Annotated in this window: 48 protein-coding genes and 1 tRNA gene (2 of these 49 cut by a window edge); 19 read left to right on the top strand and 30 right to left on the bottom strand. The window is 63.5% G+C overall.

Translation table 11 applies throughout. From position 1 onward, the window contains the following. On the top strand, positions 1-505 hold the end of the coding sequence (locus ACIQWO_RS18860; RefSeq protein ID WP_402827380.1) for an MFS transporter. 905 nt of this gene lie to the left of the window's left edge; only the last 505 of its 1,410 coding nucleotides appear in the window; the start codon falls outside the window, past its left edge; it ends in the stop codon at positions 503-505. Positions 506-667: 162 nt separating this feature from the next. On the opposite strand, the gene ACIQWO_RS18865 is transcribed toward ACIQWO_RS18860, so the two are convergent. The 6 genes from ACIQWO_RS18865 to ACIQWO_RS18890 form a co-directional block, all read right to left on the bottom strand. After that, positions 668-1,738, bottom strand: coding sequence for a porin (locus ACIQWO_RS18865; protein ID WP_402827383.1), 1,071 nt, complete (start codon positions 1,736-1,738; stop codon positions 668-670). 457 nt (positions 1,739-2,195) lie between these two features. Beyond that, a complete protein-coding gene (locus ACIQWO_RS18870) occupies positions 2,196-2,690 on the bottom strand; it encodes a RidA family protein (protein ID WP_402827386.1) in 495 nt (164 codons plus the stop codon). A 149-nt stretch (positions 2,691-2,839) separates the two neighbouring features. Then, entirely contained in the window at positions 2,840-3,226 is a 387-nt protein-coding gene (locus ACIQWO_RS18875; protein ID WP_402827389.1) for a c-type cytochrome, read from the bottom strand. Positions 3,227-3,287: 61 nt separating this feature from the next. Next, complete coding sequence (locus ACIQWO_RS18880; RefSeq protein WP_402827392.1) at positions 3,288-4,913, bottom strand: flavin monoamine oxidase family protein; 1,626 nt, start codon at positions 4,911-4,913, stop codon at positions 3,288-3,290. 593 nt (positions 4,914-5,506) lie between these two features. After that, positions 5,507-6,340, bottom strand: coding sequence for an SDR family NAD(P)-dependent oxidoreductase (locus ACIQWO_RS18885; protein ID WP_402827395.1), 834 nt, complete (start codon positions 6,338-6,340; stop codon positions 5,507-5,509). An 81-nt stretch (positions 6,341-6,421) separates the two neighbouring features. Continuing rightward, positions 6,422-7,120 carry a TetR/AcrR family transcriptional regulator gene (locus ACIQWO_RS18890; RefSeq protein WP_402827398.1) on the bottom strand — a complete coding sequence of 233 codons (699 nt, stop codon included), beginning with the start codon at positions 7,118-7,120 and terminating at the stop codon, positions 6,422-6,424. A gap of 112 nt (positions 7,121-7,232) precedes the next feature. Between ACIQWO_RS18890 and ACIQWO_RS18895 the strand changes: the two genes are divergently transcribed. The 3 genes from ACIQWO_RS18895 to ACIQWO_RS18905 all read left to right on the top strand — a co-directional run bounded on the left by ACIQWO_RS18895 (position 7,233) and on the right by ACIQWO_RS18905 (position 11,048). After that, complete coding sequence (locus tag ACIQWO_RS18895) at positions 7,233-8,030, top strand: class II aldolase/adducin family protein (protein WP_402827401.1); 798 nt, start codon at positions 7,233-7,235, stop codon at positions 8,028-8,030. A gap of 115 nt (positions 8,031-8,145) precedes the next feature. Continuing rightward, positions 8,146-9,534 carry an MFS transporter gene (locus ACIQWO_RS18900; protein WP_402827404.1) on the top strand — a complete coding sequence of 463 codons (1,389 nt, stop codon included), beginning with the start codon at positions 8,146-8,148 and terminating at the stop codon, positions 9,532-9,534. Next, complete coding sequence (locus tag ACIQWO_RS18905) at positions 9,531-11,048, top strand: class I adenylate-forming enzyme family protein (protein ID WP_402827407.1); 1,518 nt, start codon at positions 9,531-9,533, stop codon at positions 11,046-11,048. Before ACIQWO_RS18900 ends, ACIQWO_RS18905 begins: the two co-directional genes overlap by 4 nt. A gap of 73 nt (positions 11,049-11,121) precedes the next feature. On the opposite strand, the gene ACIQWO_RS18910 is transcribed toward ACIQWO_RS18905, so the two are convergent. The 5 genes from ACIQWO_RS18910 to ACIQWO_RS18930 all read right to left on the bottom strand — a co-directional run bounded on the left by ACIQWO_RS18910 (position 11,122) and on the right by ACIQWO_RS18930 (position 17,371). Then, a tRNA-Ser gene (locus ACIQWO_RS18910) sits at positions 11,122-11,212 on the bottom strand. Positions 11,213-11,314: 102 nt separating this feature from the next. Then, on the bottom strand, positions 11,315-12,619 hold the full coding sequence (serS, locus tag ACIQWO_RS18915) for a serine--tRNA ligase (protein ID WP_039399924.1): 1,305 nt from the start codon (positions 12,617-12,619) through the stop codon (positions 11,315-11,317). Between the two features lie 202 nt (positions 12,620-12,821). Beyond that, positions 12,822-14,252: a replication-associated recombination protein A gene (locus tag ACIQWO_RS18920; RefSeq protein ID WP_402827412.1), complete on the bottom strand. Its 1,431-nt coding sequence runs from the start codon at positions 14,250-14,252 to the stop codon at positions 12,822-12,824. Positions 14,253-14,393: 141 nt separating this feature from the next. Then, positions 14,394-15,044, bottom strand: coding sequence for an outer membrane lipoprotein chaperone LolA (gene lolA, locus ACIQWO_RS18925; RefSeq protein WP_402827415.1), 651 nt, complete (start codon positions 15,042-15,044; stop codon positions 14,394-14,396). A gap of 5 nt (positions 15,045-15,049) precedes the next feature. Further along, entirely contained in the window at positions 15,050-17,371 is a 2,322-nt protein-coding gene (locus tag ACIQWO_RS18930) for a DNA translocase FtsK (RefSeq protein WP_402827418.1), read from the bottom strand. 461 nt (positions 17,372-17,832) lie between these two features. On the opposite strand from ACIQWO_RS18930, the gene trxB reads away from it, so the two are divergent. From trxB to ACIQWO_RS18945, 3 genes are all read left to right on the top strand, one after another. Next, on the top strand, positions 17,833-18,789 hold the full coding sequence (trxB, locus tag ACIQWO_RS18935; protein WP_069342590.1) for a thioredoxin-disulfide reductase: 957 nt from the start codon (positions 17,833-17,835) through the stop codon (positions 18,787-18,789). A gap of 203 nt (positions 18,790-18,992) precedes the next feature. Then, positions 18,993-19,676, top strand: coding sequence for a Smr/MutS family protein (locus tag ACIQWO_RS18940; RefSeq protein ID WP_402827422.1), 684 nt, complete (start codon positions 18,993-18,995; stop codon positions 19,674-19,676). A 136-nt stretch (positions 19,677-19,812) separates the two neighbouring features. Continuing rightward, a complete protein-coding gene (locus ACIQWO_RS18945; protein ID WP_039403915.1) occupies positions 19,813-20,433 on the top strand; it encodes a trimeric intracellular cation channel family protein in 621 nt (206 codons plus the stop codon). A 115-nt stretch (positions 20,434-20,548) separates the two neighbouring features. Here ACIQWO_RS18945 and ACIQWO_RS18950 read toward each other — a convergent pair whose 3' ends face one another. The 3 genes from ACIQWO_RS18950 to ACIQWO_RS18960 all read right to left on the bottom strand — a co-directional run bounded on the left by ACIQWO_RS18950 (position 20,549) and on the right by ACIQWO_RS18960 (position 24,445). Beyond that, positions 20,549-20,887, bottom strand: coding sequence for a P-II family nitrogen regulator (locus ACIQWO_RS18950; RefSeq protein ID WP_010805431.1), 339 nt, complete (start codon positions 20,885-20,887; stop codon positions 20,549-20,551). Positions 20,888-20,996: 109 nt separating this feature from the next. After that, positions 20,997-23,129 (bottom strand): NAD(+) synthase, encoded by a 2,133-nt coding sequence (locus ACIQWO_RS18955; protein WP_402827433.1) that lies wholly within the window; start codon positions 23,127-23,129, stop codon positions 20,997-20,999. A 179-nt stretch (positions 23,130-23,308) separates the two neighbouring features. Continuing rightward, positions 23,309-24,445: a GNAT family N-acetyltransferase gene (locus ACIQWO_RS18960; RefSeq protein ID WP_402827436.1), complete on the bottom strand. Its 1,137-nt coding sequence runs from the start codon at positions 24,443-24,445 to the stop codon at positions 23,309-23,311. Positions 24,446-24,620: 175 nt separating this feature from the next. Here ACIQWO_RS18960 and ACIQWO_RS18965 point away from each other — a divergent pair, with 175 nt between their 5' ends. Further along, positions 24,621-25,229 carry an NAD(P)H-dependent oxidoreductase gene (locus ACIQWO_RS18965; RefSeq protein ID WP_402827439.1) on the top strand — a complete coding sequence of 203 codons (609 nt, stop codon included), beginning with the start codon at positions 24,621-24,623 and terminating at the stop codon, positions 25,227-25,229. Between the two features lie 65 nt (positions 25,230-25,294). Continuing rightward, the gene (locus ACIQWO_RS18970) at positions 25,295-25,897 is read left to right on the top strand and encodes a TetR/AcrR family transcriptional regulator (RefSeq protein ID WP_402827442.1); all 603 of its coding nucleotides are present in this window, start codon (positions 25,295-25,297) and stop codon (positions 25,895-25,897) included. 94 nt (positions 25,898-25,991) lie between these two features. Here the strand turns inward: ACIQWO_RS18970 and ppa are convergent, their stop codons facing one another. Beyond that, positions 25,992-26,519 carry an inorganic diphosphatase gene (ppa, locus tag ACIQWO_RS18975; RefSeq protein ID WP_039399943.1) on the bottom strand — a complete coding sequence of 176 codons (528 nt, stop codon included), beginning with the start codon at positions 26,517-26,519 and terminating at the stop codon, positions 25,992-25,994. A 103-nt stretch (positions 26,520-26,622) separates the two neighbouring features. Then, positions 26,623-27,843 carry an alpha-hydroxy acid oxidase gene (locus ACIQWO_RS18980; RefSeq protein WP_402827447.1) on the bottom strand — a complete coding sequence of 407 codons (1,221 nt, stop codon included), beginning with the start codon at positions 27,841-27,843 and terminating at the stop codon, positions 26,623-26,625. Positions 27,844-27,982: 139 nt separating this feature from the next. On the opposite strand from ACIQWO_RS18980, the gene ACIQWO_RS18985 reads away from it, so the two are divergent. Next, positions 27,983-28,843, top strand: coding sequence for an IclR family transcriptional regulator (locus ACIQWO_RS18985; protein ID WP_257959595.1), 861 nt, complete (start codon positions 27,983-27,985; stop codon positions 28,841-28,843). Positions 28,844-28,902: 59 nt separating this feature from the next. Here the strand turns inward: ACIQWO_RS18985 and ACIQWO_RS18990 are convergent, their stop codons facing one another. The 5 genes from ACIQWO_RS18990 to ACIQWO_RS19010 form a co-directional block, all read right to left on the bottom strand. Beyond that, a complete protein-coding gene (locus ACIQWO_RS18990; RefSeq protein WP_402827452.1) occupies positions 28,903-29,814 on the bottom strand; it encodes a dihydrodipicolinate synthase family protein in 912 nt (303 codons plus the stop codon). A 54-nt stretch (positions 29,815-29,868) separates the two neighbouring features. Beyond that, the gene (locus ACIQWO_RS18995) at positions 29,869-31,584 is read right to left on the bottom strand and encodes an ABC transporter permease subunit (protein ID WP_402828224.1); all 1,716 of its coding nucleotides are present in this window, start codon (positions 31,582-31,584) and stop codon (positions 29,869-29,871) included. A 99-nt stretch (positions 31,585-31,683) separates the two neighbouring features. Further along, positions 31,684-32,796, bottom strand: coding sequence for an ABC transporter ATP-binding protein (locus ACIQWO_RS19000; RefSeq protein ID WP_402827455.1), 1,113 nt, complete (start codon positions 32,794-32,796; stop codon positions 31,684-31,686). A gap of 45 nt (positions 32,797-32,841) precedes the next feature. Continuing rightward, positions 32,842-33,885 (bottom strand): ABC transporter substrate-binding protein, encoded by a 1,044-nt coding sequence (locus tag ACIQWO_RS19005; protein ID WP_402828227.1) that lies wholly within the window; start codon positions 33,883-33,885, stop codon positions 32,842-32,844. A 228-nt stretch (positions 33,886-34,113) separates the two neighbouring features. Next, complete coding sequence (locus ACIQWO_RS19010; protein WP_402827458.1) at positions 34,114-35,550, bottom strand: FAD-binding oxidoreductase; 1,437 nt, start codon at positions 35,548-35,550, stop codon at positions 34,114-34,116. A gap of 271 nt (positions 35,551-35,821) precedes the next feature. On the opposite strand from ACIQWO_RS19010, the gene ACIQWO_RS19015 reads away from it, so the two are divergent. The 4 genes from ACIQWO_RS19015 (at position 35,822) to ACIQWO_RS19030 (ending at position 41,227) form a co-directional block, all read left to right on the top strand. Then, entirely contained in the window at positions 35,822-37,306 is a 1,485-nt protein-coding gene (locus ACIQWO_RS19015; protein WP_402827461.1) for an aldehyde dehydrogenase family protein, read from the top strand. A 41-nt stretch (positions 37,307-37,347) separates the two neighbouring features. After that, complete coding sequence (locus ACIQWO_RS19020) at positions 37,348-38,106, top strand: SDR family oxidoreductase (RefSeq protein ID WP_402827464.1); 759 nt, start codon at positions 37,348-37,350, stop codon at positions 38,104-38,106. Between the two features lie 111 nt (positions 38,107-38,217). Next, on the top strand, positions 38,218-39,534 hold the full coding sequence (locus ACIQWO_RS19025; RefSeq protein WP_402827467.1) for an MFS transporter: 1,317 nt from the start codon (positions 38,218-38,220) through the stop codon (positions 39,532-39,534). A gap of 181 nt (positions 39,535-39,715) precedes the next feature. Beyond that, the gene (locus tag ACIQWO_RS19030) at positions 39,716-41,227 is read left to right on the top strand and encodes an MDR family MFS transporter (protein ID WP_402827470.1); all 1,512 of its coding nucleotides are present in this window, start codon (positions 39,716-39,718) and stop codon (positions 41,225-41,227) included. A 160-nt stretch (positions 41,228-41,387) separates the two neighbouring features. Here ACIQWO_RS19030 and ACIQWO_RS19035 read toward each other — a convergent pair whose 3' ends face one another. Further along, positions 41,388-41,618, bottom strand: a complete 231-nt coding sequence (locus tag ACIQWO_RS19035) for a hypothetical protein (protein ID WP_402827473.1) — start codon at positions 41,616-41,618, stop codon at positions 41,388-41,390. Between the two features lie 205 nt (positions 41,619-41,823). Between ACIQWO_RS19035 and ACIQWO_RS19040 the strand changes: the two genes are divergently transcribed. Together ACIQWO_RS19040 and ACIQWO_RS19045 are read left to right on the top strand one after the other, a co-directional pair. Continuing rightward, the gene (locus tag ACIQWO_RS19040; RefSeq protein WP_402827476.1) at positions 41,824-42,792 is read left to right on the top strand and encodes a hypothetical protein; all 969 of its coding nucleotides are present in this window, start codon (positions 41,824-41,826) and stop codon (positions 42,790-42,792) included. Then, positions 42,789-44,090, top strand: coding sequence for a hypothetical protein (locus ACIQWO_RS19045; RefSeq protein ID WP_402827479.1), 1,302 nt, complete (start codon positions 42,789-42,791; stop codon positions 44,088-44,090). Before ACIQWO_RS19040 ends, ACIQWO_RS19045 begins: the two co-directional genes overlap by 4 nt. An 84-nt stretch (positions 44,091-44,174) precedes the next feature. Here the strand turns inward: ACIQWO_RS19045 and ACIQWO_RS19050 are convergent, their stop codons facing one another. From ACIQWO_RS19050 to hemC, 4 genes are read right to left on the bottom strand one after another with little or no spacing between them, the layout of a single operon-like run. Beyond that, entirely contained in the window at positions 44,175-45,347 is a 1,173-nt protein-coding gene (locus tag ACIQWO_RS19050) for a heme biosynthesis HemY N-terminal domain-containing protein (protein ID WP_402827482.1), read from the bottom strand. A 10-nt stretch (positions 45,348-45,357) separates the two neighbouring features. Beyond that, the gene (locus tag ACIQWO_RS19055) at positions 45,358-46,509 is read right to left on the bottom strand and encodes a uroporphyrinogen-III C-methyltransferase (RefSeq protein WP_402827485.1); all 1,152 of its coding nucleotides are present in this window, start codon (positions 46,507-46,509) and stop codon (positions 45,358-45,360) included. Beyond that, entirely contained in the window at positions 46,496-47,482 is a 987-nt protein-coding gene (locus ACIQWO_RS19060) for a uroporphyrinogen-III synthase (RefSeq protein ID WP_402827488.1), read from the bottom strand. Before ACIQWO_RS19060 ends, ACIQWO_RS19055 begins: the two co-directional genes overlap by 14 nt. Beyond that, entirely contained in the window at positions 47,479-48,447 is a 969-nt protein-coding gene (hemC, locus tag ACIQWO_RS19065; RefSeq protein ID WP_402827491.1) for a hydroxymethylbilane synthase, read from the bottom strand. The genes ACIQWO_RS19060 and hemC overlap by 4 nt, the downstream gene beginning before the upstream one ends. Before the next feature lie 79 nt (positions 48,448-48,526). Between hemC and ppc the strand changes: the two genes are divergently transcribed. The 3 genes from ppc to argH all read left to right on the top strand — a co-directional run bounded on the left by ppc (position 48,527) and on the right by argH (position 54,049). Beyond that, entirely contained in the window at positions 48,527-51,532 is a 3,006-nt protein-coding gene (gene ppc / locus ACIQWO_RS19070; RefSeq protein WP_402827494.1) for a phosphoenolpyruvate carboxylase, read from the top strand. A 228-nt stretch (positions 51,533-51,760) separates the two neighbouring features. Next, a complete protein-coding gene (aroQ, locus tag ACIQWO_RS19075; RefSeq protein WP_402827497.1) occupies positions 51,761-52,531 on the top strand; it encodes a gamma subclass chorismate mutase AroQ in 771 nt (256 codons plus the stop codon). Positions 52,532-52,651: 120 nt separating this feature from the next. Further along, positions 52,652-54,049, top strand: a complete 1,398-nt coding sequence (gene argH, locus ACIQWO_RS19080; protein ID WP_039399986.1) for an argininosuccinate lyase — start codon at positions 52,652-52,654, stop codon at positions 54,047-54,049. 92 nt (positions 54,050-54,141) lie between these two features. On the opposite strand, the gene ACIQWO_RS19085 is transcribed toward argH, so the two are convergent. From ACIQWO_RS19085 to gltS, 4 genes are all read right to left on the bottom strand, one after another. Further along, positions 54,142-55,158, bottom strand: a complete 1,017-nt coding sequence (locus tag ACIQWO_RS19085) for a zinc-dependent alcohol dehydrogenase family protein (RefSeq protein WP_402827500.1) — start codon at positions 55,156-55,158, stop codon at positions 54,142-54,144. Positions 55,159-55,228: 70 nt separating this feature from the next. Beyond that, the gene (locus ACIQWO_RS19090; protein WP_402827503.1) at positions 55,229-55,528 is read right to left on the bottom strand and encodes a hypothetical protein; all 300 of its coding nucleotides are present in this window, start codon (positions 55,526-55,528) and stop codon (positions 55,229-55,231) included. A gap of 18 nt (positions 55,529-55,546) precedes the next feature. Then, a complete protein-coding gene (locus ACIQWO_RS19095) occupies positions 55,547-56,356 on the bottom strand; it encodes a zinc-binding dehydrogenase (protein WP_402827506.1) in 810 nt (269 codons plus the stop codon). A 304-nt stretch (positions 56,357-56,660) separates the two neighbouring features. Continuing rightward, positions 56,661-57,671: the 3' portion of a sodium/glutamate symporter gene (gene gltS, locus ACIQWO_RS19100; protein WP_402827509.1), read on the bottom strand. It continues 210 nt past the right edge of the window; the window shows 1,011 of its 1,221 coding nt (coding positions 211-1,221); the start codon falls outside the window, past its right edge — the gene reads right to left on this strand; the stop codon is at positions 56,661-56,663.

Below are 57,671 nucleotides of genomic sequence, written 5' to 3' on the forward strand. Positions count from 1 at the left end.
GCCGCTGCCGAGCATCGGCCGCATGCTCGGGCCCTTGATGATGGCGTCGGTGCCCGCCGGTCTCGTGATTCTCGGTGCGGTCATGGACCGGCTCTCGCGTCGCGGACGCCGTGCGGCCCCACTGGAAGTTGCGATGGTGTCGACCTTCGTGTCGTGTCTGGCGACGTTTCTGCTGGCGTTCACGGACAATCACGCGCTGGCCGTCGTGCTGTATGTCTGCCACACGTTCTTCGCGAGTCCGATTCCGTCGTCCGCCGGTGCAACGATGGCGCAGATCACGCCGGGGCGCATGATGGGCAAGCTCTCGTCGCTGTTCTTCCTCGTGCAAAACCTGCTCGGTCTGGCGCTTGGCCCGACGGTGGCAGCCACCATCGCCCATGTGTTCTATAACGGCCCGATGGCGATGGGATACGCCATCGTCACGACGTTCTGTGTCTGCACCGCCATCGCCGCCGTCATGTACGGGTTGGTCGCCGCACAGGTGCGACGCCGCAACTTCGAGTAAGCGCCCCACCCAGTTCGATCTCCCCGCTTCATCACGCGCCGCCAGCCTTCGGGCTCGCGGCGCGTTTGCTTTTGCGCGGGCGTCAATAGAGCGCCCATAAAAAAACCACCGCAACGTTCGCGGTGGTCAAAGTACGACGCATGAAGCCTTCAGGGGATACTGTCAGAACCTGTGACGCAGGCCGATACCGACACCGGTCTGGTCGCGGTTGTTCGGAAACTCGGCACGTTGCGCGCCGTGACCGACGCTGTAGTCGACCGTGCCGTACAGCGTGGTGCGGCGCGAGAAGCCGTACTCGGCGAGCAACACGTAAGTCTCGCGCGACCCATCGCCAGCATCGCCCGACACGCCGTTCACATTGCTCGCGCGGTCGTAGTACACGGCGGCGGTAATCGTCAGCGGTTTCGACACTTGATACGCCACACCGCCATAGAACGCATTGTCCTTACGCGGATTCGCGCCGCCCGTCACACCGCGCCCCGAAAGGAAGCCGTCGACGAAACCGGTCTTGTCGTTGCTGTTGTAGTAGCCGAGCGTTGCCGTCACCGGCCCCCACTCGTACTTGACGCCCAGGTTGTAGATCATCTGGGTATTGGCGTTGATGTCGCGGTTCTGGAGCACGTTGGCCATCACACCGAACGGCTTGCCGACGTAGGCCACCGACAGCACATACCCCGAGTTGCGCGCCGTGCTGCCTGCCACGCCGCCCACGATGTACTCGAGGCCGACCTGTACGTCCTGATACCGCTTCGTGTACTTCACGGCGTTGTTGCCACCGTTCGGGCCGTTGGTACCGAACACGACCGGCATCCACTCGTTCTGATCGTAGTTACCCACGGTGAGCGGATCCCAGCCCTCGATCAGCAGCTCCCAAGCGGGGTTATCCTGCGTGCCGAGGGTGAGCTTGCCGTAATCGCCGTCGAGACCGACGTAGGCCTTGCGGTTGAAGATCTTGCCGCTACGCTGTGACGTGCCGTTGTTCAGGTGATAACCACCTTCGAGCATGAAGATGGCCTTCATACCCTGCCCCAGATCTTCCTTGCCGTACATGCCCCAACGGCTCTGCGAAATGGCGCCGTCGGTGAGCGCGAAGGAACTCTTGTTGTCACTGGTGGCGCCGGACAGATAGCGAAGGCTCGCATCCGCCACGCCAAACATCGTCACGCTCGATTGCGCGAACGCCGGCGAGGCGATCAGCGCCCCGGCGGCCAGAGGAAATGCCCAAGTCTTCATTTAATGCCTTCCCCAATGCGCCAACCGCCCTGCAGCGGCCGGCCATGATAGCACCGCCGCGACGCACGTCACCGCCGTTCATTCCGCGAATTCTGATCGTATATTTAGGATGACTAATAACTTGATATGAATTTGCGGACACACCTCTTCCTCGCCCTGCCTCCAAGCGTTGGCGAAGTCACTGACGGACGATGACGCTCTCCAAACCACGCGGCGCTACAACACGCCGACGGCCTCCCGTGTCGCGACTAGAAATTTGTATACCTAACTATTTTGATGTATTATTTTCGTCGCAGTCCCCTCCCGAATGGCAAAGCGTCTTGCACGCCGTTGAAGTTGTCCGGAGGCGCGGCGCTCCCTGGACGGAGCGCCGCATTTTCCAGAACTCTCGCGAAGTGAGAGGTGCAGTACGCACCTCCTCTCACCTTTCTTGCCTACCAGACTCGGCGCGTAACGTTTACTTCGCGCCCGCCGGTTTGACGGCAATCACTTCGATTTCCACCATCCAGCCCGGGTCGACCAGACGTGCCGCCTGCAGCACCGAGCGTGCGGGAAGGTTCGGACCGTTCTTGTCGAAGAACTGGTAGTAGCCGTTCATGAAGCCGCCGAAGTCCATCACGTTGTTCTTCGCCGGATCGCCGACGAGAAACACCTGCATCTTCACCACATCCTTCATGGTGAGATTCATCGTGGCGAGCAGCGCCTGGATACGCTTGAGTACGCTCACCGTCTGCTGCTCGGTATTGCCATAGCCACCGCCCTCCAGTTTCTCCGGCACCTGCCCGCTCAGATAGACGGTCGTGGCGCTGGCCGGTACTTCGACGGCAAGGGCCAGCGGACCCGGCTGCTTCGGCAGATGGCGCACCACTTCCTGCGCCCCGGCGGCATGCGCGAAGCACATGGCCGCCCCGAGGGCCGCGAATTTCCACCATCCTTTCGTTGACTTCGTCATCTCGTTTTCCTGAAGGTTGTTGAAATCGAGGCGCGCGCGTGCCCACGCGCGCCGGTCTTACCGACGCGTGACTGTCGTTCCTGCCAGGTGCGGCTACCCCGACCGGACGCGCCGCGCGGCATCTATCCGCAACGACGCGCCCGTCGCGGTCAGTTGCCCTTGGTGCCGCCCTCGTTTTCCTTCGCGGCGATCGTCTTGCGAATCGACGCGACCTGCTCGGTCGTCACCGGCGCGGCGTTGTTACCCCATTCACCACGAATGAAGGTCACGACATCCGCGATCTGCTTGTCGTTGAGCGACGAATTGAACGTCGGCATGCCGCCGCGTCCGCCGATCACCGTTTCAACGACCTTGGCGGCGTCCCCCAGCACGAACTTGTCGCCCTTGAGCGCAGGAAACGCGCCGGGAATGCCCTGCCCGCCTGCCTGGTGGCACGCTGCGCAGTTATTGCCAAAGATGGTTTTGCCCGAAGGCGTCTGCGCGTGCGAAACACCGGCCGCGAGACCGAGCAACGCGATCGACCACAACTTTTTCATTGCTTTACTCCTCTACCGTTCTACTGACTGCGACTGACGATGATGCTGAATTTCGTGGGGCTCACGCGCTCAGGCGCGCATGAAGCTGCTCGATCTGGTGCCAGGCCGATTCAATGGCTCCGGCCTGCCAGCCGTTGAGGTGGCTCATGTGTTCACCGGCGAGCAACGTGCGGCCTTCGCCCTTGAGCAGACGCGGGTATGCCGTGCGGCGACCTGCCTCGCTCCAGTCGGCCCAACCGCCGAGGTTGTACTTCACGCGGTGCCACGCCACCGAGAACGACGACTCGGCCGAGTCGCGATACTGCCCCGGGAACACCTTCTCGCCAGCGGCAAGGCCGAAGTCGGCGCGCTCCTTGAGCGACATCGCGCTAACCTGTGCGGCCATCGCGCCGAAGTTGTAATAGGACAGCAGCGTGCCCTTCTGCCCTTGCCAGTTGGTCGACGGCAGCGAGATCAGCGTGGCGCCCTTGATGTCGGTCTGGATGTGACCGCCGTAGATGAAGTGGTCCTCTTCCCAGAAGCGGCGCTTCATCTGCACACCGAGCTTGCCGACCGGCTCGTAGGCGACTTGCATCGCATCCTTGAAATCGTCGGAGAAGTCGGTGTCGATTTGCTTCAGTACCGACAGCGGGATCGTGCACAGGCAGAAGTCGCCCTTGACCGTGCGACCGGCGCCGGTGCGCGTGTCCTTGCATTGCAGCACTACACCGCTGTCGGTGTTGCGCAGGCTCACGACTTCGGTGTTGTAGCGGATCATCTTCTTGGTGCGACGCTCGAAGGCCTTCGCCACATGATCCATGCCGCCCACGGCTTGCAACATCGTCTTCTGCTGTTCGATGTCGTTCGTCGAGCGATAGATGTTGCCGAGCTTGGACTTGAGCAGATCGCCGAATTGCAGCGGATCGGTCTGCACACCCGACTGCACGCCGGGATAGGTTTTGTAGCCGCGCGCTGTAGTGCCCTTGTAGTCGAGGTCCTTTTTGTTCAGGTAACCCTCATGCACGAGGTAGTCGAGCAACAGTGCCCTGTCGCCTTCGCTCAGTTGGTCGTTGAGCTTGCCTGCACGCAGCGTCTTGGCGAACAGTTCGTCGGTGTAGCCGCGCATATCGGCCTTGATCTCGAACTGGCGCAGGCGCTTGCCCGCGAGCGGACCGTCGATGTTTTCCTTGTAGACGTAGGCCGCGTCGTTATCGTTGTTGAAGAGTTCGAGCGGCACGCCGAATTCGCGCGTGTAATGCAGCGTGGACTGCTGGCAGAACGGAATGCGCCACGGACCGTGGTTGATGTACTGGCCTTCGTCGAAGTTGCAGACCTGACGCTCGCCGCCCAGCTCGGTCAGCTCGAAGCCGCGACGTGCGGTCTGGCAACGGCCGCCCGCGAAACCGCGAGCCTCGATGATTTCGCACGCGTAGCCGAGTTTCGACAGCTCGTAGGCGGCCGTCATACCGGCCAGCCCCGCGCCAAGAATGACCACGCGCTTGCCGCGACCGCTACCTGAGAGGCGCGGCGGCGAGGTGCGCACCGAGGCGAGATCCACGCCCCAGGCCTTCATCGTCGCCAGCATGAGACCGCTACCGCCGATCGCGAGTGTACGCATCAGGAAATCGCGGCGGCGCAGCCCGCTCCCGACGCCCACAGAATCCAAAGAACCCAATGACTTGCCCGTGGTGTGTTGCACGTCTGACATGACTCTCCTCACTCTTGAATGATGAAACGTGTCGCGAATGCCAACGCCGTGCGCGCAATGTGCAAGGGTGTGACGCGACCTTGCGGACGAGCGCAACCCTTGAGCGCATGTAGCGCTTCAGCGAACGAATACGGGGGATGTGAGAAGGCTCAGGGCGAGTGGCCAGAGGACCGCATGATGTCTCCTTAAGCGCGAATTCCGGGGCAGTGCGACAGTCTTGCGCCGTCGTGATGCCGGGTTCTTGTCTTCTCGTGAAACGTCACCCTCTGGCCGGACCGACAACGTGCTCCGGGGGGATGTGCGTCCGGTCGTATGTATCGCGCGCCGGTACTGCACTGCGGAGCCAAATCCAGCTCAGGGGAATCGGGTATGCTTGCTCGCCTGTACTGATAGGTTTGCCCGCCACCATAACGACCATACTATATGCGTGTTATGGCTTCGAATATTAGCGTTACTACTTAGCGTGCGTATGCGACGGGGTTTGGGAGAGGCGTGAGGTATGCGCAAGTGCGAGCGCCGCGACATCCGCGGCGCTTGTCAGACAGCGGCCTAATGGCTAATGGGCCAATGACGCCACACCGCGAGCGAGTCACTCAGGCGTTGCTGGCGTGCGCGAGTTCGCGGAAATTCATCCAGTGGGAACTGACGAGCCAGCCTGCATCGACCGGCAGGCTCACCCCGGTGATCGCGCTCGATTCGTCGCTCATCAGGAAGCTCACGGCGGCCGCGATTTCGTCCGTCCCGACCAGACGCCCGAGCGCCGAGTGCGATTCGATGGCCGTCGCGCTGCGCTTTCCGGTGTTGAGTTTGTCCTCGAAGATCGGCGTGAGCGTAAAGCCGGGTGCGACCGAATTCACCCGGATGCCCGACGCGCCGAGTTCACCGGCGGCGAGTTGGGTGAGCGCGCCCAAAGCCACTTTCGCCGGGGAATAGGCGTGCAGCGGCAATGGACGCAGCTCGTTGATTGACGTAATGTTCACGACCGCACCAGTACCAGCCTCGGTCATGAGCGGCGTGAAAGCGCGCAGGCAGTGCTGCGCGCCAAAGTAGTTCACTTCCCAGACGCGACGCTGCATGTCGTCGGTCATGTCGAGCATCGGCATCACATCCTGCAACACGCCCGCCACGTTCACCAGTCCCGCCACGCCCGGATTGCGCAGCGATGCCGCCAACGCATTCACCGCCGCGTGATCGGTCACGTCGAGCGCCGCCAGTTGCATGCGCGCATCGGCCGCCCGCTCGCCGAAAACACCCTTCAGTCGCGCCAGATCCAGGTCCGTGGCCACGACATGCCAGCCGTCGTCATGAAGACGATTGGCCACTGCCAATCCGATACCACCGCTCGCACCGGTCACCACGACAGCCTTGCCTGCGTCACGTAACGCGTTCAATGAGCGGCGCTTGGCACGGTGGGAGGATGTGTTCATACAGGGCGTCTCCGTCGGATTGTGTTGTCGTTTTATTTTCTAAACTATTCGTTTAGTTTATCCACAACCCTATCGGCGGCGTCAAGCTTTTTTTGCCAACGCCCTTGCGCGTGTCGTTTTCCTTGCACCGGATTTCGCACCGCCTGAACGCGACCGGGTCAGCGCAGGCACCGTTCCGTTGGGGCCGAGCAAACCTTGCATGACGAGGTCGACGTGCTCACGCACGAACGCCCGGGTCAGCGGCTTGTGACCGACTAGCAACCGGTAGTAAAGCGGCGCGTAGAGAATGTCGAGAACGACATCGGGATCGCCTGGCTTGATGAGGCCCCGAGCGATCGCGTCGCGTACGATCTCGACGCCCTGCTCGCGTCGCGCGGAAACATAGCCGTCGCGAAACGCTTGCGCAATCTCCGGATCAGACTGCCCCTCGGCAATCAGCGCGCTGATCATGGTGCCCATCGGGCCACAGAATTCCTCGGCCATTTTGAGCAGACGCGAGAAGATGCTGTCGAGTTGCAACTCCTCTGGATACGGCAGCGCCTGCCCGGCTTCGCGCAGGAACGCCGTCATGATCACGGACGCGCGATTCGGCCACCACTTGTAGATCGTGGCCTTGCTTACCCCTGCCGCCGTGGCGATGGCTTCCATCGTCGTGGCGTGCAGCCCCTGCTCGAGTAGAAGGCGATAGGCGGCGTCGAGCACGGCACGCTCGGCCTCGACACTGCGCTTGCGACCGCGTCGGCCTGGCGTGGGAGATTCGGGATTCGACTGACTTGACATTCGTTGTGTCCGGACAAATACTAAACTAAACGTTTAGTTTATAAATAACGACACCGTATTGAAACACACTGGCAGGCGACTCTGCCAACGGTGCGTCGGATCGGAGAACGGAATGCTGAAGTCTGACACAGTTTTTTCTTCCTTTGACCTGCCTGTCGGCGAGACGATTGCCGACACCGGCATCACGCCGGAAGAGCAACGCGTGCGCGAGGATCTCGCGGCGGCGTACCGGCTGTGTGCGATCAACGGCTGGGACGATCTCGTCTACACGCATTTGTCGGCACGGGTGCCCGGCCCTTCGCACCACTTTCTCGTCAATCCGCTTGGCCTGTCGTTTCATGAGATCACCGCGTCGAACCTGGTGAAGATCGATCTGGACGGGCGCGTCGTGGGGCAATCGCCGTACCGCCCCAATGCGGCGGGCTTCGTGATTCACGGGTGCATTCATGCAGCGCGTGAAGACGCCGCCTGCGTGATGCACCTGCACACCGAAGCGGGCATGGCGTTGTCCGCGCTCGAAGACGGACTGCTGCCGATCACGCAGCACGCCATGCGCTTCGTCGGACGGCTCGGATACCACGACTACGAGGGCATCGCCCTCACCATCGACGAACGGGATCGCCTGCTCGCCGACCTCGGCAATCATGCGGCGCTTATCCTGCGCAATCACGGCACGCTGACGGTCGGCCGCTCGGTGGGGCATGCCTTCGTCGAGATGTTCTATCTGGAGAAAGCCGCGCGCGCGCAATTGCTGGCGCAGAGCACCGGGGCGCGCCTGCGCATTCCGCCGCATCACGTGGCGGTGCTGACCGCGCAGCAGTGGGTGACGGATATGCGCGGCTCGGGCGATCGTGAGTGGCCGTCGCTGCTGCGCCAACTGGCCCGCGACGGACACGATTACAAACAGTAATGCCCCGGTAAGACCAACAGCAACGGGATAGCTTTGCGAAGTGGCGTCAGGTAGTACGTATCAGGCAGTTGGTAGTCATCAGCACCCAAAAACAGAACCATGACGGAGACACCCCTTGAACCCGACCATCGCACCAAAGGCGAGTCGACCCGTGGCGGGCAGCGATAACGCTGCCGCACTGGACTCGCGCATCGCGCAGGAAACCATCGGCCAACTATTTCGCCGCATCCTGCCCTTCCTGATTCTCTGCTATATCGTGGCCTTTCTCGATCGTGTGAACGTCGGCTTCGCGGCGCTGCACATGAACGGCGACCTCGGGTTCACCGCCACCGTCTACGGCTTCGGCGCGGGCATCTTTTCCATCGGCTACTTCGTCTTCGAGGTGCCGAGCAACCTGATCCTCCACCGCGTGGGCGCGCGCATCTGGATTGCCCGGATCATGGTGACGTGGGGCATCGTCTCGGCGGGCTTCGCGTTCATCTCGGGCGAGGCATCCTTCTACGTCATGCGCTTCCTGCTCGGTGTTGCCGAGGCGGGATTCTTCCCCGGCATCGTGCTGTATCTGAGCCTGTGGTTCCCCGGACGCGCGATGGCGCGCGCCACGGCGATCTTCATTCTCGGGTTGCCGCTGGCCGTGCTGATCGGCGCCCCACTCTCGACGTGGATCCTCACATCGTTCCATGAGTTTGCCGGGCTGCGCGGCTGGCAATGGATGTTCTTGCTCGAAGGCGGGCTCGCCGTGGTGGTGGGCGTTGTGGCCTACTTCAAGCTGGGCAATGCCCCGGACAAAGCGACGTGGCTCAACGAGTCGCAACGCGAGTGGCTCGTTCACACGCTGGCACAAGAGAAGGCGGCCAAAGAACGCGCTCGCCAGTATGGTGTGATGGAGACGCTGCTCTCGGGCAAGGTGCTGCTGCTGGCATTCGCCATCTTCTGCAATATCACGGCGCTGTTCGGTATCACGCTGTGGATGCCGCAGATCATCAAGGGCATTGGCGGGCTGGATAACACGCAGGCCGGTTTGCTGAGCGCCGTGCCGTACGTGTGTGCAGGCGTGGCGATGGTCGCGAACGCGCGGCACTCGGACAAGACGGGGGAGCGCCGCTGGCACATTCTGCTACCGGCAGCCATCGGCGCCATCGGGTTGGTGATGGCGGGGAATGCGGCGTCGCCCTACGTCGGGATTCTCGGGTTGTGCATCGCGGCGGCCGGGATTCTGGCGTCGAACATTCTGTTCTGGCCGATGGTGCCGATGTTCCTGACGGGCGCAGCAGCCGCGGCCGGGATCGGGTTGGTGAACTCCGTGGGCAACCTCGGCGGTTTCGTCGGTCCGTATCTGACGGGTTGGGCCAAGGACACTTTCGGCGGATACGGCGCGAGCATGACCACGCTGGGTGTGATGGTGCTGGCCTACGGCGTGTTGCTGTTCGTTTTCCTGACCGTGAGTGCACGGCGTGTAGATAGCGTCGATGCGAGCACCACGGGTATTGCGAGGTCGTCATGAATATTGCCAGTACGCTCGCCCGCGCGGCGCAGCGACACCCCGGGCATGTCGCTACCTATGTAGGCGACGCGCCGCAGCACGACTACGCGACACTCGCGCGACGGTGTGCCGCTATCGCGGCCGGATTGCGCTCGATGGGTCTGCCCGACGGCGCACGCGTCGCGCTCTGGATGCGCAACCGTCCGGAGTATCTCGAATGGCTCTATGCGATCTGGTGGGCCGGGCTGGTGGCCGTGCCCATCAACGCGAAATTGCATCCGTGTGAGGCCGCTTTCATCGTCAACGATGCCGAAGCTGCGGTGTTGCTTGCGGAGGCGGAAGATCTGGAAGCGATTCGAGACCATATCGACAGCCAGGTGACAGGGTTCGCGCCGGAAGACACGCAGATTGCCCGTTGGCTGGCAGGCGATGCGAGCGTCGGGGTGTCGTCCCGCGAGAGCACGGATCTGGCATGGATCTTCTATACGTCGGGGACAACGGGGCGTCCGAAGGGCGTGATGCTCTCGCATCGCAACCTCTGGTCGATGGCGGCTTGCTATATGACGGACGTCGACGCCGTCGAGCGCGACGACCGCACGCTATATGCCGCCCCTATGTCGCACGGCGCCGGGCTGTACAGCGTCGTATTCATGATGCAGGCGGCGGGACACATCTTCCCCGCGTCGGGTGGCTTCGATGCGACGGAGATGTTTGCGCTGGCTGAGACGCTCGGCAATGTCTCCTGCTTCGCAGCGCCGACGATGGTCAATCGGCTGGTGCGGCATGCGCAGGCCTACGGTGCTTCTTCGGCAGGATTCAAGACCCTCGTCTATGGCGGCGGCCCGATGTATTCGGCCGACATCGAGCGCGCGCTATCAGTAATGGGCTCGCGGTTCGTGCAGATATACGGACAGGGAGAGTCGCCGATGACGATCACGGTATTGCCACGCGATGAGATCGCGGCGACGGGCCACCCCCGATGGTCGCAACGACTGGCATCGGTCGGCCATGCACACGCCATGGTAGAGGTGGCGGTGGTCGATGACGATGGCGTACCGGTGGCCACCGGTGCACCGGGCGAAGTCGTGGTGCGTGGCGATGTCGTAATGCAAGGCTATTGGCGCAATCCGGAAGCGACCGCAAAAACGTTGCGCGACGGCTGGCTGTGGACAGGCGACATCGGTGTGCTGGATGACGACGGCTTTCTCACGCTCAAGGACCGCTCGAAGGACGTGATCATCTCCGGCGGCACGAACATCTACCCGCGCGAGGTTGAAGAGGTGCTGCTCCGTGCAGACGGCGTGGCTGAGGTGGCCGTGATCGGCGAAGTCGACGCCGAATGGGGCGAGGTGGTCGTGGCGTATGTCGTCTGCACGCCCGGTGCGACGCTCGATAGTGCCGTGCTAGATGCGTATTGCCTCGAACACATCGCGCGATTCAAGCGACCGAAACGCTACATCGCCGTGGACGCGCTACCGAAGAATCACTACGGCAAGGTGCTGAAAACAGCGTTGCGAATGCCGCGAGTGGATTGAGAGCATGATCGGCTGACGTACAAAACAAAAGAGCCCGCTAATTAGCGGGCTGATTCGTTCAAAGCAAGATGCTTGGCGGAGAGGGTGGGATTCGAACCCACGGTACGGTATAACCGTACACCAGATTTCGAGTCTGGCGCATTCGACCACTCTGCCACCTCTCCAAGCGTTTCTTCTGCTTTGGATCGCTACCTGAGTGGCCTCAAGCAGCGAGAAAGAGATTATAGCCGAATTTCTTTTTCCGGCAACCCCTTTTTCAAAGTTTTTTACGCTGCGGGCTCAAGGCGCTCGATGCCGCCCATGTACGGACGCAGCACGTCCGGCACCGTCACCGAACCATCGGCATTCTGATAGTTCTCCAGCACCGCCACCAGTGCGCGTCCCACTGCAAGACCCGAACCGTTCAGCGTGTGCACCAGCTCCGGCTTGTTCTGCGCGTTGCGGAAACGTGCCTGCATCCGGCGTGCCTGGAAGCTCTCCATGTTCGAACACGACGAAATCTCGCGGTATGTGTTCTGCGCCGGAATCCACACTTCCATGTCGTACGTCTTCGCGCTGCCGAAGCCCATATCACCCGTGCACAGCACCAGCGTCCGGTACGGCAAGCCAAGCTTTTGCAGAATCGTTTCCGCGTGACCCACCAGCGTCTCGAGTGCGTCGTACGACTCTTCCGGACGCACCACGTGCACCAACTCGACCTTGTCGAACTGATGCTGACGAATCATGCCGCGCGTGTCCTTGCCATAGCTCCCCGCCTCCGAGCGGAAGCACGGCGTATGCGCCACCATGCGCATCGGCAACGCGTCGTTCGGCAGCAGCTCGTCACGCACCAGATTCGTCAGCGACACTTCCGCCGTCGGAATCAGATAGAAGTTCTCGATGCGCTCGCCCTCTTCACCGCCGACCTTGCGCGGCACCTTGAACAGGTCGTCCTCGAACTTCGGCAACTGGCCCGTACCACGCATCGACGCGGCATTCACGATGTACGGCACGTACGTTTCCGTGTAGCCGTGCTCGCTCGTGTGCGTGTCGAGCATGAACTGCGCGAGCGCACGATGCAGACGCGCAATACCGCCCTTCATCACCGAAAAACGTGCCCCTGCAAGCTTGGCCGCTGCGTCGAAATCCAGACCCAGCGCAGCGCCGAGATCAACGTGATCGCGCGGCGTGAAGTCGAACTCACGCGGCGTGCCCCAGCGGCGCACTTCCACGTTCTGCGTTTCGTCCTTGCCGACCGGCACGCTCTCGTGCGGCAGGTTCGGCACGCCCAGCAGCAAATCCGACAGACGCGTCTGAATCTCTTCCAGACGCACCGACGACGCCTTGAGCGTGTCAGCGATGCCGCCGACTTCGGCGATCTCGGCCGAGGCGTCCTCGCCCTTGCCCTTCTTCATGCCGACCTGCTTCGACAACGCATTGCGACGCGCCTGAAGCTCCTCGGTTTGCGTCTGAATCTGCTTGCGCTCCGCCTCGAGCGCAGCGAACGCCGCCACGTCCAGCGTGTAACCGCGCGCCTTGAGTCGCGCAGCAACGCCGTCGAGATCCTTGCGAAGAAGTTGAATGTCGAGCATGGTGGGAAATCTATTGTGAGCGGCCCACGTGGGTGGACCATGAATTGGGTATTGGCCGACGGCGGCGTTACCAGTGGTTTCTCGCCGACGACGGCACTAATGGCGGGATTTTACCAAACGCGCGGCGCTGTGACGCGATTTGACGCGTCGGCGAGTGCGGAGGCCCACTACGGCTGCCCGCCCCGTCCGGCAGCGCGCAGACTCACGCGGACTCGTCGTCCCCGGATTCGGCAGGCGGCGATTGCTCGGAAGATGAGGACGAAGCGGACGGAGACGGCGGTTTCCCAGCCGTCGGCGTCTTCGCCGGGGCATCGGACTTGCGTCCCTTGGTATTCGCGCGACGCCATTCGGCATCGAGCGACTTAAGCCAGTTCAGCTTCTCCCCGATCTTGCCTTCCAGACCGCGCGGCACCGGACGGTACCAGTTCTGCGCACGCAGATCGTCGGGGAAATACGTCTCACCGGCGGCATAGGCATCCGGCTCGTCGTGCGCGTAGCGATACTCGTGGCCATAGCCGAGTTCTTTCATCAGCTTGGTCGGTGCGTTGCGCAAATGGATGGGCACCGCGCGTGACTTGTCCTTGCCGACGAACGCCCGCGCCTGGTTGTACGCGTTGTAGCCCGCATTCGACTTCGGGGCCGACGCGAGATACAGAATCGCCTGCGCCAACGCCAGTTCGCCCTCGGGCGTGCCGAGACGCTCGTACGTCTCCGCCGCATCCAGCGCGATGCGCGCCGCACGCGGGTCGGCCAGGCCGATGTCTTCCCACGCCATGCGCACGATCCGGCGCGCCAGATAGCGCGGATCGGCGCCGCCGTCGAGCATGCGGCAGAACCAGTACAGCGCGCCGTCCGGCGAACTGCCGCGCACCGACTTGTGCAGCGCGCTGATCTGATCGTAGAACGCGTCGCCGCCCTTGTCGAAGCGACGCAGATTCTCGGCGAGCACGCTGGCCAGCAGCGCCTCGTCGATCGTCTCCATGTCTTGCGACGTCGCGGCCTGCGCCACGATTTCGACGTTGTTCAACAGCTTGCGGCCGTCGCCATCCGCCGAGTCGATCAGCCCCTGACGCGCTTCGTCAGTGAATCCGATATCGCCCAGCTCATGCGCGGCGCGCGTGACCATCTCGCCGAGCTCTTCGTCGTTCAGGCTCTTGAGCACGTACACCGCCGCACGCGAGAGCAATGCGCCGTTGACTTCGAACGACGGGTTTTCCGTCGTCGCACCGACAAAGATGAACAGACCGGATTCGACGTGCGGCAGGAAGGCGTCCTGCTGTGCCTTGTTGAAGCGATGCACCTCATCGACGAACACAACCGTCTGCTTGCCCTGTCCGCGCTGAATCTGCGCGGCCTCGACGGCGTCGCGAATGTCCTTCACACCGGAGAGCACGGCCGACAGCGCAATGAAGTAGGCCTTGAAGGCGTCTGCCATCAGGCGCGCGAGCGTCGTCTTGCCGACACCCGGCGGGCCCCACAGAATCATCGAATGGGGACGGCCCGCCTCGAATGCCACGCGCAAAGGCTTTCCCTTGCCCAGCAGGTGACGCTGGCCAATCACATCGTCGATGGTATGGGGGCGAAGGCGCTCGGCCAAAGGCACCGAAGCCGACAAAGGGGCGTCGTTTGGCATGTTCTCAAGCAGCGCGGCCGGGGATGTCCCCGGCCGCAGTCAGATAATCAGATGTCCCCATTATGCCAGCCCGATGACAGGCTCGCCCGCAAAGCGCTTCTCAGACGATGTCGGGCGACGGGGACGAAGGTCAGCGCAAGCTCAACCCTTGATCACGTCCGCCCCCTTGGGCACCGTGAACTTGAAGTTGCCCGCGGGCAGCGGCGGGTTCTTCTGCATGTTGCTGAACGTGAGCAAGGTCACGTTGCCGAATGCGTCGTACAGCTCCATCGCGGCGAGATTGCCGTCACGGAAACCGATGCCCACGCGCTGGAACTGCGTGTCCTGCGCCTTCGGCTTAAGCTCGACCCAGTCGATGCCGTTCTTCACGCCAGCATCCTTGAGCGTGAAGCTCTTTTCGATGTCGTTGCTACCGAACAGGATCGCCGCCGGGCTCGCGCCAAGCGAGTCGCCCAGCTTGCGCTCGGTCACCTGATTCAGATCCTTGTCGTAGACGTAGAGCGTCGTGCCGTCCGCCTGCAACAACTGATCGTAAGGCTTGGTGTAATGCCAGACGAACTGACCGGGACGCGAGAACTCGAACGTGCCCGAGGCATTGTTCGTCACCTTCATCTCGCCGTTCTGCTGCCCCTTGACCTGCTTCTGCTCGAAATCGCCGCGCGCCGACTTCACCTGCGCCGCGAACGCCTTGAGTTGTGCCGTACCGCTCGCATAAGCCGGCGCGACCAGCGCCGCCAGCGTCACACCGACGGCACCCACCATGAGCGGCAAGCCGCGCTTGAATCCCAGCATATTCCTTATTCTCCCTCGCGATTCGGCACCAGAATTTCCCGGTTGCCGTTGCTCGCCATCGCCGACACGACGCCGGACTGTTCCATCTGTTCGAGCAGGCGCGCCGCCCGGTTGTAGCCGATGCGCAAATGACGCTGCACCAGCGAGATCGACGCACGGCGCTGCTTGAGCACCACGGCCACGGCCTGATCGTATAGCGGATCGGACTCGCCGCCGCCCTCGCCAGTTCCGCCGCCCGCGCCATCAAGAGCGCCTTCTTCGCCTTCGACCGCACCGTCGAGAAGACCTTCGACGTAGTTGGCCTCGCCTTGCTCCTTGAGTCGCTCGACCACACGATGCACTTCGTCATCGGCGACAAACGCACCGTGCACACGCAATGGCAACCCGGTGCCCGGCGGCATGTACAGCATGTCGCCCATGCCCAGCAACGTCTCGGCGCCTTGCTGATCCAGAATCGTGCGCGAATCGATCTTCGACGACACCTGGAACGCCACCCGCGTGGGCACGTTGGCCTTGATCAGACCGGTAATGACGTCGACCGACGGACGCTGCGTCGCCAGAATCAGGTGAATGCCCGCCGCGCGCGCCTTCTGCGCAATCCGCGCGATCAGCTCTTCGACCTTCTTGCCGACAACCATCATCAGGTCGGCCAGTTCGTCGATCACGACTACGATGTACGGCAGACGCTGCAACGGCTCGGGTTCTTCCGGTGTCAGCGAGAACGGATTCGGAATGTGTTCTTCGCGCTTGGCAGCGTCGTCGATCTTGTTGTTGTAGCCCGCCAGATTGCGAACGCCCAGCTTGCTCATCAGCTTGTAGCGGCGCTCCATCTCGGCCACCACCCAGTTCAGCGCATGACCGGCCTGACGCATATCCGTCACCACCGGGCACAACAGATGCTGGATGCCCTCGTACATGCTCATTTCGAGCATCTTCGGATCGATCAGGATGAGCCGGACCTGCTCGGCCGTCGCCTTATACAGCAGCGACAGAATCATCGCGTTGATCCCCACCGACTTGCCCGAACCGGTCGTGCCGGCCACGAGCAAGTGAGGCATCTTTGCCAGATCGGCCACGACCGGCTTGCCGCCGATGTCCTTACCGAGGGCGAGCGTCAGCAGCGACGACGAACTGTTGTAGACCTCCGAGCCAAGAATCTCCGTCATCCGCACCGTCTGACGACGCGGATTCGGCAACTCCAACCCCATGAAATTCTTGCCCGGGATGGTTTCGACCACACGGATCGACACCAGCGAAAGCGAACGCGCCAGATCCTTCGCGAGATTCACGATCTGGCTGCCCTTCACGCCCGTGGCCGGTTCGATTTCGTAACGCGTGATGACGGGGCCGGGATAAGCGGCCACGACGCTCACTTCCACGCCGAAATCCTTGAGCTTCTTCTCAATCAGGCGCGACGTGAATTCCAGCGTCTCGCCCGATACGGTTTCCTGGGCGACCGGCGCCGGATCGAGCAGCGCCAGCGGCGGCAGGATCGAATCCGGCAGATCGGCGAACAGCGGCGCCTGCTTTTCCTTCTCGACCCGCTCGCTCTTGGGCACCACCTTGACCGGCGGCACGATCTGCACCGGCTCGTGGACTTCCGCCCTGACCCGGTTCTGGACGACAGCACCTTCACGCGCGATCGCCGCTTCCTCACCCATCCGACGGTCTTGACGCGCCTCGCGGCGACGACGGATCACCGTGCCGGTATCGAGAATCAGCGCACCGACCTTTTCGGCGGCGGACAACCAGGAGAAATGGAACAGCAGCGACAGGCCGAAGGCGAAGATCAGCAGCAAGGCCAACGTGCCGCCGGTGAAACCGAGCGCGTGCTGGAAGAAGCCGCCGACGGTCTCACCGATGACCCCGCCCGATGCCCGCGGCAACTGGGCCTTGAGACGGTAGAGACGCAGGGATTCGATGCCAGCGCTCGAGAGCAGCACCATAAGAGAGGAGACGATCTCCACCCAGCCGCCGCTCGCGAGGCGTTCGCGCAGCGGAGGCGCTTCGCGTTTAGCGGAGATGCGGCGGTAGCCGGAGATCACGCGGCGGGCGATGAACACCACCAGCCAGTAGGCGGACAGACCAAGCATGAGCAGCAGCATGTCGGCGACCCACGCGCCGACGCGTCCCGCCCAGTTGGCGATACGCTCCACATGCGCCGCATGCGTCCAGCTGGGGTCCAGACGGCTGTAGGAGAACAACGCCATCAACAGGAACACCATCAGCGCGACCTGCGCCATCCAGCGGATTTCATGGAAGAGGTGCGTCACCCGATTGGGTAACGACGATCCGGCACCAGCAGAGTAGGAAGATTTCGTCGTCATCAAGCCATGCGGTTGGGCGGGCAGACGGGCGGCCTGCCGCGCAGCAATGCTCCATTGTAAACAACTATTACATCGATTAACGCATGAGCACGTCAGGAAAGCGTGACAAGCCGTAACGGCGCCACTCCCGAGGGATTTGCCGGACGCCGGGACGCCCGGTGGCAAAGCGAAGTCGGTGAACAGGCCGCCGCTCCCCTCGCCCACATCCGGCGCACTTGCATCCGATGCATCTGCCCCCAAATTTGAGAGACGTCCCGGGGTGGGGCCTTCGAATGTACGACCGGTGTAGTCAGCCGACCTCCAAAGACCGCCCGAAGGCTATCGCCTCGATTGTGAGGCTCCATCAACGAAACATCGTCGGCCCTTTATAATGTCGGTTTGCGCCGGACCCCCGGTCGCGCGCCAGGCGGTGCGCGCTCGGGAATCCGGCGCCAGCACCCAACCCCTTTCCGGTGAGTTCCATGTCTGCTGCCAAGCACGCCAAAGTCCTGATTCTCGGTTCCGGCCCCGCCGGCTATAGCGCCGCCGTGTACGCCGCGCGCGCCAACCTCAACCCGGTGCTGATCACCGGTATCGCCCAGGGCGGTCAGTTGATGACCACCACGGACGTCGAGAACTGGCCCGGCGACCCGACCGGCGTGCAAGGCCCGGAACTGATGGCCCGCATGCAAGCGCACGCCGAGCACTTCAACACCGAGATGATTTTCGATCACATTCATACGGTGCATCTGAACGAGCGCCCGCTGCGTCTGATCGGCGACTCCGGCGAATACACGGCCGACGCCCTGATCATCGCGACCGGCGCCTCGGCACAGTACCTCGGCCTGCCGTCGGAAGAAGCCTTCTCGGGTCGCGGCGTCTCCGCCTGCGCCACGTGCGACGGCTTCTTCTATCGCGGCAAGGAAGTCTGCGTGGTCGGCGGCGGCAACACCGCAGTCGAAGAAGCGCTGTACCTCTCGAACATCGCCAGCAAGGTCACCGTGATCCACCGCCGCGACAAGTTCCGCGCCGAGCCGATCCTGATCGACCGTCTGCTGGAAAAGGCCAAGCAAGGCGTGGTCGAACTGAAGTACGACAGCGTGCTCGACGAAGTGACGGGCGACGACAGCGGCGTGACCGGCGTTCGCATCAAGAACACCAAGACGGGCGCGCATGAAGACATCTCGCTGCACGGCGTGTTCATCGCCATCGGCCACAAGCCGAACACGGATATCTTCGACGGTCAGCTCGAAATGAAGAACGGCTACATCGTCACGCACAGCGGCCTGAACGGCAACGCTACGGCCACCAGCGTGCCGGGCGTGTTTGCCGCCGGTGACGTGCAGGACCATATCTACCGTCAGGCCATCACCAGCGCCGGTACGGGCTGCATGGCCGCGCTCGACGCTCAGCGTTACCTCGAAAACCTCGACCAGTAATCGCTCTCGCGCGTTTTAGCGCCTGACGGCGGCGTCCCGGCTGCGTGATGTTTCATGCAGCCGGGACGCCGTCTTCGCTTGTGTCGTCGCTATGTGATGGCATGAGCCGTTATGATTCGGAAACGCGCCTTCGCAACCGCGCAGACGCAACGCGCTGCAATACACCATTTGCCCTCCCACTGAACGTCCTTGTTCGCACGATCATGAGCAAGAAACCACCGAAACTCAGCCTCAGCGACCTCTCCAACTTCCGTGACGCACTCGCGACCGAGAGCGCCGCGCGCGAAGCCGAACGCGTCGCCGCCGCCAAGCGCGCCGCGCAGGCCAAACGCGATGCCAACGTGTTCCGCGATAGCATTGGCGATATCGCCCCGCTCGCCAGCAAGGGCTCGACCAATCGCGTCGAGCACCCGCGCTTCCCGCCCGAGCCGGTGGCGCGTCAGACCGAGGAAGACGAAGCCGCCGTGCTTCATGAATCCTTGTCCGACGAATTCGACCCCGAAGCGCTGCTCGATACGGACGACCGCCTGTCGTACCGCCGTCCCGGCATCAGCCACGATGCCGTGCTGAAGCTGCAACGCGGCGACTGGGTGGTGCAGGCACAGATCGACCTGCACGGCATGCGTCGCGACGAAGCCCGCGAAGCGCTCTCCGCCTTCCTTCACGACGCCGTCAAGCGCGGCCTGCGCTGCATTCGCGTGATTCACGGCAAGGGCCTGGGCTCGGTGAACCGTGAACCGGTCCTCAGGGACAAGGTGCGCGGCTGGCTCGCCCAGAAGAACGAAGTGCTGGCATGGGCGCAAGCGCAAGGACGCGACGGCGGGGGCGGTGCGCTGGTAGTATTGCTCCAGGCTTCGCAGGCCCGGGGCTCACGCGCAGGCGACTGACGCGCGCGTCGGCGATCCTGCGCCGGATGCCGATCCGCGCCAGCCACCGCTGGCACCGACGATTTCACCGCCGATCACGACGTATTGACGAGGGACTGTCCACCGTCCCCAACAGGATTCGCCGATGATTCACGAGATGAGCGCTCAGCTGCATACGATCCTGGCCGTCATGGAGGCCATCGCCGTATTGTCGTGCGCCATCTCCGGCTTCGCGGAAGCCCGCAAGCAGCATCTCGATCCGGTCGGCGCATTCGTGCTGGCCTTCGCAACCGCCTTCGGCGGCGGTACGTTGCGCGACGTGCTGCTCGACCACCGTCCCTTCTACTGGGTCCAGCATCAGTGGTACTCGGTCATCATCCTCGTGCTGTCGTTGTCCACCGGCGTCGTGCTGAAGCTCGTCTCGCGCGTGGCGACGGAGCGCGTGCTGCTCATTACGGACGCCATCGGTCTCGGGTTCTTCAGCGCGTCCGGCACATCGCTCGCGTTGCAGACCGATATGTCTGCATTCATGTCGGTGATGATGGGGGTGATTACCGGCGTGGGTGGCGGCGTGATCCGCGACATCCTCTGTAATGAGGTTCCACTGGTACTGCGCGACACACGACCGTACGCCGTGTGTGCGTTCATTGGCGGATGGATCTACATCGCGCTGACATATGCCGACCTCGATCCCGTCTACACCTTGTCGATCAGCGCGTTTTCCGTGATTTTCGTGCGGCTGATCACCGTCGCATTCGACGTGCGTCTCAAGTCCTGAGTCGATACGGCACCGGCACTTCCCAAACGCCAAAGGGCGACGCTGCTCTCGCAGTCGTCGCCCTTCGTTTTTCTGACGCGCTCACCGCAGCATCGCTGCGGCGATCAACCTGCCATCAGACCGCCTGTTCGCCCTCTTCGCCCGTGCGAATGCGGATCACGCGCTCGACATCGGTCACGAAGATCTTGCCGTCGCCGATCTTGCCGGTGCGGGCCGCGCCCAGCACGGCGTCGATGACCTGTTCGGCCTGCGCTGCGCTCACCACGACCTCGATCTTGATCTTCGGCAGGAAGTCGACGACGTATTCCGCACCACGATACAGCTCGGTGTGGCCCTTCTGGCGGCCGAAGCCCTTCACTTCCGTGACGGTCAGACCGGTCACGCCGACTTCGGCCAGCGCTTCACGGACTTCGTCGAGCTTGAAGGGTTTGATGATGGCAGTTACGCGTTTCATTGTCGCCTCGATATCTTGATTGGAATGTTCTGCAATTTCGCCCGGCTATTGTACCGGGCCGGGAACGGCACGCCGATGACAGCGCACCCCGCCCGCCCCGCTTATCGACTTACGCGTGCGGATCGTCCGGCACCGTGTCCAGATCCGCCAACCACACCACCGACTCCGAATCGCTCGGCGCGCGCCAGTCGCCGCGCGGCGAGAGCGATCCGCCCGTGCCGACCTTCGGCGCATTCGGAATGCACGAACGCTTGAACTGGCTCGTACGGAAGAACCGGTCCAGGAAGATGCGCAGATTGCGCTTGATCGCGACGAGATCGTACGCGTTGCGCGACGCATGCCCCTCGTCCGGCCAGCGCCCCTGCGACGCATCGTGCCACGCGCTCCACGACAGGAACGCCACCTTGCGCGGCGCATAGCCGAAGCGCAGCGTGTAGTAGAGGTTGAAGTCCTGCAACTCGTACGGGCCGATGAAATGCTCGGTGCGCTGCTCGGGTGCGCCGTTGGCCTTGCCCGGCACGAGTTCCGGGCTGATTTCCGTCTCGAGAATATCGATGAGGACGTTGCGGCGCTGTCCTTCCTTGCCGCCCTTGCCATCCTTAACGTCCTTCGCGTCCTTCGCGTCCTTCTGCGCTTTGGCCGACGCTGCGCCACCCAGTTGCCCGGTCTCCGCGACCCAGCGCACGAGATGCATGATGAGCGTCTTGGGCACGCTGGCGTTCACGTTGTAGTGCGACATATGATCGCCCACGCCGTACGTGCACCAGCCCAGCGCCAGCTCGCTCAGGTCGCCCGTGCCGATCACAATCGCTCCGAGGTGGTTCGCTAGTCGGAACAGGTGATTGGTGCGCTCGCCCGCCTGCACGTTCTCGAATGTGACGTCGTAGACTTCCTCGCCCTTCGCGAACGAATGATCGAGGTCCTTCAACATCTGCATGCAACTCGGACGAATATCGATCTCGCGCGCCGTACACCCGACGGCGTCCATCAGCTCGCGCGCCTGACGCAGCGTACGCTCGCTCGTCGCGAAGCCCGGCATCGTGTACGCCAGAATATTCGTACGCGGCAAGCCGAGCCGGTCCATGACCTTGGCGCAGACGAGCAACGCATGCGTCGAGTCCAGCCCGCCGGACACACCGATCACGACCTTCTGAATCTTCGACGACGCAAGACGCTGCATCAGCGCCTGCACCTGAATGTTGTAGACCTCGTGGCAGCGCTCGTCGCGACGCGCCGCATCGGACGGCACATACGGGAAACGCGCAATCGCGCGCGCGAGCGGCAATTCGGCGTCACGCGGCAGGGTGACGTCGACCTTGATCGTGCGAAAGCGCGCCACTTCGTCGGCATGACGCCGCACCGACACACCGAACGTCGTCTGATGCATGCGCTCACGGGCGAGGCGCTCCAGATCGACGTCGGCGAAGATCAGATGCGACTCGCTGGCAAAGCGCGCCGACTCGGCGAGCATGTCGCCGTTCTCGTAGATGAGCGCCTGTCCGTCCCACGCGAGGTCGGTCGTCGATTCGCCCTGCCCGGCCGAGGTGTACAGATACGCCGCGAGGCAACGCGCCGACTGCTGAGCGACCAGTTGATGACGGTACGCCGACTTGCCCACGACCACGTTCGATGCCGACAGGTTGACGAGCACCGTTGCGCCCGCGAGCGCGGCGAACGACGACGGCGGCACCGGCACCCACACGTCTTCGCAGATCTCGCAGTGAAAGCGCAACAGCGGCTGATCGGCCGCTTCGAAGATGAGCGCGCCGAACGGTACGTCGTTGCCCAGCAGGGTAACGGTATCGACGCCAGCGTCATCGGCCGCGTTGAACTGGCGCGCTTCGTAGAACTCGCTGTAGTTCGGGAGATACGTCTTGGGGACGACGCCGTGAATGCGACCGCGCGCCACCACGACCGCGCAGTTGAACAAACGCTGCTGCACACGCACCGGCATACCGACGATCATCGCGATGCCCAGCTCCCGGCTCGCAGCCACGATCTCGGCCAGCGCGGCGTCGCAGGCGTCCTGCAAGGCGCGCTGCTGGAACAGGTCTTCGCAGCTATAGGCAGGAATGCCAAGTTCGGGGAAGGCGACGAGCACCGCACCTTCGGCATCGGCCTGACGGGCCAGCGCGATGGTCTGAGCTGCGTTGAAAGCGGGATCGGCGACGCGGCATTGCGGCACTCCGACGGCCACACGCGCGAAATCGTGATTGTAGAGATTGAGAAATCGGTTGGTCATGTCGGCGGCTACCATGCATCGCCCTTGTGCCGCGACGTCGGCAGGCATACCTGTCGGGCGTTTGCAGCGATGAAGCGGGCGTAAGAATCGTCAGTATATTACGCGAGGCCCCACCTTGCCGGGGCCTGCGTTCGACGGCCTCATGTCCCGATTACGTCCCGAATACATTCCGAAATCGCTCAGGACTCCGGTCGCTTGAACGGCGTATGCGCTTCCAGCTCGCCGATGTGCTCGTCCATCGCGGACGTCTCCCGGTCGAGAAAGTCCTCGATGGCCTGAGCGAATCGTTCGTCGGCAATCCAATGGGCGGACCACGTGGGCGTGGGCAACAGACCGCGCGACATCTTGTGCACGCCTTGCGCGCCGCCTTCGAAGCTGCGCAGCCCGTGCGCGATGCAGTACTCGATGCCCTGCGCGTAGCAGGTCTCGAAATGCATGCCGGAGACGAAGTCCGTCGTCCCCCAGTAGCGTCCGTACATCGTGTCGCCGCTCACCACATTGAGTGCACACGCCAGCGGCTGGCCGTCACGTTCCGCCATGACGAGCAGCAGCGTGTCGGGCATCGTCGCGTGCACCTGCCCGAAGAACGCGCGACTCAGGTAAGGCGAATTCCAGTGCTCACGGTAAGTGTTTTCGTAGCACTGGTAAAAGAAGTCGAGCGCTGCGCCGTCGATCTGCTCGCCGCACAGCCACCGGTAAGTCACCCCGGCCTCACGCACGCGCCGACGGTCCTGTTTCAGCTTCTTGCGCTTCTCCTGGTTCATCTGCGCGAGGAAGTCGTCGAACGTGGCAAAGCCCGGGTTTTCCCAGTGAAACTGCACGCCCTCGCGCAGCATGTACCCGGCCTCGGTCAGCGCAGCCAGATCGTCGTCATGCGTGAACAGCACGTGGATGGACGACAGCTCAAGCTGCCGGGCAAACGCAATCGCACCGCGCGCCAGTGCCACGCGATCCGCCTGCGTGCGGGCGAGCAGACGCGGCCCCGTCACAGGCGAGAACGGCACGGCGCACAACAGCTTGGGGTAGTACTCGAGACCGTGACGCGCGAAGGCATCGGCCCATGCGTGGTCGAAAACGTATTCGCCCCGGGAATGCGACTTGACGTAGAGCGGCATCGCGCCGACGAGCACCTCCTCCGCATGCATGAGCAGATAGGCCGGTTGCCAGCCCGTCCGCTTGGCGGCGCACCCCGTCTCGTGCATCGCGTGGAGGAACGCGTGCTGCACGAACGGGTTGTCGCCCGCGAGCGCGTTCCACGCGTCGGACGGCACGTCTTCAATCGATTGCACTACACGGATGACTACGTCGCTGCTCACTTCACACCTCGTTTGCGAACCGGCGGCTTGCCTGCCGCTTGCTTCCTACTTCCTACCGCTTAGGCCGACATTGTCGCCGAACTTGCCCTCTGCTTCAGGACGAAGATGTGACGAAAGCATAACTTACTAAAAGTAAGTTACCATTAGTAGGTTATTCTTTGAGGAGGACTCAGTCATGCATGCAGTCATTGTCGTCGCCCATCCCGACCCGCACTCGCTCACCCATGCCATCGCCCAACGCGTCGCCGAGACGATTGCGTCAACGCCCACCGCCAACGGCGTCGCACACTCTACCGAGATAGCCGATCTGGCAGCAGAAGGTTTCGATCCCCGCTTTAACGCAGCCGACCTCGCGCTGTTCAACAAGACGCTCGCGGCCCCCGCCGACGTGACCGCCGAGCATACCCGCCTCGACCGCGCCGACGCGCTGGTGCTCGTCTACCCGATCTACTGGTGGTCGTTCCCCGCACTGCTCAAGGGATGGATCGACCGTGTGTTCTCGCAGGGTTGGGCGTACGAAGATGTGGCGCTCGGCAAGTCGCTCAAAAAGCTGCAACGTCTGCGCGTGCATCTGGTCGCCATCGGCGGCGCGGACCAGCGCACGATGGCCCGGCACGGCTACTTCGGTGCGATGAAAACGCAGATCGATCACGGGATTTTCGACTACTGCGGTGCGCAGGTGGTCACGTCGGAGTTGCTCCTTGCCTCCGACACCGGCTACCCTGAAGCGCATCTTGAGACGGCGCGCGCCATCGGACAGAAGGTCTTCCCGTCTCCGGCCTGATATCGACGTATCCACTCGTGCCTCGGACCTCGGGTCCGGGGCCTTAGTTTTCTCGTAAGCAAACCATGACCTCATCCGCAGACGCCTCATCGCGCCGACGCATGCCCCGCGAAGCCCGCACACGACAACTGCTCGACGTGGCGTGGACGCTGGTCGGCAGCGAGGGCACGGATGCGCTCACGCTCGGCCGTCTGGCGGAGGACGCCGGGGTCACGAAGCCGGTCGTCTACGACCACTTCGGCTCGCGCAATGGGTTGCTCGCCGCGCTGTATCGGGACTTCGACGCGCGTCAGACCGCCATCTTCGATGCGGCCGTCGCGGCGGCAAAGCCGACATTGCAGGATAAGTCGCGCGTGATTGCTTCGAGCTATGTGACGTGCGTGGTGACGCAGGGCCGCGAGATCCCGGGCGTTCTCGCGGCGCTCGGCGGCTCCACGGAGCTGGCCGCCGTGAAGCGGGAGTACCAACAATCGTTCATCGCCAAATGCGCGGCGATCTTCGCGCCGTTCGCGGGCCCCGGCGGCATTCCCGCCCCCGCCATGTGGGCGATGCTGGGGGCGGCCGACGCGCTGTCCGATGCCGCGGTCACCGGCGCGATCACTGCCATTGAGGCGCAAACGGAACTGCATCAGGTCATTCTGACGATGGTGAAGCGTCACAAGCCGTGATGCCAATGCAGCGCTCGCATCCATAAAAAAACCCGGCACACGGCCGGGTTTTCTTTGCGTCGAAGAACGACGCGGCAAGCTTGGCGAAGTGGAGTTACTTCTTCGCGTTCGCCACGCCTTCGGTGATTTCCTTGTGGGCGGCTTCGATGCCTTCCCAGCCTTCGACCTTGACCCACTTGCCCTTCTCAAGCGCCTTGTATTGCTCGAAGAAGTGCTTGATCTGGTCCTTCAGGTAGCCCGGCACGTCGTCGATCGACTTCATGTGTGCCGTCATCGGGCAGATCTTGTCGACCGGCACGACCACGAGCTTGGCGTCCACGCCCGACTCGTCGGTCATGTTGAGCATGCCCAGTGCGCGGCAACGAACGACCGAGCCAGCCAGCAGCGGGAACGGCGTGACGACCAGCGCGTCGACGGGGTCGCCGTCGCCAGCCAGCGTTTGCGGAATGAAGCCGTAGTTGGCCGGGTAACGCATGCCGGTGCCGATGAAGCGGTCAACGACCAGCAGGCCCAGATCCTTGTCGGCTTCGTATTTCACCGGGTCGCTTTGCGCCGGGATCTCGATGATGACGTTGAAATCGTTGGGGAGGTCCTTACCGGCAGGCACGTGGTTGAAGCTCATGATGGCATTCCTGTGAATGAAAATTGGCATGCCGCCGGTTGGCGCGCATGCCCCGCCAACCGGCCGGATGCCACGCCGCCCGACGGCAATCGGGCGCGAAACATTATAGCGGGTTTGCCTGAATTGCCCCGCCGGAACGGTTCTCGTGCAACGACGGCAGCTCTGCCAGCCTCACCAGCCGTTCAGCCGTCAACGCGCCCACCTTTGCGCAGCCGAGCAGTTGCATCGTCGTGCGCAATTCGCTCAGCAGCAACGCCAGCACCCCATCCACACCCGGCCCGCCGCGCGCGGCCACGCCGTACAACGGCGCGCGTCCCAGCAGCACGCCCTTCGCCCCCAGCGCCACCGCCTTGGCGACGTCGGCCCCACGCCGCACGCCACCGTCCATGAACACGGACATGGCAGGACCGCCCTCCCCTGACGCGCCAACGGCGTCGACAATCTTAGATAACGCTTCGACCGGGGCAAGCGTGCTGCCCAGTTGGCGTCCGCCGTGATTGGAGACGATGATGCCGTCCGCACCGTGGGCCTGCGCCTGACGCGCGTCCTCTACCGTCAAAATACCCTTGACCAGCACTTCGCCCGGCCAGTGCTTACGCACCCATTCCAGGTCGTGCCAACCGAGCGACAAGTCCATCTGACGGCTCAGCATCGCCGCGTGACGCGCCAGATCCGCCCGCTCGCCCACGCTCTGTGCGATGTTGCGAAGCTGCGGCGCACCGCCCACCAGCATCTGCCAGCTCCAATGCGGATGCCGCATGCAGTCCGCCACGAGTCGCGGTGTGAAGCGCAGCGGCAGTTTGAAGCCGTTGCGCGTGTCGTGATCGCGCTTGCCGTGCACAGGGGTATCGACCGTCAGCATGAGTGTGCGAAAGCCTGCCTCGCGCGCCCGGCGCATCATGCTCTCGGCAATGCGTCGATCCTGCTGCACATAGAGTTGCAGCCAAAGCTCGCCGTTCGGCACCGCCGCACGCACGTCTTCGAGCAACGAGGTCGACGCCGTCGACAGCACAAACGGCAGCCCCGCATCCGCAGCAGCGCGGGCCAGCAGTTCGTCTGCGCGCGGCCAGAACAAGCCGTTCAGGCCCGTCGGGCCGACGACCATCGGGGCGGCGGCCGACCGCCCCCAGAAATTCGTCTCGCTGGATGTGGTGGAGATATCCGTCATCACGCGCGGCGCAAAGCCCCACTGCCCAAAGGCGTCCCGATTGCGCCGCAGCGCCTCGCCATCCTCCGCACCGCCTTCCAGATAATCGAAGGCCAGCTTCGTCAGACGACGCTTCGCCGCCCGACGGTAATCCTCCACGCAGGAAAACGCGTGCATTGCTCCCCCTGTCTTGATGTTCTGGCGTGCCCTGCCGCATCCCCGTCTGCATGCCCCGAAATCGGGCAAAGTTCGCCACTTGGGCACAAACAATTGTATTACAATCATAATCATTACAATCCGAACAACCCGCACACCCATGCCGCGCTCATCCGCCGGGTCATCGCGCTCTGCCACAGACGCCACCCAATCCACCAGCGACACCGCTTCGAGCGCCGCCGCGCCGCGTTCCTCGCTCTTCGTCGGCTCGACCGAGAAGACGTTTCAGGTGCTGCACGCCTTCGACGGTCCTGCACGGTACATGACGCTGGGCGACATCGCCAAAGCCGCGGATCTGGATCGCAGCGCCACGCAGCGGCTGGTGCACACGCTCGAAGCGCTCGGCTATCTCTTCCGGGTGCCCGAGACGAGAACCTACGGGCTGACGACCAAGGTGTTGCAGTTCTCGTACAACTACATTCGCGCCAACGAGCTGGTCGACAAGGCGTCGCCGTATCTGCTCGACATCAGCCGCCGTGTGGGCGAGACGACCAACCTGCAAGAGCTCGACGGCCACGAGATCGTGTTCGTCGCGCGCTTTCCCGGACAGCATCTGGTGAACATCGACATCGTGGTCGGCGCACGTCTGCCCGCGATGTTCACGGCGTCGGGCATTGCGATCCTGTCGCGTCTGCCCGAAGCACGCGTGCGCGAGATTCTCTCGGGCACGGCGCTCGAACCGATGACGCCGTACACGCTCATCGACGAGAAGAAGTTGCTCGAACGGATTGCACAGACCACGCGACGCGGCTACGCCATCGTCGAAAACGAAACCGTGATGGGCGACATCTCGGTCGCCGCCCCGATCACCGATCACGACGGTCACGCCGTCGCGGCCATCAACATCTCGGTGCCGACCTCGCGCTGGACGCGTGAGCGCGCAGAAGCCGAACTCGCCCCGCACATTCAGGTCGCCGCGACCTCGATCTCGAAGTCGCGACTCTCGACGTTCCGACGCTAAGCACGCTCAGGTGCCATCAAGTGCTATCAGGCGGTGACACGCGTCACCGCCATCACACTTCAACGTCCTTCGAAAATCGCCAGCTGACGCGCCAGTTCTTCGCGCAGCTCAGTCGACAGCGCCGGTGCGGGCGGCACGAGGGGCGCGAGCATCGCCGGGGCGTTCACGCCGATCAGATCCATCACCGACTTCATCGGACCGGGGTTCGTCTCGGCGAACGCCAGATTCATCAGCGGAATCAGCGAGCGGTGCAGTGCCAGCGCGTCGGCCGTCTTGCCTTCCGACGCCAGCGAGAAGATGCGTTGCCACGCGGTCGGCAGCAGCGACGCCGTCACCACGATTCCGCCACGCGCACCGGCCGCCACATGCAGCGGGAACAGCGTGTCTTCGCCGCTCAGCACGGCAAACGATTCGTCGACACCCGCGATGGTGCGCAGGAAATGCCACATGTCGGCGTTGCAGGCCTTCATGCCGATGATGTTCTCGTGGCGCGACAGCTCATGCAGCACTTCCGGCGCAATCGCGATACGCGTGCGATACGGAATTTCGTAGATGAGGATCGGCAGCGGCGACTCGTCGGCGTAGCGCAGGAAGTAGTCGCGAATACCGGCTTGCGTCGGGTTCGTGTAGTACGGCGTGAGGACCAGCAGACCGTCGGCACCAGCAGAGGCGAAGTCACGGCCCGCTTCGATGGCGTCGTGATAACCGGGGTCGAGCACACCGGCGATCACCGGCACGTCGCGGCCGTGGTCACGCACTTCCTGCGCCGTGAGTTCGGCCATGCGCACGCGTTCGGCGCGCGAGAGTGCACCGTACTCGCCCGTGCCGCCCAGCGGCACCACACCGTCGATGCCCTGCGCCAGCAGGTAACGCATGAGCGCACGTGCACCTTCGATGTGGATCGTGTCGTCGGTGTGGACCGGCGTGGGGATGGCCGGGAAAATGCCCTTCAGTTGTTCGGAGCGAAGCATGAGTTAAACGTCCGTGAATCGTAAGTTTGTTGGGGCGGATACCGCATCCGGGCTTCAGGTCGCGAGGCTGCGCCGGCGCAGTCGCTCGGCCACCCAGATGAGTGCGGCGATGAAAAGGAACAGGCACGTGGAGACTGCGGCGATCACCGGCGAGATCTGCATCGTGATCTCGTCCCAGAACTGCTTGGGCAAGGTGGTCGACAGGCCGCCCGACGTGAACAGTGCAATCGTGAGTTCGTCGAACGACGTCGCGAACGCGAACAGGAACGACGACAGCAGCCCCGCGCCGAGAATCGGGAACGTCACCCGGCGCAGCGTCGCCCACGGGCGCGCGCCCAGGCTGTACGCCGCCAGATCGAGACGCGTGTCGTAGTTGCGCAGCACCGCCATCATCGTGATGACGACATACGGCACGGCCACCACGGTGTGCGCGAGCGTCAGGCCCACGCTGGAGCCGACCAGACCAATCTTCGCGAAGAAATAGAACACGCCCACGGCGAGGATCATGCGCGGCACCACAATCGGCGCGAGCACAAAGGCGAGCATCGCCGACTTGCCGCGCATGCCGCCACGCACCAGCAGGAACGCTGCCGGGGTGCCGATCAGCATCGACAGCAAACCGGCACCGATACCCACGAGCATCGAGCGCGTGACCGCCTGCATCCACAACGGCGAATCCCAGATCTGCTGGTACCACTGCAACGAGAAGCCCTTCGGCGGCCACGCTAGCCCAGAGGCCGAGTCGAACGACATCGGAATCATCAGCAGCGCGGGCGCGGCGAGGAAGACGACCAGCAGGAAGACGACCACACGCAGCACAAGACCGTCGCCCTGCTCCGCCTGTGCGCCCCGGCCCTTCGGGAACGCGCGCAGCAACAGATCGGTCGCGGTGCCGAGCGTCGCGAGCACCTTCTCACCGAGCGTGCGTGTCCATCCGCCACGGCGCTTGCCAGCCTTCGCATCCCCTGCGCCACCGGCCATCGTCGACAGACCGACCATACGGTCGTAGACGAAGAACACCACCAGAACCACGGCGAGCAACAGCACCGAGATCGCACCGGCAAAGCCCCAGTTCAGCGCCTGCATCACCTGATCGATGATGAGCTGCGTGATCATGGTTTCGTGACGACCGCCGAGCAGCGTCGGCGTAATGAAGAAGCCGATAGACGTGACGAACACCATCAGCGCGCCTGCGGCCACGCCCGGCAACGACAACGGGAAGTACACGCGCCAGAACACCGTGCCGGGACGCGCGCCCAGCGTCGAGGCCGCGCTCGGCAGACGCCGGTCGATGTTCTCCATGACGGAGAGCATCGTCAGCACAGCCAGCGGCATGAGGGCATGCACCATCCCCAACACCACGGCGGGGAAGCTGTAGAGCAGCGACAGCGGCTGATCGATCAGCCCGAGATCGAGCAACGTGCGGTTCACGACGCCGTTACGGCCGAGCAGTACGACCCAGGCGAACGTGCGCACGAGAAAGCTCGTCCAGAACGAGAGCAGCAGCCAGAACAGCAGACGTTGCTTGCGCGCGCCGCTAAGCGTCGAGAGCCGGTAGGCAATCGGATACCCGGTGAGCACCGCGAAGAAGGTCGTGTAGAGCGAGACCTTGAGCGTGATGAGCAACACCTCGACGTACACCGACGAGGCGAACAGCCGCTGATATTCGGCAAGCGTGAAGCCGCTTTCACCGCGAATGCTCAGCAGCAGCAACTGGCCGACCGGATAGATCAGCATGACGGCCAGCAAGATGACGATGGGTGCCGCCATCAGCAGCGGACGCATGCGCGAGCGCCAGCGCGCCCGGCGCGGCGCCGGTTGAGCGGGTTGGGAGGACGAGGGACGGACCACGGCAGATGCACTCATGGCTTACCCCGCAATCGCCACGGCGTCGTCGGCACGCCACGCGAGGCCCAGCGTCTGACCGATTTCGAAGCGATTGCCCTGACGGCGCGTCGGGAACGCGGCCACGAGCGACTTGCTCGCGTCGCCCCCCGTCACGGTCGATTGCAGATACAGCTTCGTCATGCCGCCCGTGACCATGATGTCGGTCAGCTTCGCCGAGATCGTCGCCATGCCTTCACCGGCAGCGTCCGTGTCGTGCAGATGCAGGTTCTGCGGACGCAACATCAGCTTGACCGTGCGCCCCTGCTCGACTTGCGGGTCGTAGACCATCGCACCCGCGCCGTTCGCAGCATTCACGCCCGGCATAGCCACGCGCACCTGATCGCCAGTGCGCGTGAGTACCGTCGCATCGAGCAGGTTCGACTCGCCGAGGAAGTCGGCCACGAACACGCTCTTGGGACGGAAGTACAGGTCGTCAGGCGTACCCAGTTGCGCGATCTCACCCGCGTTCATCAGACAGATGCGATCGGACATCGTCATCGCTTCTTCCTGATCGTGCGTGACATAGACGATGGTGGTGCCCAACTCCCGGTGGATGCGCTTAATTTCGAGCTGCATGTGATCGCGCAGCTTCTTGTCAAGCGCGCCCAGCGGCTCGTCCATCAGAATGATCGACGGTCGGTAGACCATGCAGCGCGCGAGTGCGATGCGCTGCTGTTGACCACCGGAGAGTTCGCGCGGATAGCGCTCTGCCACGTGCGGCAGATGCACCATTTCCAGCGCGTTCATGACCATCTTGCGAGCGGCCTGTGCGTCGGTGCGACGCATCTGCAATGGGAACGCGATGTTCTCCGCCACCGTCATGTGGGGGAACAGCGCGTAGTTCTGGAACACCATGCCGATGTCGCGCTCATACGGCGCGCCGTACGTGACATCGGTCCCATTGATGCGGATGGCCCCCGCATCGGGCTGCGACAGACCGGCGATGAGCGAGAGCAACGTGGTCTTGCCCGAGCCGCTGGGGCCGAGCAAGGTCAGGAATTCGCCCTGGGCGACATCGAGGTCGGTCGGCGCGAGGGCGACAAAATCGCCGTAACGCTTGGACAGGCCCGAAACTTGAAGATTGGCAACGGTCATGAGATCAGCACCCCCAAAAACATGAAACGGAACAGCAGGTGAGGATCAGGTCAGGATCCAGCGGTTGAAGCGTTCGAGCGCCACGCTCTGGTTCTGCTGCCAGAACTGCGCGTTGATGTGCACGCCGCTCTTCATGTTGTCCGGGAACGTCGGGCAGTTCTTGGCGATCTCGGGCTTCACGTAATTGAAGGCTTCCGGCTGCGTCATGCCTGCCGGGAAGTACTTGACCAGTTCCGCCTGACGCTTCGGATCGCTCGCGAACTTGATGAACTCGCGGCAAGCGGCAGCGTTGGGCGTGCCCTTCAGAATCGACCAGTTATCGACGCCCCAGATGTTCTGGTTCCAGACGATCTCGACCGGCACGCCGTTGGCCTGTGCCGACTGCGCACGCGAGGCCCACGTGGCGACCATGTCGACTTCGCCCGAGCCGAGCATCTGCTCGACCTGCGCGCCGGTCGTCCACCACACGGCGACCTGCTTGGCGATCTTGTCCAGGCTCTTGAATGCACGGTCGAAGTCGCACGGATACACCGAGCCGGGCGCCACGCCATCGGCGAGCAGCGCCTGCTCGATCGTGTCGAACGGATACTTGCGAATCGAGCGACGGCCCGGGAAGTCCTTCACGTTCCACAGATCGGCCCACGACGTCGGGGCTTTGCGGCCCTTGAACGCGTCGGTGCGATAGGCCAGCACTGTCGAATAAACGTTGGTGCCCACGCCGAACGGCGACATGTATTGCTTCGGAATCTTCGCGATGGTCGGGTCCGCTTCCAGACCGTGACGCTCCAGATATTCCTTGCCGCCCGACGTCAACAGCAGAATCGCGGGCTGGCTGATCTTCGCCATGTCCCACGTGTAGCTGCCTGCTTCGATCATGCTCTTGATCTGCGCGGTCGGCTCCGCATTGGCCTGCACGCCGATGACCTCGATGCCCGTCGCCTTGGCGAACGGCTTGTAGTACACGGCGTCGTACGCCTTCGTGTAGATACCGCCGTCGTCACGCACCACGATGCGCTTGGAGGCGGCGCGCGAGGGCGTCCACACGAACGGGAAGGCGACGGCGGCCGCGCCGACGATGGCCGTCTTCATGGCCGTGCGACGGCCCGGTTGTGCGAGCGTCGCTTCGCTTTTCTTGGTGGTATCGAGCGGGCTTGCGGAGGTCTTGCGTTTCATCATGGTCTCCGGTCTTGACTGGGAGGGTGGGCGCGGCGACGGATGGTGGACTGACGTACCGAAAGACAGCCGCCGCGCGCGCAGTTATGGCAAAACAAACAGCAAAACTTGAAAAACGTGTGTGCGTGAATCGGTGCGCGATGCTTACGGAACGAGACGCCCCGGATTGAACATCTGGTTCGGATCGAGCGCCGCCTTCACCGCGCGCATCAGTGCGAGTTCGGCGGGGGCCTTGTAGCGCTGCATCAGCGGCAGGCCCGTTTGCCCGACACCATGCTCGGCGCTGAACGAGCCCGACAGACGCGCGGCAACGTCATTGACCGCAGCGCGCATCGCGTCGCCCATGGCCGCGCTGTCGGTCAGCGCCGCCCATGCGTCGAACGAGAACATCGGAATGAAGTGGACGTTGCCGTCGCCCATGTGGCCGACGATGGCGATGTCGAGTCCCGGCACGATGGCGTGCACGGCACGCGTCGACGCGTCGATGAATTCGGGCACGCTCGACACCGGCACGGCACAGTCGGTGGTCAGGCCGATGGCGGCCTTCTTGTTCGCCTCGCTCACGCTGTGGCGCACTTCCCAGAGATCGGCGCGCTGCGTTTCGTTCGCGGCGATGACGGCGTCTTCGACCAGCCCTTGTTCGATGGCTTCGCCCAGCGTTTCGGTGAGCACCGCTTCAAGCCCTTCGGCATCGCGCGTGTCGCCCAGTTCGACAAGCACGTGCCACGCATGGGCAGCAGTCAGCGGATTGCGACGGTTCGGCACGTTCGCCAGCACCAGATCGAGCTGGTGGCGGTTCATGATTTCGAACGCGGACAGACGCGAGCCACAGGCGTTCTGGAACATGCCCAGGATCTGCTGCGCAGCGGCCGGATCGCGCGGCGCGAACCACGCGAGCGAATGATGTGTGGGCAGCGGATGCAGCTTGAGCGCGGCGGCCGTGACAATGCCGAGCGTGCCTTCCGCGCCGATGAACAGATGCTTGAGATCGATGCCCGTGTTGTCCTTGCGCAGCGCGCGCAGACCGTCCCAGATGGTGCCGTCGGCCAGCACGACTTCGAGACCCAGAACGTTCTCGCGCGTGTTGCCGTAACGCAGCACACTCGTGCCGCCCGCATTCGTCGAGAGCGTGCCGCCGATCTGGCACGATCCTTCCGCCCCGAGACTCACGGGATACAGACGTCCGACGTCGGCCGCCGCATCCTGCACCGTTTTCAGAATGCACCCAGCTTCGACCACCATCGAGCCGTTGGCGGCGTCAACCTGACGGATATGGCGCATGCGCGCCAGATTCAGAATGACCGGTGCCGGGCCGTGGGTCGGCGGCACTGCGCCACAGCACAGGCTGGTATTCCCGCCCTGCGGGAGGATCGACACACCTGCCGCAGCACACAGCTTCACAATGTCGCTCACCTGCTCGGTGGACGACGGCAGCACGACGCACAGCGCCTCGCCCCGATAACGGCCGCGCCAGTCTTCGGTATAGCCAGCGGTATCCGACTCACTCGTGAGCACGGCATCCGCGCCAAGCGCTTCCTGTAACCGGGTCAACAGCGTCTCTTGAGTCACAGCGTCGTTCATCGCCTGCCTGCTCCTGAATGCTTCGGTTCGACTGCCTCGCCGGGTCTGTCCATCATAGAAACCAACGGTCCGCAGCGAGCTGTAGTGCCATGCCAGACGCCCGTCTGGCGATTCGATGTGATCAAGGATAGGCGAGAAAAAATTGCAATAAAATATCTTTAATTGCAATGCGCTCATTTTAGGTGTTTATGCGGATGCGACCTATACGACGGTCAACGCCCTCGTGAGTTAAGTGATAATGGCCCCACCCTTCACACGAGGTGCAGTCGACATGCCCGAAGCTACACACTTCATCGGCAATCGCTGGGTCGCCCCCGCCAAGCGCGGTGGTGTTTCTGCGATGTCCCCGCTGTCTGCCAATACGGCCAACACCGTCATTGCCGTCATCGATCCCTCCGACGGCCAGCCCTTCACCGAAATCGCCCGTGGCGACGCCGAAGACATCGACCGCGCCGTGAGCGCGGCGCGCGCCGCCTTCAACGGTGACTGGGGCCGTACCGCCGCCGCCGAGCGTGGCCGCACGCTTTACGCCTTCGCCAGTCTTCTCGCCCGTCATCAGGAAGAACTCGCCCAACTCGAAGCCCGCGATACCGGCAAGCCGCTCAAGCAGGCCCGCGCCGACGCCGCCGCCATCGTGCGGTACTTCGAGTTCTACGCCGGGGCCGCCGACAAGCTGCACGGCGAGACGATTCCCTATCAGCAGGGATTCACCGTGTTCACGGTACGCGAGCCGCACGGCGTGACCGGTCACATCATTCCGTGGAATTACCCGTTGCAGATCTTCGGACGCAGTGTGGCCGCCGCGCTCGCGACGGGCAACGCCTGCGTCGTCAAACCGGCGGAAGACGCGTGTCTCTCGCTACTGCGCGTGGCGGAGCTGTCGCTCGAAGCCGGGTTGCCGCCGGGTGCACTCAATATCGTGACGGGCTACGGGGCCGAAGCCGGGGCAGCGCTGGCAAGGCATCCGGGCATCGATCACATCTCGTTTACCGGCTCGCCAGCCACCGGCACGCTGATCTCGCAGATGGCCGCCGAGAACCACACGCCGGTGACGCTCGAACTCGGCGGCAAGTCACCGCAGATCATCTTCGCCGATGCCGATCTGGACGCCGTGATGCCGGTCGTCGTCAACGCCATCGTGCAGAACGCAGGGCAAACCTGCTCTGCGGGCAGTCGTCTGCTGGTGGAGCGCGACATGTACGAGAGCGTCCTCGCGCGACTGGCCGAAGCGTTCGCGCATCTGCGCGTCGGGCCGTCGCATGACGACCTCGACCTCGGTCCACTCATCAACGCGAAGCAGCAACAACGTGTGTGGGACTTCCTGTCCGAAGCACAGCACGACGGGATTGCCGTGATGTCGCAGGGCGAAGTCGTCGGTAGCGCACCGGAGGCGGGCTTCTATCAGGCCCCCACGCTGCTGCGCGATGTCCCCGACACGCACCGTCTCGCACGTGAGGAAGTCTTCGGTCCGGTGCTCGCGGCCATGCCGTTTGCCGACGAAGCGGACGCCGTACGACTCGCCAACGGCACGCTCTACGGCCTCGCCGCCGGTGTCTGGACGCGCGACGGCGCACGTCAGATGCGCCTCGCCCGCGACATTCGCGCCGGTCAGGTCTTCATCAACAATTACGGCGCGGGCGGCGGTGTGGAACTGCCCTTCGGCGGCATGAAGCACTCCGGCCACGGCCGCGAAAAGGGGTTCGAAGCCCTTTACGGATTCACTACGCTCAAGACCGTCGCCATCCGGCACGGGTAATTCGCTTCCCTCCCGTTTACTTCGTACTTCGGAGACAAGGCATGCGTTTGCAAGAGAAAGTGGCTATCGTGACGGGCGCCGGATCGGGATTCGGCGAAGGCATTGCCAAGACGTTTGCGCGCGAAGGCGCGGCGGTGATCGTGAACGATCTGAATCGTGAAGCGGGCGAGCGTGTGGTCGGGGAGATCGTCGAGGCGGGTGGACGTGCGGTGTTCGTCTACGGTGACGTGTCGCGCGAGGAAGATCACGTCACGCTGCTTACCGAGGCCGTCGCGCGCTTCGGCAAACTCGATGTCGTCGTGAACAACGCGGGCACCACGCACCGCAACAAGCCACTGCTCGAAGTCACCGAAGCCGAGTTCGACCGCGTCTATGCGGTCAACGTCAAAAGCATCTTCTGGAGCGCACGCGCCGTCATCCCCTACTTGCAGCAACACGGCGGCGGCGTGATGATCAACATTGCGTCGACGGCGGGCGTGCGCCCGCGCCCGGGCCTCGTCTGGTACAACGGCAGCAAAGGTGCGGTGATCACCGCGAGCAAGGCGATGGCCGCCGAGTTCGGCCCGCAGAACATTCGCGTCAATTGCGTGAATCCGGTCATCGGCGACACGGGCCTGACCGCCGAATTCATGGGCGTGCCGAATACGCCCGAGAACCGCGCCAAATTCCTCGCAGGCATTCCGCTCGGCCGCTTCTCCACGCCGCAGGACATCGCCAACGCGTGCCTCTATCTCGCCAGCGACGACGCCGCCTTCATCACCGGCGTATGTCTCGAAGTCGACGGCGGCCGCTGCATCTAGCGCAGCCCCATCCATCTGCGCCCATACCGTTTCCAGTAGTCCGTAGCACCCGTAGTTGTCGCACCACAACATAACGATAGACAACACAACGTCAAACCGGAGGAGATCCGTATGAACAGCGTTCCGACGCCCCCCTCGCCCATGGCCGATGCGGCCTCGGCGGACTTTGAAGCGGCCACCTACCGCAAGGTCGGCTGGCGGCTGATTCCGTTTCTGCTGCTCTGCTATGTCGTCGCTTATCTCGATCGCGTGAACGTGGGCTTCGCCAAGTTGCAGATGGTGGGCGACCTGCAATTCTCCGAGACGGTGTTCGGTCTCGGCGCGGGCATCTTCTTCATCGGTTACTTCATCTTCGAAGTGCCGAGCAACGTGATCCTGCATCGCGTCGGCGCGCGCGTGTGGATCGCGCGGATCATGATCTCGTGGGGCATCATCTCCGGCGCGACGATGTTCGTCACCACGCCGTCGATGTTCTACGTCATGCGCTTCCTGCTCGGCGTGGCCGAGGCGGGCTTCTTCCCCGGCATCATTCTCTACATCACCTACTGGTATCCGGCCTCGCGGCGCGGGCGCATGACGGCATGGTTCATGACGGCCGTGGCGCTCTCGGGTCTTATCGGCGGTCCGCTCTCGGGCTGGATCCTGAAGGACATGAGCGGTGTGAACGGCCTCGCGGGCTGGCAGTGGATGTTCCTGATCGAAGCGATTCCGTCGGTGATCATCGGCATTGCGGTGCTGTTCGTGCTCGATGACCGGATTCGCGACGCCAAGTGGCTGAACGACGCCGAGAAGTCGATGCTTGAGCGCAACATCGCGAGCGACGTGCTCACCAAGGAAGACCTGCCTCTGCGCCAGGTGTTCTCGAGCCCGCGCGTGTGGATGATGAGCCTGATCTACTTCTCGTTCGTGATCGGCCTCTACGGTGTGGGCTTCTGGCTGCCGACGATCATCAAGACGACCGGCGTGACCGATCCGTTGCAGATCGGTTTGCTGACGGCCATTCCGTACTTCTTCGCGGTCATTGCGATGGTCGCGGTCGGACGCCGTTCGGACCTGAAGGGCGAGCGTCGCTGGCACATCGCGATTCCCGCGTTCCTCGGCGCAATCGGTCTGTTCCTGTCGACGGTGTGGAGCCACAACACGCAACTCGCCATGGTCGCGCTCACGCTCGCCACGATGGGCATCATGATCGTGCTGCCGCTGTTCTGGAGTCTGCCGACGGCGTTCCTCGGTGGCACGGCAGCGGCCGCCGGGATTGCGATGATCAACTCGCTGGGCAATCTGGCGGGCTTCGTCGGCCCGTATCTGATCGGGTTCCTCAAGGACGCCACGCAGAGCACCAACAGCGGCATGTTCCTGCTCACCGTCTTCATGATTCTGGGCGGCTTGCTCACGCTCGCAGTGCCTGCGCGGCTGGTGAACCAGTAGCAGGTGAGACAGATCATCTGACAAAACGCCGTCTCAATCGTCGAGACCGAGGCGCTACGGGGCTTCTGGCCGCGTGGCGCTCGCGGGAGTAACATGTTTGGCACGTTTCGCGTGAATCAGGCCGTCCCTGCCGGGGCGGCTTGTTTTTTGCTCCCCCAAGCATTCGTCTTTCTCCGCTCGCATGTCCGCCAACGACTCACAGACGCCGCCGGCCGGCGTCTCGCTCACTCCCGCCGAGGTCAAATCGATCCTCACCGGCCTGCTGCTCATCATGTTTCTGGGCTCTCTCGACCAGACCATCGTCGCGCCCGCACTCCCGACCATCGCGCGAGATCTGGGTAGCTTCGATGCCGTCTCGTGGGTCGTCACCGCCTACCTGCTCTCGTCCACCGCCATTACGCCCGTCGTGGGCAAGCTCTCGGATTTGTTCGGACGCCGTGTCGTCATCGCCGCGAGCGTCGCCGTCTTTCTGGTCGGATCGGTATTGTGCGCACTCGCCCCTTCGATGCTCGCGCTGATCGTCGCGCGCGGTGTGCAAGGGCTGGGCGGCGGCGGATTGATCGCGCTATCGAACACGGTGATCGCCGATATCGTCTCGCCACGCGAGCGCGGTCGCTATCAGGGCTATATCTCGGGGATGTTCGCGGTCTCCGGCGTGGCCGGGCCCGTCACCGGCGGCGTGTTCGCCCAGTACCTCAACTGGACGCTCATCTTCTGGATCAACATCCCCCTCGGCCTGCTCGCGATCCATCTGAGCGACCGTGCGCTGCGACGCCTGCCGCGACGCGTCGGCAAGCCGAGCATCGATTACCTCGGCTCACTGCTGCTGATCGTGTCGACGGTTTGTCTGCTGCTGGCGCTCACATGGGGCGGACACCGCTACGCATGGCTGTCGGCGGAGATCGGCGGGCTGGTCGCCGCGACGGTGATCGTCGGCGCGGTATTCCTTCGCCATCAGCGCACGGTGCGCGAGCCGTTGCTGCCGGTCGCCCTGCTCGCCAACCCGGTGTTTCGTATGACGTCGACGATGGCCGTGCTGGTGATGATGGTCAACATCAGCATCGGCATTTACGTGCCGCTGTATCTGCAATTGCAGCGTGGCGAGTCGGCCAGTAGCTCGGGCCTGATGCTGATCCTGCCGCTGCTGGGCATTGTGGTCGGTGCGCTGAGTTCCGGTCACTACATGCGTCAGACTGGGCATTACAAGCGTCCGCCGCAGATCGGTTTGCCGGTGGCGTTCGCCGGGCTCGCGATCATCGCGCTCGGCGTGCAGTCGCTGCCGCTCACGGTGATCGGCATTTGCCTCGGCCTCGTGGGCATCGGCTTCGGCTCGGCCATGCCGGTCATGACCGTGGCGACGCAAAACGCCGTCGCGCCGCGCGACATCGGCATTGCCACCGCCGCGCATGCGTTCTTCCGCGCGTTGGGCGGGATGATCGGCGTGGCGATGTTCGGCGCGCTAATCGTCGGCCTGCTGGTGGCAGGCGACAACGGTAGCGCACCGCGCGAGTTGACCGACTTCCTGCGCCCGGGCGGTGCCCCCGCCGGGATGGAGGATCATCTACGACTGGCGTTCGGCGCATTCTTTGGCGGTAGTGCGCTGATCGCAGCACTCGCCATCGTCGCCCTCGCGCGACTGCCGGAATTGCCGTTGCGTCAAAGCTCGGGCAACGAGGCGACCGCCATCGAGTAAGTCATCTGCGTCGTTTGCCGCTAACGCGTAGTGCAATTCGCCTAAGCGGCTCATTCCGCAAAGTCCTGATCACAGCGACAAAGTGCTACGCCGGGCAATGCGGCACAGTGCGGGCTGCCTTTTTCCAGACAAGGAGTCCGCGCTTGTTCCCTACACAGCGTCACAGCCCTACCGCGCCGTCCGGCCACGCTTGCGTCAACGGCGATACGACAACGACGGCGTCCGCAACCCTCGCCACAGGCGCGTCGTCCAGCACGACCGCGCCCGACACGCCTACACAGACCTTCGTCCGCGATTTCTGGCAGACGCTACAGCGACCGCTTAGCCCACCCTGGCTCATGCGGCCAATGGTGCCGAGTTCAGCGCCGCCTTCGTTGCCGTCGTCTGTCATCGCGCGATCGGAATGGCCCTGCGATCTTTCCGGCGTATTCGATGTCGTTCCAACGGAGAACGAGGAAACAACGACGCCGACACGCGCCATAGGAAAGCGAGATGCTTCCACAGCGTTCGGCAGCGTTGACGAGTCCTCCCATCTATCGCGTTGGAAGCGTCGTGCCGCACTGCACGAGATTCCGGCGCTCGAACCTAAGCCGTCGATGTCCGGCATCTCGTATCGCATCAGCCCACCGGTTCCCGATCACGTATTGCGCAAAGCACTGCTGATTCTTGGCGATCCGGCGGCGCAGGCCTCGGATTGGTTCGCAACGTTGGAGTCTCGCGCCATTGAAGCGGTGCTCGACAAAAGTCCCTACGCCGATGCACATCAAGTGATGGAAGGCTTGTTGCGACGTCTGGAAGCCGAGCAGTCGCAAGAGAGCTGGACGACGGCCTTCGAGCGCGTCGTCGCCCTGACGTATCGCTTTGAAGACCGGACAGCGATTGCGGCGCGCGCGATGCTCCTGACCTTCGACGAGCTCTCCGGCGACGGTGCGCAAGCGCTCGCGCAAACGTCGACGTCCGCCAGCATCGAGCATCTGATTGCGCATCGACTGCACGCGATTGCCGATATGCCTGTCGACACACGCGCCGCCGCGTGGGGCGATTTGCTCGCGGCAGTGGAACGTTCGAAGGCTTGTCCGCGCGCGCAGCGTCTCGTGCCGATGGCCAGGTTCATCGCGCTGCTGACGGAGGCCGAACAGCGACCCGCCGCTTTGGCAGTCGTGAGCGCCTCGCGCAATTTCGTCATTAACGGCGGATGGCGCGACCTCACGGACGCATTGCTCAAATCCGTTCCCAGCAACGCGATGGCTACCGTCGCGCGGGCCATCGTGCATCCCGATCAACGGCTGCACAGCGGCGACATGTACGACACCATCGATGCGATTTCCGACCGCGTCGACAGCATGCCCGAGCGCGATGCGCGAGCACTGCTCGAACATCTGATCGAGATCGTCATGGCGCGCGCCGACTTCGCGTATCTCACGTTCTCGCCCGACGAATCCGCTCAGCTACTCGACGATCTGCGCTCGACATGCCGTCGCTGTGGCTTCGACGATCTGGCCGGAACGATGGCCGAAGCGCTTGCGGAAGTGATGGACGACTACAAGGTCACGATGATGGATTGAGCGGCCGCCACGTGGCTTTGCAGGATTCGCTCACCGCGTCGAAAACTGGTCAGGATCGTGGTCGAAAAGCAAAGGTGTTCACCAACGATGGAGCGCACGATGAAATCCCTCCCAACGAACTCAAGGAGTTCATGATGGAAATTTCCCCGACGGCCACCTCACCGAACACCCTTGCTGCGCAGACGGAAACGAACACCGGCGCGACCACGCCTCAAAACCAGACTCACGCTGAGATCTCCGCCTCGCTGACTCGGGCGTCCCAGACCGGCAGTAGTATCGAAACAGGGCATTCGGACACTCGCACGGCGAGCCGCACCGACGCGCCCGTCCAATTGAAGGCGTTGCCGATCACCGCCAACGCAGACGAGCCAACAAATGCCGATCTGAACCAGCTTCGAAAAACGTTGAAGGCGATAAAAATGCAAATACCAGATCGCCTGTCAAAAGAATGGACGCAACTCTTTCTCATGAAGCTCAACACCGCGTCCCCACTTTCCCCGAAAACACTGGGCGTATTCTTTGATGCGATACAGGATTTCCCGCGCACCAAGCAGGAAAAGGACGCAAAGTCATCGATGATCGCGACCGAGAAGGTCTTTGCAGAACTTGTGTCTCCTAAGGGCAATCCGTTCGATGAAGGTACGGTGAAAGGTAGAGTCGGAGAGTTCTTTAGCAATATCTACGACAAGGCCGTCAATTTAGAAACGGCGAATCACATTCTCAATTTCGCCTCAAGCGAAATCAAGGATCGCCCGGAAACCTGTCTCGCGCTCATCACGGGACTATGGGGAAAGTACAGCGCCATCGAATCGACATTCGCCCCCGAACTCGCCGCTCGGATCGTGGCATTCGAGATGTCGTTGGTGCCGAAAGCCGATCGCTATAACGTCTGGAAGCACGCGCTCGGCGAGGTGGGGCAAGGCAATCCATCCTTTTCCCCTAGCGACATGTCGAGGTTCGTCAACGCGCTCTCGTCGAACCCTCCCGATAAGGCGGAGGATATAGCGAGCGCCCATGCCGACATCGCTAAGATCCTGTATGCCTACCCTCGCATCGTCTCGCGCGACGACGATCAGATTCGGCTAAGGGCACTGGAAGGATTTCTGAAAGGCATAGCGACGGAGGAGGCCCGTGCGTCCGTCACCGAAAAACTGACGTCGCACATAGATCTGGCAACGATCGAAGGGAAGCGCTGGAAAGGCGCGATCGTCACCGTAACGAATAGCGTCTCAACACTCTTTAATGCCGAGAACAAGGAGAGAATCCGCAACGCCTTGAATGCGCTTGCCGGTGCGTAGGCGGCATCAAAAACGTAAGCGCCCGCTGTACGCGGGCGCTTAGGAAACGCTGTGTGAACCGGGCCGTTACAGGCCCGGTAATATTCACGCCGTGGCGCAAGCCCGGTAGTGACGATTCGCCTGATCCATCTGCCCCAGCCCTTCGAAGAGCTGTGCGAGCGCCAGATGCAGACGCTGTTGCAGATGCCGGTCGTCCGTGTGACGCAGCGCCCCTTCGAGGAACGTCTGCGCCTTGCCCCACAAACGCTGATGCTGGCACAGCTTGCCCAGCGCGTAGAGCAGATCGGGATCGTTCGGATGACGCTGCTGCCACGCTTCCGCCTTCTGGATGAGCGGCAAGGCGTCGGCACCGGCGCACTCGGCATAACGGCGCAGCAGACGGCCATCCCAATGCTCGGCCAGCGCAGCTTCGACGATGTCGCGCGCTTCACGCGGACGATCCAGCGAAATCAGCAGTTCGGCGGCAACGTCGGCAGTCCGCGCTGACGTACGCGAGTCGGCAGGCAGTTCTTGCCAGCACTTGAGCAATGCGTCCGCATCGTGACGATGGTCGCGCAGAATGCCCTCGCTGGCCGTCTGCTTGAGCTTCGCGGCCAATGCCGGATGCAGCGCCTCGCGCTTTTCCAGCACCTTGAGCAGATTCAGCACCTCGGGCCAGTGCTTGAGATGCTGATGAGCACGCAGCGCGACGAGCTGCGCCTGCATGCGGCGTGCGCCCTGCGCACGCATTTCCGTCAGCGCTTCGAGCGCGCCCTCGGCATCGCGCGTGTCGACGCGCAATTCGGCCGTCTGCAACAAGCGCGCTTCTTCGAGATTGGCCCCTTGCGCTTCCGTCAGCCACGCATCGCGTCGTGCGAACTCGCGCATGCGATGCGCCGCACGCGCACCGATGATCGCGGCCACGCCCCGATTGTCGTCCTGCTCGGCCGCTTCGCGCGCTGCCTTCTCTGCACGTGTATAACGTCCCGCAAAGAGATTCGCCACGGCGTCGCGCAGTGCGATGTTCGCACGACGGCTGCGTTGGCGATTGCGATATGCAGCCACGCGTTCCGGCATCTTGTAGATGTTGCGCAGCACGCGAATGATCACGTACAGCGCCACGAACAAGGCCAGCAACGCCAGCACGAACAGGTTCAGCGACACGTCGATACGGTACGGCGGCACCAGCATGACCACCTGTCCGTGATTGAACGTCGCCAGCACCGCAAAACTGGCCGCTACCGCGAATAGGAGCGTCAACCAGATCAGTCCTCGCATGCCCGGCTCCTTACGGCTTTTCCTTGACGTCCTTGACCTGACCGATGGCGGTCAGGCTGGCGTCAAGGGTCGGCAGTTCGATGGTGCGCGAGCCCGAATCGACCTGATCGAGCAGCGTTTTGACGGCGGCGATGCGACGCGACTTGGCATCGAAATACTTGTCGAGCGCAGCTTCCGCGACCAGCACATCGCTGTGCACGGCCGACGCGTTGCGCGCGAGCAGCGCCAGACGCGCATTGAGCAGACGCAGCTTCAGGTTTGCGCGCAGGAACGCGCCCTGCTCAGGCGCCACGAGCATCACGTCCGGATCGTCAAGACGGCGCACCTGTACCAGTTGCTTCAGGCTGCCGAGCATTTCACCGCTCAGGCGGTGCCACGTCGCCGTCCAGCCGGTCTCGCCCGCGCCGCTAGGGCCGGTGCCATCGGCCTTCGGTGCCACGCGCTGCTCCTCGGCCTGCAACGGCAGCGTGTCGATCATAGCGATGGCCTGATCGAGCTTGCCCGTGAGTTGCGGCAGATCGGCGGCCGGTACGGCCTTCAGACGGTCGATGTCCTTCTTCAACGCATCACGCACACCGGCGAGTTGCGGTGCGCCCGTGCGAGCCAGACGCGCGTCCGCCCCTTCGAGCGCAATCAGCGCACCGCGCACGTTGCCCGTCAGTTGAAGCTGTTGATTCGCACTCGTGACGATCTGCTCGGTCTCGGCCAGCACCCATTCGTCGCGGTTGTGCGCGAGTTCCTGATAGAGCTGTTCGAGCGCGGCCTGCTGGCCGCGAGCGTCGGAAACACGTCCCTCCAGCGCCGTGAGGCGGTTCTGGAGATCGCGCTGATTATCGAGCGCCTGCGCGGTGCGTACCTGCGCCTGCATGACCTGCGCGTCGCCCGTTTGCTGACGGCGCGCCATTTCCTGCTGCACGCGGTCGAGCTTCTGGTTGAGCGACCAGCCGCCGATACCAGCCCCCGCCGCGACAAGCACGAAGAGCAGCCAGGGTAGCGCCGCCCCCGAGCCGCGACGCTTCTGCGGCGGCTCGGGTGGCTGCCACGCGGGCGGGCTGCCAGCCGTGCTGTACGTAGCACCGCCGGTCGCTGTGGAATGGGCCGTCGGGCCGGTCGACGCCGACGGGTTCTGGGAAGACTCTGGAACGCGATTATCTGTCGTCATGCTTGACTTGAATGGGATCCGCCCATGTTTTGAGTGCGGCCAGCAAGTTGTCGTCGCCGGGCGCGCACTGCGTAATCCTATCAAACCCCGCGGAGCGCGCGGCATCCGCGATACGGGTATGCGATGTAAAGCACGGTGCACTGAGGATCTGCGCGAGCACCTGCGGGGTGCCCGGCGTATGCACGCCGTCGCGGGTGCCGTAGCGTGCAGCCAACAGTGTGCTCAGATGCCGGACCGCTTCGGAGCTGGTCAGCACCCACGCGCACCGCTGTGGCGTGACGAGCCGGGCTTCGAGTGCGGCCCACGTGGCGGCGTCCGGTTCGGGGGCCCGACGCGTGTACGCGCTCACGATATCGACCTGCGTGCCATTGGCCCGCAGCGTGTCGGCCAGCAACTCGCGCCCGCCGTCCCCGCGCACCAGCAGCACACGACGACCGGCCAATGCTGGCAGATCCAGTTGTTCGAGCAATGCTTCCGAGTCGAAGCGGGCCTCGGGGCCGCCCGGCGGGACGATCACGCGATGCGCCGGTGCCGCGATACCCGCGTCGGCCAGCGCCTGCGCGCTGCCCGGGCCGACGACGGCCACTGGCAGCGTCTCGGGCCAGCGGACGGTGGTCTCGCCACCGTCTGCCCTACCGCCAGGGGAGTGCAGCTGCACCCGCCGCGACAGCGCGTGCACAACGGCGTTAGGCGAGACGAAGACGGCCAGCGCGTACGACGTCAGCGACCGCAGCGCATCGTCCAGCGCCGCAAGCGCGGCCGGATCGGCCTGCGCCGCAATGTGCAACAGCGGAAATTCGCGCGTATCGATGCCCTCGGCGTGCAGCCGAGCGGCCAGCGACTGCGCCTGTCCGTCCGGCCGCGTCAGGATCGCGCACGGCGCGACCGGCGATGCGACGGCCCGAAGGTCGGTGCCAGCAGCGGCATCGACAACTGAGGACGGAGCCGCCGCACGCGGCGCGCGCGACGTCAAACGGCTGCGTCCTTCGGCTCGGACGGCGGCACCAACGCCAACCCGCCCCCGTCCATCAGTTCCTGCGCCACGCGCTGCCCCAGCGCCTCGGCACCTGCCACGTCACCCTGTGCGATGCGCCCGGCGCCTTGCGCACGAAGCACGGTCGCCCCGTCCGTCGACGCAATGAAGGCACGCAGCGCCAGCTCGCCCTGCGGCGAGAACTCGGCGTAAGCACCCAACGGCACCTGACACGAGCCGCCCAGCGCACGCGAGACGGCGCGCTCGGCGCTGACTGCCAGCGTAGTGTTGGCATCGTGCAACGGTGCGAGCCATTGCACGATTTCGGGACGTCCGGCGCGCACCTCGATGCCCAGTGCCCCCTGACCGGCGGCTGGAAGGCTCGCTTCGGTCGGGATGATGGCGCGGATGCGGCTACCCAGCCCAAGGCGCTTCAGGCCTGCTGCTGCAAGGATGATCGCCGCAAAGTCGCCCCGGTCCAGCTTGCCCAGACGGGTGTCCAGATTGCCGCGCAACGGCGCGACCTGGAGATGCGGATAGCGTGCGCGCAGGCTCACCTCGCGGCGCAGGCTCGAAGTGCCGACCACCGCCCCGGCGGGCAATGCGTCGAGGCTGTCGTAATCGTTGCTGACGAAGGCGTCGCACGGGTCTTCGCGCTCAAGCACAGCGGCCAACGTGAAGCCGTCCGGCAGTTGCATCGGCACGTCTTTCAGGGAGTGGACGGCGAGATCGGCGCGGCCGTCGGCCAGCGCCAGTTCGAGTTCCTTGACGAACAGGCCCTTGCCGCCGACCTTCGCGAGCGAACGGTCGAGAATTTGGTCACCGCGAGTGGTCATTCCGAGAATACTCACGTGACACTGCGGATATAATTTGTGCAGCGCGTCACGCACGTGTTCGGCTTGCCACATGGCAAGACGGCTCTCGCGCGATGCGATCACCAGGGTTTCAGGAGAAGCGAAGTTCATTCAGCAACCGCGTGAAGACCAAAAGAAAAAATGGTAACACGCTTGACCGGCCCGAACGGCTGGTCTCGAGAGGAGCGACATGAAGAGCAGCGCAAAGGCAAAAGCCCCGAAAGAGGGCCTGGCCAAGTCGGTCGGCAAGACGTCCCCCGCGAAGGCAGCAGCCGCGGTTTCATCCCCCCCATCCAAGCGCTCGGGCCAGAAGGCCAACGGGCAGGACAAGTCCATCTCCACCTCACTCGCGATTACGGCGCCCAAAGCGCGCCGCTCGCGTGAGGACAAGGACGCGCCGCTGCGTGAGGACATCCGCTTTCTCGGCCGCCTGCTGGGCGACGTGCTACGCGAGCAACAAGGCAGCGACGCCTTCGATCTGGTCGAAACCATCCGCCAGAATGCGGTGCGCTTTCACCGCGAAGGCGACCGCAGCGCCGCCAAAGCGCTCGATTCGCTACTCAACGGGCTGACCAACGAGCAGGCCATTCAGGTCGTGCGCGCCTTCAGCTACTTCTCGCACCTGGCAAACATCGCCGAAGACCGCCACCACAATCGCCGCCGTCGCGTGCATGCGCTGGCGGGCAGCCGCGCCCAGCGTGGCAGCCTGAGCGCCGCGCTGCAAAGCCTGAAAGACGCCGGACGCGACGACCCCGCCACGCTGCAAGCCTTCTTCGCCAGCGCGCTCATTGTGCCGGTGCTCACTGCGCACCCGACCGAAGTTCAGCGCAAGAGCATTCTCGACGCCGAGCGCGAAATCGCCCGTCTGCTGGAACATCGTGACGACGCCCTCACGGAGCGCGAGTCGTCGCGCAACACCGATTCGATGCGCGCGTACGTCACGACGCTGTGGCAGACCCGCATGTTGCGTAGCTCTCGTCTGACGGTGGCCGACGAAATCGAAAACGCGCTGTCGTATTACCGCAGCACGTTCCTGTCCGAAATCCCTGCGCTGTACGACGACGTGGCCGCCGAACTGCACGACGCCGTGCCGAGCGTGCGCTCAGAGGGACTGGGGCGCTTCCTGCAAATGGGGAGCTGGATCGGCGGCGACCGCGACGGCAATCCGAACGTGACGGCGCAGACGCTGCAACTGGCGATCACGCGTCAGGCCACGGAAATCTTTGCGCATTACCTCGAAGAGGTGCACTTGCTGGGCGCGGAGCTGTCCGTCTCGCAACTGCTCGCCGGTGCCAGCGACGCCCTGCTCACGCTGGCCCGACGCTCGCCGGACGACTCGCCGCACCGCACCGACGAGCCCTATCGACGCGCCCTCATCGGCGTGTACGCGCGACTGGCCGCGACCGCACGCGACTGGGTCGGCCACGTGCCGCATCGCGGCGCCGTCGGCAACGCCAGCCCGTATCACGACGCCAGCGAGTTCATCTCCGACCTGAATACGGTCGTCGCCTCGCTCATGGCCCACCACGGCAGCGCGCTGGTCTCGCAGCGGCTCGGGCCGCTCGTGCGTGCCGCCGAAGTGTTCGGCTTCCATCTCGCGAGCATCGACCTGCGTCAAAGCTCCGACATTCACGAAGCGGTCATTGCGGAGCTGTTCGCGAAGGCTGGCGTCGAAGCCAATTACGCCAAACTCGACGAGAACGCAAAGCTTGCGCTGCTGCTGCGTGAACTGCGCGAGGCGCGTCCGCTCTTCTCGCCGTACCTGGACTACTCGCAGCGCACCCGCGACGAACTCGCCGTCTTCTCGGCGGCGCGCGACATCCGCGCCCGCTTCGGCGCACGCGCGGTGCGCAACTACATCATTTCGCACACGGAAACCGTGAGCGATCTGGTCGAAGTGATGCTGCTGCAAAAGGAGACGGGACTCTTTCAGGGCGCGCTCGACAGCGACGGCGACAGTGCGAAGGCCATCGCGTCGAAGGTCGGCCCGATGGTCATCCCGCTGTTCGAGACGATTGCCGACTTGCGCAACGCGCCCGTCATCATGCGGGAGTTCTTCGACATCCCCGGCATGTCGAACGTCGTGACCCAGCAAGGCGGCGAGCAGGAAGTGATGCTCGGCTACTCCGACAGCAACAAGGACGGCGGCTTCCTCACGTCCAACTGGGAGCTGTACAAGGCCGAACTGGCGCTGGTGCATCTGTTCGAGGAAAAGGGCATTCGTCTGCGCCTCTTCCACGGCCGTGGCGGCACCGTCGGCCGTGGCGGTGGCCCGACCTATCAGGCCATTCTGTCGCAGCCGCCGGGCACCGTGAACGGTCAGATCCGTCTGACGGAGCAAGGCGAGATCATCGCCAGCAAGTTCGCGAACCCGGAGATCGGACGCCGCAATCTGGAGACCATCGTCGCCGCCACGCTCGAGGCCACGCTGCTGCCGAGTCTGAATCAACCGCCGCGTCTGGCCGCGTACGAGCAGGTCATGCAGGCGCTCTCGGATACGGCCTTCAGCGCGTATCGCGATCTGGTCTACGAAACGCCGGGCTTCACCGACTACTTCTTCTCGGCCACGCCGATTGCCGAAATCGCCGAGCTGAACATCGGCTCGCGTCCGGCGTCGCGCAAGTTCTCCGATCCGAAGAACCGTCGGATCGAAGACCTGCGTGCGATCCCCTGGGGTTTCTCGTGGGGGCAGTGCCGCTTGCTGCTCACCGGCTGGTACGGGTTCGGTAGCGCTGTGAGCGCATATCTGGATGGCGATGGCAGCAAGGCGGACGCCGCCGGGCGCGACAAGCGTCTCGAGACGTTGCGCCAGATGGTCAAGCGCTGGCCGTTCTTCGCCAACCTGCTCTCGAACATGGACATGGTGCTCGCCAAGACGGATCTGGCCGTGGCATCGCGTTACGCCGAGCTGGTGGCCGACGAAAAGCTGCGCAAGCGTGTGTTCAACCGGATCGTCGGTGAGTGGCAGAGCACGTCGCAGGCGCTGGCGCTGATTACCGGTCACGACGAGCGGCTGGCGGACAACCCGATGCTCGCGCGCTCGATCAAGAACCGCTTCCCGTACCTCGACCCGCTCAATCACTTGCAGGTCGAGCTGCTGCGTCGTCACCGCGCCGGAGAGTCGGACGAGCGGGCGCGTCGCGGCATCCATCTGTCGATCAACGGCATCGCAGCGGGCCTTCGCAACACGGGCTGATCCGACGTCGATGTCCCCTGCACCGGCCCCGTCTGCGCGCCGGTGCAGGCAGTTTGCGTGGGGGTGCACGGCCAGGCGGCGTGCCGCTCCTTGGGAATCTCCCCAACGACAGTTGTCCGATAGGACGTTATATTTCGACCCATTCGACCAGATTGCCGGGGGGCAACCATCATGCATACCGATTCGATCGGGCGATCCAGACACGCAACCTTCACACGACGGGCAACGTTGTTCGTCACTTCTGCCCTGCTGGGATTGGGTGCGGCTACGCATGTGGCGTATGCCAACCCGGCCCTAGCGACCGAAACCTCCGAGCCATCGTCGGCTGAGCCGAATGTCAACGCCCCGCCCTCGCACACGCTGGCAGCCGCGCCGCATGGCGTACGCGGCTTCGCGGTGCGGCTGGTGTCGCAGGCGATGGCGGGTGCACCCGCCCATCCGTCACGCGAAGCAAAGCCGCGCCCTGTCGTCGACCCGGTGCTCGATCCGCTGATGAACGGCATTCTCAAGCGGCTGGCGATCAGCGAAGCCGTGGCGCGTAACAAGTACGGTTCGGGCAAAGCCGTGCAAGACACGGCGCGCGAGCAGGCATTGCTCGATAGCATGGGCGAGCAGGCCCCGCAGTACGGCCTCATGCCTGCTCAGGCCCGTACCTTCTTCCGTCTCCAGATCGACGCTGGCAAGCTCGTGCAGACGGCGTTGCTGGCCCGCTGGACGCGCGACGGCCATGCGCCGGGCGAGCCGGTGGACCTTGGCACGCGCCTGCGTCCGGCGCTCGACAAGCTCGGCACGTCGCTGCTGCACGACCTCGGCCGTCTGTGCGCCCTGCCGGACGACCCGACACGTCTGGCGCGCATTCATCAGGCCCGCGAGCGCATCGCCCGCGCGGCGAAGCTCGAAGCGCTGCAACGGGCGGCGTTCGACGAAGCGACGTCAGGCCTGTGCCTGTCGGCCCCGCCGCGTATCTGGACGCTCTCGATGGCGGCCGCGTCCCACTAAACCGCACGGACAAGATCGCCGCGCCCGGCAGTCGTAGCCCGGGCGCGGCGGTTGTATAATCGCGGTTTGCCGTGCTTTGCCACGGTTCCGCTACGTTCCACGTTTGGCCACGCTACGACAATGACCTCCCAACTCCACAAGAAAGGCGAAGCCTGGTCGGCACGCTTTTCCGAACCCGTTTCCGATCTCGTCAAGCGCTATACCGCGTCGGTGTTCTTCGACAAGCGCCTCGCGCTGTTCGACATCGAAGGCTCGCTCGCCCACGCCGACATGCTGGCGGCGCAAGGCATCATCAGCGCACAGGATCTGGCCGACATTCAGCGCGGCATGACGCAGATTCGCGGCGAAATCGAAGGCGGTCAATTCGAGTGGCAACTGGATCTCGAAGACGTCCACCTCAATATCGAAGCCCGCCTGACCGCGCTGATCGGCGATGCTGGCAAGCGCCTGCACACGGGCCGCTCGCGTAATGACCAGGTCGCGACCGACATCCGCCTGTGGCTGCGCAGCGAGATCGACAACATCGGCACGCACCTCGGCGATCTGCGCCGTGCGCTGCTGGATCTGGCCGAACAGCACAGCGCCACGATCCTGCCGGGCTTCACCCACCTGCAAGTCGCACAGCCGGTGACGTTCGGTCATCACCTGATGGCTTACTTCGAGATGTTCAGCCGCGATGCCGAGCGCATGCTCGACGTGCGTCGTCGCGTGAACCGCCTGCCGCTGGGCGCTGCCGCCCTCGCAGGCACGAGCTATCCGATCGACCGTGAGCGCGTGGCCGCAACGCTGGGCTTCGAAGAAGTCTGCACGAACTCGCTCGACGCCGTGTCGGATCGCGATTTCGCCATCGAATTCACCGCTGCCGCCGCGCTCGTGATGACGCACGTCTCGCGTTTCTCGGAAGAACTGGTGCTGTGGATGAGCCCGCGCGTGGGCTTCATCGATCTGGCCGACCGTTTCTGCACGGGTAGCTCGATCATGCCGCAGAAGAAGAACCCGGACGTGCCGGAACTGGCGCGTGGCAAGACCGGCCGCGTCAATGGCCATCTGATCGCCCTGCTTACGCTGATGAAGGGCCAGCCCCTCGCGTACAACAAGGATAATCAGGAAGACAAGGAGCCGCTGTTCGATACGGTCGACACCGTGATCGACACGCTGCGCATCTTTGCGGACATGGTGCCGGGCATCAAGGTGCGCGAAGCCAATATGCGTAACGCAGCGCTGCAAGGCTTCTCCACGGCCACCGATCTGGCCGACTACCTCGTGAAGAAGGGTCTGCCGTTCCGCGACGCCCACGAGATCGTCGCCCACGCGGTGAAGATTTGCTCGGATCGCGACATCGATCTGGCCGATCTCTCGCTCGCCGAACTGCAGAAGTTCTCGCCGCTCGTCGGGGAAGACGTCTTCGAATACCTCACGCTCGAAGGCTCCGTCGCCAGCCGCAACCACATCGGCGGCACCGCCCCGGCGCAGGTGCAGCGTGCGATTGCCGCAGCACGTGCGAAGCTCGCGAAGTAAGCGGCTTCGGCGTCTTTCGGCGCTCAGCAATGAAAAATGCCACCCTCGGGTGGCATTTTTTATTTCACGAGTTCTAAAGGCGATGCTGTGCGTTAGAGCACAACCACAATTTTCCCGACTTGCTGGCCTTTCTCCATGTAGCGATGTGCATCTGCAATTTGCGAGAACGGGAATGTGCGATCGATGCGCGGTTTCAACTGGCCGCTGTCGAGCTTTTCATACACGTAGCGCTCGGCGTTCTTGAGCGCTTCGGGATCGCCCGTGATCGAGAACATCGTATAACCCATCATCTTGAAGGGCTTGCCCTGGGCACCCTGCCCCCAGGCTTCATAGATCGGGAAGGGGGTCGGTTCGGGAGCCAGATTACCGTAGACCATGATGAGTCCGTCGCGCGCCATGGCCTTGGCGAGTTCGAGGATGCCGGAACCCGCGACGGCATCGAACACGATCTTCGCGCCGACGCCGTTGGTGATTTCCAGAACGCGTGCAGCGACATCTTTTTCTTCATCGGTCACGATCACATGGTCGGCACCTGCGGCCAGGAGTTCGTCGCGCTTGTCGGCGCCGCGAGTGGTCGCAATCACGATACCGCCTTCGGCCTTGACGATCTGCGTCGCGGCGATGCCGACCGAGCTTGTAGCTGCGGTCAGAACGACATAGTCCCCCTTAGCTACGCGGCCGTTGTGCACGATCGCGCCGTAGGCGGTGATGTACTGCATCCAGAGGCTCGTACCTTGCTCGAAGGACAGATACTCCGGGTAAGCCGCTAGCGCAGCGGCGGGAACAATCGCCACTTCACCATAGACCCCGTACTGGTTCAGCGGGAAGGCAGGCACTGTCGAGCGTACCTTGCCGACGAGAGCCGCATCGACGCCCGGGCCTACAGCCTCGACGATGCCCGATGCCTCATAGCCGAGCTTCGAGGGGAAGTTCGGCTCGAGGAAATACTGACCTTCGCGGAACATCACTTCGGCACGGTTCAGGCCGATCGCCTTCACCCTGAGGCGCACCTCGCCGGGGCCAGGCTCAGGCAGCGGCAGTTCGTCGATACGCAGTACGTCCGCGCCACCTTTCTCATGAAAGCGCACGATTTTCACCAGATTCGTCATATTGATTCTCCATACCTCGCTAGCGAGGTTTTCATGTAAATAAGAAGGCCGGTTCCGCTTGAAAGAGAATTCAGCCCCGGCTGGGATCGATCAGGAATTTCTCGCCCGTCGCCTTGCGGTCAAAGGCGCGCAGCATCTCGGGCTGTAACACTTCAGCCAGGCCGATGGTGCGTGTGTAGGGGCTGGCAAAAGTGGTGGTCAGTTCATTGGCCACACGCTGGCGAAAACGCTGAGCGACCTCCGGTCCGACCTTTGGCAAATAGTGAAAAAGCAGCCATGCCGAAACGCTCCAGGCATAGCCCAGCGCGGAGCGGTCCAGCATCGTCGGCGCAGTGTCGAGGCTGCCGTAAATGTAGAGTTGCTTGAACACCGTGGTGCCGTAGCGGCTTTATGCGCCTGGCGTCCGGGCGGCGGCACGCTCCATCGCCCGCAGGATGTCACTTCCGAGCTTTCCGCCGCCGATCGCGTCAAAAGCGATGGTGGCACCTGTCTCTGCAACTGCTTCAGTCAGCTGCGCAACAAAATCCTCGTCCTTGCTGTTCAGCACGTGCGTTGCACCAATGCTCCGCATAAGTGCGGCCTGTTCTTCGGAACGAACGATGTTGACCAACGGGATGCCGTCGGCGAGGCAAATCCGTTGCAGCATCTGGCCGAGATTGGATGCTGCAGGGGTGTGGACAATGGCCTTGTGGCCTTCTCGCTTAGCGGTTTCGACGAAGCCGAGCGCGGTGAGCGGATTGATGAACATTGAGGCGCCATCGGCGGCGCTAGCACCGTCAGGAAGCGTGATGACATCACTCACGTTGATCTTGCGGTAATCGGCGTACATCGCACCGCCATACATGCCGACCCGCTTGCCTTGGAGAGCGACTGCGTTCTTGCCCGCCGCAATAACCGTACCCGCACCTTCATTCCCTACGGCCAGCGACTGGCCGATCCGTCCAGCGACTGCTTTGAGCCGCGCCGGCGGTACGGTCAGCTTGAGGGTCGTCAATGGCGAGCCAACCGGGGGCTCGATGTGGGACAAATCTGCCGGTCCCAGCAGCAGCCCTATGTCGCTGGGGTTGACTGGCGTCGCCTCGACCTGCACGACGACTTCATCATCACCAGGTTCCGTCAATTCAACTTGATCCAACGAGAGAACGAGCGTGCCGCTCTCGTCGATCGTCGATCGCAATTCGCGTCCGATCCAGGCCATGTTCCTACCTCCAGTAACTGTGTCCGAGCGTTCGCCTGTTTGGCGAGCATCGGGGGTCATGTTTCAATTCTCGAAAACGTTTTCGATATTCGCAAATCTTAGCACGCTCTTTTGATCCACGTTGGGGAGGAGCACTTACTTGCGTTCTACACGCCGGATTGTTTTCTTTATTATTCGAAAACGTTTTCGTTTTTTAGCACATTTCTGCAGGAAACGTCTGCAAAGGCGTGTTTGCGAAGGCGTCAGACACCGCCACCAATGACTCGGTGGCGGCCATCTTTTATGAACCGGACGAATCGCGTCGTCAGAACAACGGCAACGACAGGAAGCCCTTGATGACGAGCGCGTTCAGGATGTCGATGAAGAACGCCCCCACCATCGGCACGATCAGAAAGGCGAGGTGTGACGGGCCGAAGCGCTCCGTCACCGCCTGCATGTTGGCAATCGCCGTCGGCGTCGCGCCCAGCCCGAAGCCGCAGTGACCTGCTGCGAGCACAGCCGCGTCGTAGTTGCTGCCCATCACGCGGAACGTGACGAAGATCGCGTACGCCGCCATCGCCACTGCCTGCGTCACGAGAATGACGATCATCGGCACGGCCAGCGTCGACAAGTCCCACAGTCGCAGGGCCATGAGCGCCATCGCGAGAAACAACGACAGACTCACGTTCCCCAGCACAGACAGCGAACGGTCGAAGACTTCGTAGCGGACAAGCGAGAGCAGGTTGCGCACGAGCACGCCCGTAAAGAGCACGCAGACGAACGTCGGCAATTCGAACGGCGTATCCGACAGCCCTGTCGCGATCAGCTCGCCACCGAGCAGACAGATCGCGATCATCGCCACTGTCTCGATCAACGCCTGCGCCGTGATCAGACGCACCGTATGCGGTTGCTCGAAGCCCTCAGGTGCAGCATCCTTCGTCGCCTCAAGGTCGGGGACTTTGCCGCCGAGACGGCGTCCGACCAGATAGCGCGCCACCGGCCCGCCCAACAAACCGCCCATCACCAGCCCGAACGTGGCACACGCCATCGCAATTTCGAGTGCCGACTGCACGCCGTAGCGCGTGGTGAGCGTCGCGCCCCAGGCTGCGCCCGTGCCATGCCCGCCCGCGAGCGTGATGGAACCACCCAGCAAGCCGATGCCCGGTGCCAGCCCCATCGAGACCGCCAGCCCGACGCCGATGGCGTTCTGCATGATCAGCATGCCCGCCACGACACCCACGAATAGCACCAGTTGCTTACCGCCCGCCCGAAGGCTCGCGAGATTCGCCGACAGGCCGATAGTCGCGAAGAACGCCAGCATCAGCGGGCCTTGCAG

The organism is Pandoraea sp. NPDC090278 (assembly GCF_044772185.1).
Classification (GTDB): Bacteria; Pseudomonadota; Gammaproteobacteria; order Burkholderiales; family Burkholderiaceae; genus Pandoraea.

Coding starts and splice junctions, on each gene's coding strand:
- ACIQWO_RS18950 (WP_010805431.1), bottom strand. CDS start 20,887: ATGAAACGCGTAACTGCCATCATCAAACCCTTCAAGCTCGACGAAGTC.
- ACIQWO_RS18890 (WP_402827398.1), bottom strand. CDS start 7,120: ATGTCAAGTCAGTCGAATCCCGAATCTCCCACGCCAGGCCGACGCGGT.
- argH (WP_039399986.1), top strand. CDS start 52,652: ATGACCTCCCAACTCCACAAGAAAGGCGAAGCCTGGTCGGCACGCTTT.
- ACIQWO_RS18995 (WP_402828224.1), bottom strand. CDS start 31,584: ATGGCGGCACCCATCGTCATCTTGCTGGCCGTCATGCTGATCTATCCG.
- ACIQWO_RS19040 (WP_402827476.1), top strand. CDS start 41,824: ATGTCCGGCATCTCGTATCGCATCAGCCCACCGGTTCCCGATCACGTA.
- ACIQWO_RS18955 (WP_402827433.1), bottom strand. CDS start 23,129: ATGACCAACCGATTTCTCAATCTCTACAATCACGATTTCGCGCGTGTG.
- ACIQWO_RS18945 (WP_039403915.1), top strand. CDS start 19,813: ATGAGCGCTCAGCTGCATACGATCCTGGCCGTCATGGAGGCCATCGCC.
- trxB (WP_069342590.1), top strand. CDS start 17,833: ATGTCTGCTGCCAAGCACGCCAAAGTCCTGATTCTCGGTTCCGGCCCC.
- ACIQWO_RS18885 (WP_402827395.1), bottom strand. CDS start 6,340: ATGAACACATCCTCCCACCGTGCCAAGCGCCGCTCATTGAACGCGTTA.
- ACIQWO_RS18970 (WP_402827442.1), top strand. CDS start 25,295: ATGACCTCATCCGCAGACGCCTCATCGCGCCGACGCATGCCCCGCGAA.
- ACIQWO_RS19055 (WP_402827485.1), bottom strand. CDS start 46,509: ATGACGACAGATAATCGCGTTCCAGAGTCTTCCCAGAACCCGTCGGCG.
- ACIQWO_RS18990 (WP_402827452.1), bottom strand. CDS start 29,814: ATGCTTCGCTCCGAACAACTGAAGGGCATTTTCCCGGCCATCCCCACG.
- ACIQWO_RS19035 (WP_402827473.1), bottom strand. CDS start 41,618: ATGACAGACGACGGCAACGAAGGCGGCGCTGAACTCGGCACCATTGGC.
- lolA (WP_402827415.1), bottom strand. CDS start 15,044: ATGCTGGGATTCAAGCGCGGCTTGCCGCTCATGGTGGGTGCCGTCGGT.
- ACIQWO_RS18865 (WP_402827383.1), bottom strand. CDS start 1,738: ATGAAGACTTGGGCATTTCCTCTGGCCGCCGGGGCGCTGATCGCCTCG.
- ACIQWO_RS18920 (WP_402827412.1), bottom strand. CDS start 14,252: ATGCCAAACGACGCCCCTTTGTCGGCTTCGGTGCCTTTGGCCGAGCGC.
- ACIQWO_RS19000 (WP_402827455.1), bottom strand. CDS start 32,796: ATGACCGTTGCCAATCTTCAAGTTTCGGGCCTGTCCAAGCGTTACGGC.
- ACIQWO_RS18875 (WP_402827389.1), bottom strand. CDS start 3,226: ATGAAAAAGTTGTGGTCGATCGCGTTGCTCGGTCTCGCGGCCGGTGTT.
- ACIQWO_RS18880 (WP_402827392.1), bottom strand. CDS start 4,913: ATGTCAGACGTGCAACACACCACGGGCAAGTCATTGGGTTCTTTGGAT.
- ACIQWO_RS18940 (WP_402827422.1), top strand. CDS start 18,993: ATGAGCAAGAAACCACCGAAACTCAGCCTCAGCGACCTCTCCAACTTC.
- ACIQWO_RS18870 (WP_402827386.1), bottom strand. CDS start 2,690: ATGACGAAGTCAACGAAAGGATGGTGGAAATTCGCGGCCCTCGGGGCG.
- serS (WP_039399924.1), bottom strand. CDS start 12,619: ATGCTCGACATTCAACTTCTTCGCAAGGATCTCGACGGCGTTGCTGCG.
- hemC (WP_402827491.1), bottom strand. CDS start 48,447: ATGAACTTCGCTTCTCCTGAAACCCTGGTGATCGCATCGCGCGAGAGC.
- ACIQWO_RS18965 (WP_402827439.1), top strand. CDS start 24,621: ATGCATGCAGTCATTGTCGTCGCCCATCCCGACCCGCACTCGCTCACC.
- ACIQWO_RS19015 (WP_402827461.1), top strand. CDS start 35,822: ATGCCCGAAGCTACACACTTCATCGGCAATCGCTGGGTCGCCCCCGCC.
- ACIQWO_RS19050 (WP_402827482.1), bottom strand. CDS start 45,347: ATGCGAGGACTGATCTGGTTGACGCTCCTATTCGCGGTAGCGGCCAGT.
- ACIQWO_RS18895 (WP_402827401.1), top strand. CDS start 7,233: ATGCTGAAGTCTGACACAGTTTTTTCTTCCTTTGACCTGCCTGTCGGC.
- ACIQWO_RS19030 (WP_402827470.1), top strand. CDS start 39,716: ATGTCCGCCAACGACTCACAGACGCCGCCGGCCGGCGTCTCGCTCACT.
- ACIQWO_RS19020 (WP_402827464.1), top strand. CDS start 37,348: ATGCGTTTGCAAGAGAAAGTGGCTATCGTGACGGGCGCCGGATCGGGA.
- ACIQWO_RS19005 (WP_402828227.1), bottom strand. CDS start 33,885: ATGAAGACGGCCATCGTCGGCGCGGCCGCCGTCGCCTTCCCGTTCGTG.
- ACIQWO_RS19010 (WP_402827458.1), bottom strand. CDS start 35,550: ATGAACGACGCTGTGACTCAAGAGACGCTGTTGACCCGGTTACAGGAA.
- ACIQWO_RS19095 (WP_402827506.1), bottom strand. CDS start 56,356: ATGGCCTGGATCGGACGCGAATTGCGATCGACGATCGACGAGAGCGGC.
- ACIQWO_RS18985 (WP_257959595.1), top strand. CDS start 27,983: ATGCCGCGCTCATCCGCCGGGTCATCGCGCTCTGCCACAGACGCCACC.
- ACIQWO_RS18905 (WP_402827407.1), top strand. CDS start 9,531: ATGAATATTGCCAGTACGCTCGCCCGCGCGGCGCAGCGACACCCCGGG.
- ACIQWO_RS19025 (WP_402827467.1), top strand. CDS start 38,218: ATGAACAGCGTTCCGACGCCCCCCTCGCCCATGGCCGATGCGGCCTCG.
- ACIQWO_RS18930 (WP_402827418.1), bottom strand. CDS start 17,371: ATGACGACGAAATCTTCCTACTCTGCTGGTGCCGGATCGTCGTTACCC.
- ppc (WP_402827494.1), top strand. CDS start 48,527: ATGAAGAGCAGCGCAAAGGCAAAAGCCCCGAAAGAGGGCCTGGCCAAG.
- ACIQWO_RS19085 (WP_402827500.1), bottom strand. CDS start 55,158: ATGACGAATCTGGTGAAAATCGTGCGCTTTCATGAGAAAGGTGGCGCG.
- ACIQWO_RS18980 (WP_402827447.1), bottom strand. CDS start 27,843: ATGCACGCGTTTTCCTGCGTGGAGGATTACCGTCGGGCGGCGAAGCGT.
- ppa (WP_039399943.1), bottom strand. CDS start 26,519: ATGAGCTTCAACCACGTGCCTGCCGGTAAGGACCTCCCCAACGATTTC.